This window comes from Kribbella sp. NPDC050470, assembly GCF_044458365.1.
GTDB lineage: Bacteria > Actinomycetota > Actinomycetes > Propionibacteriales > Kribbellaceae > Kribbella.
This window is the reverse complement of the sequence record NZ_JBITHV010000011.1, coordinates 1-56762: the sequence shown is the minus strand read 5'-3', so window position 1 is coordinate 56762 and position 56762 is coordinate 1. Positions and strand designations below refer to the sequence as shown.

The following is a 56762-nucleotide window of genomic DNA, read 5'->3' as shown; positions in this document are numbered from 1 at the left end:
AGGTGCGTGTTCCTCCTCGGACACGTGGGGGTTCATATCCCCAGGGACATGAACCCTTTCCCATCTCTCGGTGGTCTACCGTCGTCGCGGCTGCACCGATCTGCCTGCTGCTTGTAGACGGCTCCACTATGGCCATAGACCGGACAACCCCGAACCCGGAACAGCAAATCCCGGACTCCTGGAACAAGACTCACTCAGCTCCTCCGGCTCAGCACGTCCACGTCCAGACACTTCCGCCACCTGCTTCCGGTGGTCGTACGTGACTGCGAAGCCCAAGGCGTCGCACAGCTGGGCTAAGTCGCCACGGTTCGGCGCTTCAACGCCTTCGCCATGTCACCGAGCACCGTCACCATCCTGCGGATGTGTCAGCTGCCGAGAGCTGAGGAACCGGTTGATCGCCGCCGGTCCCGCCTCCGCTGCGCGCTTCTCAGCCACTGCCGCGTTGTACTGCTCGGTCAGTGCCTCAGGATCCCAGCCGGCCTCGAGAGCTCTCTGCAGCCGCTCGATCGTCGACTTCGCGACCAGTTGGAAGACCCAGGAGTCGATCCTGGCCGTCAGGCGGGTCCTCGTGCAGGTGGACGTTCAGCCGGTGATCATCGAGCTCTCGTGAGCCGGGAGTAAGGGACAGCGGTAAAAGGCTGCGCACAAGTGCGATGGAGCCGCGGTCGCCGGTTGCCAGGGCCGTTCGGGTGCGGTCGCGGAGACCCGCACCGACGCTGGACATCGCGCTCAACAGTGCTGACCCGAATGATCGGCCGCTCATGATAGTCGTCACCGCGACCCGCCGGGAGGCGGGTTGGCAGCCACGGCGTTCAAAAGGCTGTGTACCCTCCATCGACCGGGAGGACCGCACCGGTGATGTACGACGACTCCGACGAGGCGAGGAAGAGGACGGCGTCGGCGACCTCCTCGGGCGACGCGAGGCGCTGGAGCGGGATCTGGGACTCGCGCTGGCGCCGGTACGCCTCGGGGTCCGGCCTGCGCTCGAAGGAGGACTCGATGATCGGGGTCGCGGTCAGGCCGGGCGCGACCACGTTGACCCGGATGTTGCGCGGAGCCCACTCAATCGCCGCACCCTTGGCGAGCATGATCAGGCCGCCCTTCGCCGCGGAGTACAGCACTTCCCCAGGCATGCCGACCATGCCGAGCCGGGAGCCCACGCACACGAACGAGCCCCCGGCGGCGGGCATCAGTGGTGCGAAGTGCTTCATCACCAGAAACGCGCTGAGCAGGTTGCTGTGCAGCACGTTCCTCGCGTCGTCGTAGGCCATGTCGGTCAGCGAGCTACTGGCCTGCAGTCCGTGGTTAAGCACGACGACGTCCACGGTGCCGACCGACTCGGCAGCCTGGCGGGCCAGCGCCTCGACGACCGCCTCGTCGTTGAGGTCACCGGGGACGTACAGGTCGTCGGGCTGGGCGCTGTCGAGTCGTTCCCGGCGTCCGGTAAGGAGCAGCCGGGCGCCCTCGCGGCGGAAGCGGGCGCTCACCGCCTCGCCGATACCGCTGTTGGCGCCGGTCACCAGAGCGGTGACCTTCTCGAGTCTCATCTCAGCGTCTCCTGGGGGTTCTGGTGTGGGTGTGCGGGTATGTCTGTGCGGGCGGTCAGCTGAGGAATCCGCGAGCGTCGACCGGCCACCGCTCCAGCGACGTGCCCGCGCTGTCGGTGACGATCAGCTCCTCGAAGTTGACCACGACCGGGCAGACGTGGTTGGGCACCACCGGTACGACGGCTCCCACGCGCGGGCGGAAGTCCCTTGCGGGCAAGGGCAGGAAGCCGTGGTACTCGTTGAGCTTGGCCAGGACGGCCTTCGTGCCGGCGACGGCGCCGTAACCACGATCGGGGCTGCCTTCGCGGCCCAGGGCCTTGGTGCCGACGTCGAGGATGACCTGGTCGGGGACCCAGTCGCTGACCACGGTGGCCGCGACGAACAGCGCGACCTGGTCCTCGGCGCAGGCGCCGAGCCGGGTGTTGTTCAGGTCGCAGAAGACGTACTCGCCGGGCCGGATCTCGGTGATCAGGCTGTTCGTGGAGAACTCGGCGGTGGGTGTCGAGCCGGCGCTGACCACCTCAGCCGTCACTCCGACATCGGCGAGGCTGAGCACCGCGGTGGCCAGCGCGGCCTGCTGGTCCGCTACGGCGCGCCGGCGGACGTCCCGACCGGAGCTGCCGTGGCCCGGGTACGTGAAGACGCCCACCGGCACGAGGCCGCGCTTGCGGGCGGCCTGCGCGAGCTGGCCGGCGACCTCGGGCGGCGCCCCGGAACGACGAGCACCACAATCGACCTCGATCACCACCTGGAGCCGCTCCGGTTCGCCTCCCATCGCCTCGGCGAGTGCCTCGATGGCCGCCACGTTGTCGACGCCAACGCGCAACCGGATGGTCTCGGCGAGCCGGCGGATCCGCAGCCCCTTCGTACCCGCGGACCAGATCGGGTAGGCGAGGAAGATGTCGTCGAACCCGGCCGACGCGAAGACCTCGGCCTCACCGACGTTGCCGGCGGTGATCCCGCACGCCCCGGCTGCGAGCTGGCGGCGACCGATCTCCACGCACTTGTGCGTCTTCACGTGCGGCCGCACCTTCAGCCAGTGCTCATCGGCGAAGGCCTGCATCTGCTCGATGTTGCGCTGCATGACATCGGCCAGCACTATCGGCGCGGGTGTGTCGAGCCGGCCGGCCAGGCCGTCGAGTACTCGTTGAAGCCGGTGCACGCTGCACTCCTTGAACTCTCTGAAGAGGGTGGCGGGACGGCGCGGACCTACGCCGCCGTGATCACCATCTGGATCTCGACCGGACTGTTGAGCGGAAGACCAGCGACACCGATGGCGGTGCGCGCGTGCCGTCCGTTCTCCCCCAGCACGTCGATCAGAAAGTCGCTGGCGGCATCGGCGACGCGCGACTGCTGACCCAAGTCCGGGGTGCTGGCCACGAAGACCAGCATCTGCACGATCCGCACCCGCTCCAGGTCTCCCACCGCCTGTGCGGCCACCGCGAGCGCGTTGAGCGCCGCGTGACGGGCCAGCTCGCGGGCGGTCTCGACGTCGACGTCCCGACCCACGATGCCTTGGCCCAGCAGTTCACCGTCGTGGTAGGGCAGCTGACCCGCCACGTGGACACTGGAGTCGACCGCGCGGTGGTTCTGGTACTTCGAGCTCTCACGGACCTCGGGGAGGTTCCGGCCGAGGGCCTGGAGCCGCTCCGTGGCCGAACCGCTCTGCGTCTGAATGCCAGTCATCTGATCTCGGGTCTCCTGGTGGGTCGCCTTCGACGGCGAGGTCGGCGGTGAGGATGTACGCGCCCACCGCGTGCGGGCGCAGTGGGCTAGCGGGAGTTGCTCAGGCTGCCTTGGCCCGGGAGTCGCTCGGCTTCGAGCAGACCCTGCGATCAGGCGTTCCCCACGGGCGCGGCGTCCCGGCCGTCGGTCCGGCCGTGCAGCGCCGACTGGAAATGCCGCGCCAGTTCCTGCCGGAACGCCTCCGTGTCGCCCTCCAGGGCGACCGCGGCCAGCCTCTCGTGCTCGACGGCGATGTCGTGCAGCTCGCCGTACGAGCGGTGGTCGACCATGAGGTACAGGCGCAGCTTGGTCTCCCACCCGTTCCAGAGGTTGCGCAGGACTCCATGTCCGGACAGCTCGTAGAAGAGCCGGTGGAACTGCAGGTGGGCATCGATGCTGGCCGGGATGTCGTGGGTCTCCGTCGCCCGGCTGAAGTCGACGAGCGCCTGTTCCAGCCTGCCGCGCTCTGCACCACGGAGCGCTGGGAGGGCGAGCTCGCCGGCGTACGGCTCGACGAGCAACCGGACCGAGGCGATCTCGGCGACCTCCTGGGCGCTCACCTCCATCACGAACGCACCCCGGAACGGGATCCGCACGACCAGGCCCTCCTCCTCGAGCCTGGTCAGTGCCTCGCGGAGCGGCGACCGGCTGATCCCGAGCTCCGCCGCGATGTCCCGCTCGCGCAGCTGTCCACCGGGAGGAACCATGCCGTCGAGGATGGCCGCACGCAGGATCCGGTAGACCCCTTCCGGAGTCGTCGTCCGTTCCAGCCCGCCGAGCCTCAGGTCCATCGCGTTCCTCCTGGTCGTTTGTCGACCCTACTGGTCAGGGACGCGGCAGGCCGAAGAGCACGGGCAGGTCGGCGATGTCGGTGATCCGCTCGTAGCCGAGCCAGTGCTCGTCGTGCTCGAAGCCCCGGTCGACGTACACCTTGCGCTCGATGCCCATCACCGCCGCGGAGCGGAGATCGTACATGGGGCTCGCGGAGACGTGCACGAGCTCGTCCGGCGTCGCCCCGAGCTTGTCGAACATGTACTCGAACGCGCGGAGCCGCGGCTTGTAGACCCCCATCTGCTCGGCGCTGATCACGAACTCGAACGGAGCCTGGAGGTTCTCCGCGAGGCGCACCGCGTACGCGGTGTCACTGTTCGTGATGATGACCAGGGGGACTGCCTCAGCCAGGCGGTTCAGTGCCTCGGTGACTCCGGGGTACGGGCCCCAGGTCGGGATGATCTCGTACACCGCCCGCGCGTCGTCCTCCCGGTACTCGAGACCGACCCAGCGCGAGGCCCGTTCCATGGAGCGGGCGACGATCTGGTGGAACGGCTGGTAGTCGCTCATGCACTCGTCGATCCGGTACGCCTTGCAGGCCTGCAGGAAATCATCGGCGATCTCGGCCGGCAGCCGGTCACCCAAGACCTCACGGATCGCGTCGTTGATGGCGAACTTGATCAGCGTTCCGTTCATGTCGAACGTCACGAATTTCGGCTTCTCATCGAATGCCACGAGTCCTCCTGGTGCTTAAGCCCCGAGCGGTCAAGGTTCCGCTCCTGGTCGATGGTAGATGGTCGACCATATGTGTATGGTAGTCAACTGTCAACAACTCCGGCTGATGGAGGCATCCGCATGAAGTTCACGTCGTACTGGCTCGACACCGCGCCCCAGAGTTCGCCCGAGCGAGCGGCAACGAGTGTGGAAGGACGCACCGGGGTGGCCGTCATCGGCGGCGGACTGACCGGCGTCGTCGCGGCCCTGCACCTGGCCCGTAAGGGCGCCAAGGTGGACGTCTTCGAGCAGGACACCGTCGGGTTCGGCGCCTCCGGTCGCAACGGCGGCATGGCAACCACCGGCATGTCGATCGGCATCAGGCCCGCGGTGGAGAAGCTGGGCTTCGACCGTGCAGCCCGGCTGTACGGCGCCTACAGCGAGGCGATCGACCTGGTCGAGAAGCTGGTGACCGAGGAAGGCATCGACTGCCACTTCGCCCGCACCGGCAAGCTCAACCTCGCGACCAAGGCGGCGCACTACGAGGGGTTCGCGAAGACCGCAGAGCTGCTGAACACCCGCCTGGGAGGGGACTCTCAGCTGGTCCCGAAGGCGGAGCTGCGTCGCGAGATCGGCACCGACGTGTTCCACGGCGGCATGGTCGAGTCGAAGAGCGCCGGTCTCCACGTGGGCAAGTACGTCCGCGGTCTCGGCGAGGCCGCCGAGCGTGCCGGCGTGACCATCCACGAGAAGGCGCCCGTGCAGAAGCTGACCAAGGTCGGCTCCGGCCACCAGCTCCAGACCCCCCGGGGCCGGATCCACGCGGACCAGGTCCTCCTCGCAACCGGCGCGTACACCCGCCGGCCGTTCTACTGGTATCAGGTCCGGATCGCCCCGGTCGGCAGCTTCATCATCGCCACCGAGCCGCTCGACATGAGCGTGTGCGATGAGCTGTTGCCTACCCGACGGATGGCCTCGGACTCCAAGAACCTCCTGAACTACTTCCGCATCACGCCCGACCACCGGCTACTCTTCGGCGGCCGCGCGCGGTTCGCAGGCTCGAACCAGCAGTCGGACATGAAGAGCGGATCGATCCTCCGGGACGCCATGGTGCGTACCTTCCCCCAGCTGGCCGACGCCCGCATCGACTACTGCTGGGGAGGTCAGGTCGACATGACCCTCGACCGGATGGTCAAGGCCGGCCAGCACGACGGCGTCTACTACGCCATGGGGTACGCCGGCCACGGGGTCCAGATGGCGACGTACATGGGGCGCCAGATGGCCGCGTACATGTCCGGCGTCCCCGAGGCCAACATCTGGAGCGACTTCGAGTTCCGCCGCATCCCAGGACACTTCGGTCCGCCCTGGTTCCTGCCCTTCGCCGGCGCCTACTACAAGTTCAAGGACCGCGTGAGCTGACTTTCCGTCGCCTCCGCCAACGGCACCGTGGCCGAGGCGGTGGCAGCCGTCGGGTTCGCACAAGCGGCGCTGGACGTCTGGGCGCAGGTCAGCCCTCGGTCGCGCAGCGAGATCCTGCGCCGCGCGTTCTCGGCGGCGTGATCGAGCGCGCTCCTGCCGGGACGAACAAGATCGTGGTCCTGCGCCAGCCGATCGGCGTCTCCATCCTCATCACGCCGTGGAACTTCCCGGCTGCCATGGCCACCCGCAAGATCGGGCCGGCGCTCGCGGCTGGTTGCTCGGTCATCCTCAAACCGGCATCCGAGACGCCGCTGACAGCACTCGCGATCGTGGCGATCCTCGCCGAAGCCGGCGTACCGGACGGCGTCGTCAACATCGTCCCATCGACCCGGTCCAACGACCTCAGCTCGGCCCTGCTCGACCATCCCTTGGTGCGCAAGGTGTCGTTCACCGGGTCGACCGAGGTCGGACGCATTCTTCTCGAGCACGCCTCTCGTACCGTCGTCGGTGCGGCGATGGAGCTCGGCGGCAACGCGCCGTTCGTCGTTCTCCCCGACGCCGATCTGGACGAGGCGGTCGCTGGCGCCATGGTGGCGAAACTTCGCAACGGCGGCTCCGCTTGCACCGTGGCCAACCGGTTCATCGTGCACTCTTCGGTGGCCGACGAGTTCACACGGAGGTTCGCCGAGGCCATGCGCGGCCTCCCCGTGGGCCCCGGTCTCAACGAGGCGACCAAGGTGCGGCCGCTGGTGAACGCGAAGACCCGCGACAAGGTCGCCGAGCTGGTCCACTCGGCGCTGGATGCGGGCGCCGTCCCAGTCGTCGGCGGCTCGGCCCCCGACCGGGTCGGGGTACTACTACACCCCGACGATGCTGGGCGGTGTCCCTCAGGACGCCCACATCCTGTCCCAGGAGATCTTCGGGCCCGTCGCCCCCGTAGTCGCGTACGACGACCTCGAAGAGGCCATTGCCCTGGCCAACAATACGGAGTACGGCCTCGTGTCCTATGTCTACACGCGCGACCTGCGCACCGGGGCGCACGTCCGCGGATGCCGATGCGACAACACCACCGCCGGCGCTACCCCAGCGCAATTCACGCCAGGTGCCAGGAGAGCGCCGCCAGGTGAGACATGAGTTCCCCGCACGGCAGAACCACCGGTACTCTCAGATTGTCGACAATCTAATGCTTACAATCAACTCAAGGACGGGCCACGATGAGGAACCCCACTCCCCCAGCCGGCGCCTCGCTGTGGAGCGCGCAGGCACAGATGCCGGCCGCTCTCGCGAAGCGCGTGACGATCGTGGCCGGCCAGGGCGCGAGCGTGATCACAGCGGACGGGGCCGAGTTGCTCGACGCACCCGCGGGCCTGTGGCACGCCAATGTCGGGCACGGCCGCGAGGACATCGCACGAGTGGCCTATGACCAGATGCGGAAGCTGGAGACGTACCACGTCTTCGGCCGTTTCGTGAACGACGTCGCGCTCAGCCTCGCCGACCGGGTGACCGCGCTCGGCCCCATCCCCGATGCCAAGATCTTCTGGACCAGCGGCGGCTCGGACGCGGTCGACCTCGCCTGCAAACTGGCTCGCCGCCACTGGCAACTGGAGGGCCGGCCGGACAAGCGGATCATCCTCAGCCGGCACAACGCCTACCACGGCCTGCACGGATTCGGCACCAGCATCGCCGGCCTGGACTACAACCGCGACGGCTACGGCACCGACTCCCTGATCCCCGAAACCGCCCGGATCCCCACCAACGACCTGGCCGCGGCCGAGGCGATCATCTCTGACCTCGGCCCCGAGCGCATCGCCGCCGTCGTCGCCGAACCTGTGATCGGCACCGGTGGCGTCATCGCGCCGGCGCCAGGCTACCTCGAAGGCCTGCAACGTCTCGCCCGGCAGCACGACATCCTCTTCATCGCCGACGAGGTCGTCACCGGCTTCGGTCGCACCGGCACGATGTTCGCCTGCGAGCGCTTCGGTCTCCAGCCCGACATGGTGCTGATGGCCAAAGGCATCACTTCCGGCTATGCCCCGCTCGGCGGTGTCCTCATCGGGCGGCGCGTCTGGGAGCGGTACTTCAACTCCGACGACGCCCCGATCCTGCGGCACGGCATCACCTACTCCGGCCACGCCACCGCCTGCGCTGTCGCCCACGCCAACCTGGACATCCTCGAGCAGGAGCAGCTGCTGCAGCGGTCGGCCGAGCTCGAGAGCGTTCTGCACAAGGCGATCCAGCCGCTGGCCGACCACCCGTTCGTCGCCGAGGTACGCAGCGGCACCGGATTCCTCGCCGGCGTACAACTGAACGCCGACGTGCCGGGCGAAGCCGTCGTGGACGCCTGCCTCGACAGTGGGCTGCTGACCCGCCTCATCCACAACAACACCCTGCACATCTGCCCGCCGTTCGTCGTCACCGACGACGAGGTCTCCTTCATCGCCAAGACCATCCGCGTCGCACTCGACCACATCACCAACTGACCGAATCGGGCCGTCGACAGTTGCGTCGGTTGACGACCGTGAGACCGGTTGCGAACACCGCGAGCGCTGCGGTCGCGGTCAGCCACATGGCAGCCCCCATGGGTACGGCGCTGCCGTCGCCGAAAGCTCCCATGGTGGACGCGACGATGCCCCCGATGAGGAACTGAAGCAGCCCTTGGAACGAGGAGGCCGCACCGGCCGCGGAGCCGTGACCGGCCAACGCGAGCGAGGTGGCGTTCGCGAGCACTGGGCCGAGCATGGAGACGACAACGAAAAGGCACACGAGAAGCGCACCCAACGGCAGCCCGGCGATCGTGCTGACCAGTACACCGAGGCCGCCCACCGCACCAGTGGCCAGGCCGGCCCCCAGGAGTGTGTTCTCGTCCGCGACGCGGTGCACCAGCAGGCTGTTGACCTGACCCAGCAGCACGATGCCCAGCCCGTTCACTGCGAAGACGAGGCTGAACTGCTGTGCAGTGAGGCCGTAGATGTCTTGCAGGACGAACGAGGAGCCGGAGATGTAGGCGAACATCGACGCAAACATGAGCGCGGCCGCAACGACGTATCGCAAGTACGACGTGTCCCTGAAGAGCATCGCGCACGTACGCAGATTGGCGCGCAGATCGGACGGCTGCCTGCGTTCGGGGGGAAGGGACTCGGGAAGTGCGAGACCGACAATGGCCAGCAGTGCAGCGCCCACGCTCGCAAGGACGAGAAAGATGACCCGCCACGACGCCAGGCTGAGCAACTGGCCGCCGATGATCGGCGCCACGATCGGCGCGACGCCGTTGACCAGCATCAGCGAAGAGAAGAACCGGGTCATCGCTGCTCCGTCGAACAGATCGCGAACCATTGCCCGCGAGAGCACGGTCGCGGCCGCGGCGCCGACCGACTGCACAACGCGTGCGGCGATCAGCCAGCCGATCGTGGGCGCGAAGAAGCAGCCGATCGATCCGCAGATGTAGATCGCCAGACCAGCCAGCAGCAATCGCCGCCTCCCGAGTGCGTCCGACAGAGGCCCGACCAGAACCTGCCCGCCGGCCAGGCCGACGACGAAGACGGTGAGGGTCAGCTGGACGAGACCGGCACCCGTGTGCAGGTTGTCGGCCATCACCGGCATGGCCGGTAGATACATGTCGATGGTGAGCGCTCCGAAGGCGCTCAGCGCGCCGATCACCAGCGTCAATCGCGCACGTCGTGCCCTGCTCATCGGCTCCTCGGGCCGGGGCCGAGCGGTATCGGGGTGCGGTCGTATTATCTGCACATCATTATCTTGACATAATTCGCCTAGACTGGGCACATGCCGGACCAGAACCTGGACAACGGGCCGCAGGACGAAGACCCGCTGGCCGAACTCGCGGACCTCATCCTCAACGTCGGCCGGCTGGTCCGCGCTCGCACGCCCACCGGCCCGGACGTCGTACTCATGACCGAGACCGAGCGACAGGTCATGCGCGTCGTCGACCTCTATCCCGGCTCAGCTCCTAGTGAGATCGCCGCCCGCGCACACCTGCAGCGAACCAACGTCAGCGCAGCGCTACGCGCCCTCGAAGCTCAGGGAATGGTCACCCGCAAGCCCACGACCGGGCGCGGTATCGCGGTCCTGCCGACCAGGAAGGCCGCCGCGAACCTCCGCACGCTCCGGGCCGCCTGGTCCCGCGAGCTGACCGAGGCACTCGGCGGCAACCTGGCCGACGTCCGCAAGTGCAACAAGATCCTGAGCGGCCTCGAGCGCCACCTCATCGAGACCTGACCGGCCGGGGCAGGAACGCACGGAAGGCCTGGCCGTCGTTCCGACGCTACCGGTCCCAGAAGTGACAGGTAACGAGTCGGTTCGGACCGGGGCGGCTGACCTCGGGCACCACGGTCCGGCAGATGTCCTGCGCCATCGGACACCGTGGGTGGAACCGGCAGCCGTGGGGCGGATCGATCGGACTGGGCGGCTCACCCCTGAGTCGCTTCACCATGCCGGCCGGCTCTTCGTCCTCGGCCAGCGACGCCGCCAGCAGCACCCGGGTGTAGGGATGCCGGGGATTGGTGAACAGGTCGTCGCGGCCGGCGACTTCCACGATCTGGCCCAGGTACATGACCGCGACGCGGTCACACAGGTACCGCACCACTCGCAGATCGTGGGAGATCAGCACCAGGGTGAGGTCCAGCTGCTCCTTCAGCTCCACGAGCAGGTTGAGGATCTGCGCGCGGATGGAGGCATCCAGCGCCGAGGTCGGTTCGTCGCAGATCAGGAACTTCGGCTTCAGCAACAGCGCGCGAGCGATCACCAGCCGCTGCAGCTGGCCGCCGGAACACTCTTCTGGACGGCGGTCGAGGATCTGCTCCTCGAGACCGACCCGCTCGAGCATCCCGGCGACCTGAGCCTGGCGTTCCCGCTCATCCTTGACCCCATGGTGGCGCAGCGGCGCCTGCAGACTCGTGCGCAACGTCATTCGCGGATCGAAGGCGCTGTACGGGTCCTGGAAGACGAACTGCATCGATCGGCGCAAGGTCTTGACCTGCTTGCCCTTCACCCTGGTGATGTCCACGCCGTCGAACACGACATGTCCGGCGTCGGCTGGCACCGCCCGCAGAATGGTCCGGGCGAGCGTGGTCTTGCCGCAGCCGGATTCGCCGACCAGGCCGACAACCTCTCCCCTTCCGACTTCCAAGGAGACACCGTCGACGGAGTGCACAGTCTTGCCCCGCCCGGCCGGGAAGTGCTTCACCACACCTCGCAGCGTCAGCAACGGCTCGTGGGCCGGTGACTTCGAACCGGACATGACGCCTCCGTGGGGTCGCACACTGGGTCGCAGCGGCTGAGGTGCAGATCGTTTTCCACGCTTCCATGACAGGTGTGGGTCCGCCGAGGAACCACGGAGGCGCAACTGCCCCATCCCACACCCAACCACCAGGCCTGTCAGTTGTCAACAGCTTGCAGTTGACGCCATCCCCGTCCTGGCCTCACAGTTGATGCCATGAACGAGCACCCGACAGCCTGGGAACCACCGGCCGGCGCCTTCTGGAACGGCGCCTGGCGCAACGCGTCCACCGCGCTCGCGGTTCACGACCCGGAGAACGGGACGCTGGTCGGTCAGGTGTCCGACTGTTCGCCGGCCGACGTCGACGAGGCCGTCGAGGCCGTCACGCTCGCGACCCTCGACCCTGATGGCTGGCCGCTGTGGCAGCGACGTACGGCGCTCAACCAAGCGGCGCGACTGCTCGCGGATCGTGCCGCGCTGTTCGTTCACCTGATCTCACGCGAGGGGTGCAAGCCGGTTCGCGACGCCGAGCAAGAGGTACGGCGAGCAACGGAGACTGTCCGGCTGTCGGCCGAGCAGGGCGACCGCTTGGAGGGGCGCACACTGCCCTTCGGCAACACCCCGCGGGGCGCGAACCGGATCGGCTGGTACACCCGCGAGCCGATCGGGGTCGTCGGTGCGATCACGCCGTTCAACGATCCGCTGAACCTCGTCGCCCACAAAGTGGCGCCGGCACTCATCGGGGGCAACGGTGTCGTGCTGAAACCGGCCGAACAGACTCCCCTGACCGCCCTCGCATTCCTCGAGGTGCTCCTGGAAGCCGGCATCCCCGCCGACCGGATCGCCGTCCTTCCGGGCCGCGGCGCCACTGTCGGCGCCGCCCTGGTCGGCCACACTCTGGTGGACATGGTCTCGTTCACCGGCGGCTGGGCCAGCGGGAACGCCGTTGCCCGGACCGCGGGCGCGAAGAAGACCCTGATGGAGCTCGGCGGCAACGGCACGGTCATCGTCCTGTCCGACGCCGATGTACCACGAGCCGCCGCCGCAATCGTCGACGGCGCCTTCGCCAACGCGGGTCAGAACTGTCTGTCCGTTCAGCGGGTGTTCGTAGCCCGCAACCGGGCTCAAGAGCTGGTCGATCTGGTTGTCGATCGCACCGAGGACTTGGTGGTCGGCAGCAAGACCGATCCGAGAACCGACGTGGGGCCGCTCGTCGACGAGGCCGGCGCGGAGCGGGTGGAGAGCTGGGTCGACGAAGCGGTGGAAGCGGGCGCGACCCTGCTGATCGGAGGGAAGCGCGACGGTGCATTCTTCTGGCCGACCGTGCTGACGGACGTCCCTGCGGGCTCGCGCGTGCTCACCGACGAGATCTTCGGTCCGGTGGTGTCGATCGAGTCGTTCGAAGACGTGAACACCGCGGTGCGTGAGGCGAATCGCTCCGATTACGGACTGCAGGCCGGCGTCTTCACCCACGACCTCGACTCTGCCCTGGCAGTGGCTCGCGCTCTGCGGGTCGGTGCGGTCATGGTCAACGACACCTGCGACTACCGCATCGACGCGATGCCGTTCGGAGGCGGCAAACGGTCCGGAGTCGGGCGAGAGGGCGTTCCGTACGCCGTCGACGCGATGACCGAGCCCAAGATCATCGCCATCCACACCTCGGCCTGAGTCCACCAGCACCCGGGACGCGCGAGTTCCCCCTTCCCTCGCGCGTCCCGGATTCCATTCCGGAGGGGCGTTGCATTCACCAAGCCGACACAGATTCAGGAGAGGTCCGATGGTCGACAGCGTGCGGGAGGAAAAGGTGGTCGGCTCGGTTCCGACGGGCTTGTTCATCGGAGGTGCCTGGCACCCGGCGGAGAACGGGACCACCTTCGCCGTCGAGGACCCGTCGACCGGTCGGGTGCTCGCGCACGTCGCTGACGCGTCCCCAGCGGACGGACTGCGCGCTCTCGACGCAGCCGCGGCGGCACAGTCGTCCTGGGCGGCCGTGCCGCCGCGCGAGCGGAGCGAGATCCTGTACCGGGCCCACAGCCTGCTCGTGCAACGGCAGGACGACCTCGCCCTGCTGATGACCCTCGAGATGGGCAAGCCGCTGGCCGAGGCACGCGGCGAGATCGCCTACGCGGCAGAGTTTCTCCGCTGGTTCGCCGAGGAGGCGGTCCGGATCGACGGTGGGTACGCCGTGGCGCCCAGCGGCCAGGCCCGACTGCTGGTGATGCGGCAGCCGGTCGGACCCTGCCTGCTCATCACGCCCTGGAACTTCCCGATGGCGATGGCCGCCCGCAAGATCGGCCCCGCTGTCGCGGCCGGATGCACGATGGTGGTGAAACCGGCAGAGCAAACCCCCCTCTCCATGCTGGCCTTCGCGGCCGTCATGACCGAGGCCGGCCTCCCGGACGGCGTGCTCAACCTGGTGACGACTTCCAACCCAGGCGGCGTGATGGAGCCGCTGATCCGCGACGGCCGGGCGCGCAAACTGTCCTTCACCGGATCCACCGCGGTCGGGCGACGGCTGCTCGCGCAATGCGCGGACCAGGTCATGCGGACCTCCATGGAGCTTGGCGGGAACGCCCCGTTCCTGGTGTTCGCGGACGCCGACCTGGACGCCGCGGTCGAGGGCGCGATGCTCGCGAAGATGCGCAACATCGGCGAGGCCTGCACCGCGGCCAACCGCTTCTACGTGCACTCGTCGGTGGCGGACGAATTCGCGCGCCGGCTCGCCGACCGGATGGGAGCCTTGTCCATCGGCCGCGGGGTCGAGGACGGCGTTGCGGTCGGGCCGCTCATCGACGACGATGCCCGCGCCAAGGTGGCCGAACTGGTGGGCGACGCCGTACAGCGCGGCGCGAAGGTTCTGGTCGGCGGCGAGCCGCTGGACCGCGACGGATATTTCTACCCGCCGACCGTGCTCTCCGGCGTACCGCACGATGCCCGGATGCGGCACGAGGAAATCTTCGGCCCGGTGGCCCCGATCACCACGTTCGAGACCGAGGACGAGGCGGTCGCCGCCGCCAACGACACCGAGTACGGGCTCGTCGCCTACTTGTTCACCCGCGACCTCGATCGCGCACTTCGAATCACCGAGCGACTCGAGACCGGCATGGTCGGGCTCAACCAGGGCATCGTGTCCAACCCGGCCGCGCCCTTCGGCGGGGTGAAGGCCTCCGGCCTGGGCCGCGAGGGCGGCCGGATCGGCATCGACGAGTTCCTCGAGACGAAGTACGTCGCCGTGGCGACGACGGCCTGATGGGAGCACAGGTGACCACCACACACGGGCGACGCATCGCGCTGATTCCCGGCGACGGCATCGGCATCGAGGTGGCCGCGTCGGCCCGGCAGGTGCTGGAGGCGCTGGACTCGCGCTACCGGCTCGGGCTCGTGATCGACGAGTTCGACTGGTCGTGCGAGCGCTACCTCACCGAGGGCGCAATGATGCCGGCCGACGGTCTCGACACCCTAAGGGAGTACGACGCCATCCTCCTCGGCGCGGTCGGGCGTCCCGGCGTACCGGACCATGTCTCGTTGTGGGGACTGCTGATCCCGATCCGCCGGGCGTTCCAGCAGTACGTCAACCTGCGTCCGGTGCGGGCCTTCGAAGGGGTGAAGAGCCCGCTCGCCGACGCGTCGGACCGCGAGATCGACCTGGTCGTGGTGCGCGAGAACAACGAGGGCGAATACAGCGAGGTCGGCGGCCGGTTCAACCGCGGTCTGCCGGACGAGACCGCCGTACAGCAAGCGATCTTCACCCGCCGCGGCATCGCGCGGATCGCGGACTACGCCCTCGACCTCAGCTCGGCCAGGCGACGGCGGCTGACCTCGGCCACCAAGTCCAACGGACTGGTGCACAGCATGCCGTTCTGGGACGAGGTCACCCGGGAGCGGGCGGGCCTCCATCCCGGCGTCGAGTTGGTGGAGGAGCACGTGGACGCGCTCGCGGCCAAGCTCGTCCTGCGGCCTGAGTCGTTCGACGTCATCGTGGCCAGCAACCTGTTCGGTGACATTCTGAGCGACCTCGCAGCAGGTGTCGCCGGAAGCATCGGAATCGCTCCCTCCGGCAACCTCGACCCCACGCGGGAGCACCCGTCGATGTTCGAGCCGGTGCACGGCTCGGCGCCGGACATCGCCGGCAAGGGCATCGCGAATCCGGTCGGCATGCTGTGGTCGACGGTGATGATGCTGGAGCACCTCGGAGCGCCAGCGGCTGCGGCCGTGCTCATGACCGCGATCGAGGAGTCGCTGCGCCGTCCGGAGACCCGGACCGCCGACGTCGGCGGCACCGCCGACACCGAGCAGGTGACCACCACGGTGCTGGATCAGCTGTGCTGAGACACGGATGCCGCGTCGCGGTCGTCACCGGCGGCAACCGCGGGATCGGGTTCGAGATCTGCCGTCAGCTCTCGCGGCTCGGTCTGCACGTCGTGCTCACCGCCCGCAACGAGTCAAGCGCCAAGGAGGCCGCTGACCGGCTGCAAGGCGAGGGTCCGGGACTGGTGATGGGCACCCGGCTCGATGTGACCGAGGACGACTCCGTCAGCTCGACCTTTACCGAGATCGCGCGCCGCCACGGCTCGATCGACGTCCTCGTGAACAACGCCGGTGTCGCGATCGATGGGCCGGCGCTCCATCGCGCCACCGCACCGAACTTCCCGCTGGTGGACGAGACCCTGGCCACCAACCTGTACGGCGCCTGGCGCTGTAGTGCTGCGGCGATCCCGTTCATGCTTGGGCGCGGATACGGCCGGATCGTGAACCTGTCCAGCACCATGGCGTCACTCGAGCTGGCACTGACTCCCACCTCGCCGGCGTACCGGATCTCCAAGGCCTCGCTGAACATGCTCACTCGGGTGCTGGCGGCCGAGCTCGAGGGCACCGGCATCCTGGTGAACGCGGCCTCGCCCGGCTACACGAAGACGGACATGAGCCCGGACGCCACCCGTCCGGTGGAAGACGGCGCCGATACCCCGGTGTGGCTCGCCACCCTCCCCGGCGACGGACCGACCGGTGGCTTCTTCTACGAAAGACAACCGCTCGCCTTCTGAGACGCTCTACTGACTACGGGAGAACACAGAGTGACCTACGTCCATCAGCCCGCTAGCGCCGAGGGGCCAGCGTCCTGGTGCGGACAGCGGTGACATCACAGACGGCGAGACCGGAGGCCGCTACGAGGTGTCCGCCGGCGACGTGATCGTCCAGCCACGCGGATGGTCCGGCCGGTGGCACGTCACCGAGACGATCCGGAAGGTCTACAGCATCGGCGTACCCGCGGCCGCCAACTGAGCTCAGGCGCCGACGGCGTGGCAAAGGTCGCGCAGCACCTGGACGCCGACGGTGAGCATCGCGACGTCCACCTCCGCGCTACCCGACAGGCCCGCGTACGCCGTACGTGCGCGGGCCAGCGCATCCCCGTGCAGCTCGGTCCACGACTCGAGGCCGCCGGCCCGCAACACGTCGGTGGCCAGGGTCACGGTCAAGGCTGCCAACTCGTCGCGAAGGGCTGCCTTGGCCAGCTGCACCCAGTGGGGGTCGGCGGTGCTGCTCGGAATCGCGGCGTAGAGCCACGACAGACCCACCGTCTCGCCGATCGCGGCATAGACGCGTTCGAGCCGGACCACGTCGAGTCCGCTCTCAGCGGATGCTGATGAGAGCGCCAGAGCCGCTCCCATGCGCGCTACCGCTCGGCAGCGAGTCAGAAGGTCTTGCGCGGCTCCGAGCGACCCGAGGTGGTCGAGTGCATCGGCGTACGCGGACCCGACGTCGGGTGACGGAGACGCAGCCAGAGCGTTGTGCAGGTCAGTGACAGCGTCTGCGAACGAGGCCACTTCGTCGTCGATCGAGCCCAGCGTGCTCTTCCGTCGTACCAGCCAGGACGCGTTGTAGTCCAAGACCCGTTCGAGCGCGCGCCTGATCGGGATCGTCGGCGCGACCGGGTACGGCGCCAACCCGTCCCACAGCTGGTCCAGGCCGAGCAGCTCCCTGACGATCAGGATCGCCCGGATCGTCTGCTCCGTGCTCGTGCCGGTCCGATCCTCGATCCGGTAGATGAATCCGGGGCCGACGCGGTCGATCAACTCGTTGGTCAAGCGGGTCGCGATGATGTCGCGGCCGAGCTTGTGCGCAGAGATCTGGGCGGCGTACCGACCGCGCAGCTCCGCAGGAAAGTAGCCGGTCAGGACGCCGGCCACACCATCGTCATCGGGTACGTCGCCCTCGAGCAGCAGCCCGTGGGTGAGGTTCTTCGCGTGGGCGAGGATGACAGCGATCTCGGGGCGAGTGAGGCCTCGGCCGGACGCGCGTCGCCGCTCGATCTCCTCCGCATCCGGGAGGTGCTCGCGGCCCCGGACGAGTCCGTGTTCCTCGAGGTTGTGGATCACCTGGTCGTGCCGGTCCAGCACGGTCACGCCGTACCCCTCGGCCACGCTGATCGCCAAGGCCTGCTGCTCGCAGTCGTCCAGCACCGCCGAGACCACGGCTGACGCGCACGCGTCGAGGACACGGTCGCGCTCGGCCCGGCCGATGAGACCGGCGTCCTCCGCCGCCCGCAGCATGATCTTGAGGTTGACCTCCCGGTCGGAGGTGTTCACCCCGGCGGCATTGTCGATGAAGTCGGCGTTGACCCGGCCGCCGGCGAGGGAGAACTCGACCCTCGCGGCCTGCGTCAGCCCGAGGTTCCCACCCTCCCCCACGACCCTGCAGCGCAATTCGTCGGCCGTGACCCGGACCCGGTCGTTGCCACGATCCGCCACCTCGGCGTCGGTCTCGTACGACGCCCGTACGTAGGTGCCGATCCCACCGTTCCACAGCAGGTCCGCAGGTGCGCGGAGGACTGCCTGGACCAGTTCGTCCGGGAACAGAGTGTCGGCGTCGATGCCGAGAGCTGCCTTCGCCGGCGCGGAGATCGGGACGGAACGGCCGGACCGCGGGAACACCCCGCCGCCCGCGGAGATGGCGGAAGGGTCGTAGTCGGCCCACGAGGAGCCCGGGAGTGCCGCTAGCCGGGTCCGCTCGGCGAAGGATGCGCCCGGGTCGGGATCGGGGTCCAGGAAGACATCGCGGTGGTCGAAGGCCGCGACCAGGCGGAGCTTGTCCGAGAGCAGCATGCCGTTGCCGAAGACATCTCCGGACATGTCGCCGATCCCGACGACGGTGATCTCGTCGCGCTCCGGGTCCAGGCCGAGCTCGACGAGGTGGCGGCGTACCGCGACCCAGGCGCCACGTGCGGTGACCCCGAGCGCCTTGTGGTTGAACCCGGTGGACCCACCGGAGGCGAACGCATCATCGAGCCAGTAGCCAGCGTCCCGCGCTTCGGCGTTCGCCAGGTCGGAGAACGCGGCGGTTCCCTTGTCGGCTGCCACCACGAGATAGGGGTCCGCGTAGTCCGTCGCGAGGACTCCGGGCGGACGGGTGATGCCACGGCCGGCCGTCAGGTCGTCGGTAACGTCGAGCAGACCTCGGACGAAGATTCGATAGCAGCGCCGCACCTCGTCGGCGGCCGCGGCCGCGGTCAGCTCGGCGAGCGCGGTCTTCACGACGAACGCGCCCTTGGCGCCCGCCGGAACGATGAGGGAGTTCTTGACCTGCTGGGACTTCGCGAGTGCGAGCACCTCGTCGCGGTAGTCCTCGATCCGGTCGGACCAGCGCAGTCCACCCCGTGCCACGGCTCCGTAGCGCACGTGGATGCCCTCGACACCGGGATGATGGACGAACGTCTCGACCTTCACCGCCGGATCGGTGCGAAACGGCAGCTTGCCGGGGTCGAGCTTCAGGACGATCGTGGCAGACAGGGCACCCACGTCGTCGCGCCGGAAGTAGTTGGTTCGCGTCACCGACTCGAGCAGACCGGTGTACCAGTCGAGGACCCGGAACTCGTCGCGGGTCGTGGCGGCATCGGCGTACTTGCCCAGCAGGTGCTCGGCCCTCGTCGGTCGGTCCGGGTCGAACCGCTGCTCGAACACCTCGACCCAATGACGGACGAAGTCCCGATGCCGGGTCAGGATGCCGCGAACGTACGACCGGCTTGCCGCGAGGCCGGCCTGCCGTAGGTACTGGAACGCCGCCCGCACGAGCTGCACCTGCCTCGGGTGGAGCTGGGCGTCGACCACCAGCGAGGCGAACACGTCACGGTCGACGGAGCCCTCCCACGACGCGATGAATGCCTCGGTGAGCAGCGGCATAACCTCGTCGGCGTACGAGTCCTCGAACCGCTGGAAGAAGAAGGCATCCGCCGCTGCTTCGGGCCGGTGATCCGCAAGCCTGAGGCCCAGTTGGTCGAAGGTCGGAAGCACCTGCGACAGGGCCGGCCGCTTGCCCGGCCACCGCACCAGGCATCGCAGACCGGACCCGTTCGCGTCCCAGTCGACCTTGGGCAGTCCTCGCGTTCGAGCCTGCCGGTATGACTCGGCCATGAGCCCCTCCACGTGACGCAACCGTACGCCTGCACGCTCGGTCGTCCCCGCGCTCGGCGGGGGGTTATCGCGCGGCCGCACTCTCCTGCGTCAGCGTGACAACCGCCTCCTCGAAGCCCTTCTTGAGGACCGCCACCGTCCCGTCGAAGTCGCCGGCTCGCATCCTGTCGACGATGTCCTCGTGCTCATCGACCAGATCCGTGCGGCGCTCATCCGCGCGGACGAGCACTCCAAGACACAGCCGGGTCTCGGAGATGACTGTGTGGAACACCCGGTCCAGCCGCGGGCTGTGCGCCGCTGAGACGATCACCGTGTGGAACTCCATGTCCAGCTCTGCCACAGTCTGCCAGTCGCCGGACTCTTCGGCGTTGCGCATCTGGCGGACGACCCGCTCCAGCGATCTGAGCGTCTGCACCGCCTCGGGACCGGACATGACCTTCCGGAGTGCCGCTGTCTCCAGGGCCAGCCGGACCAAGTAGATGTCCTCGAAGTCGGCCGTACTCATGACCGGCACAGAGACACCGTGATGGGGCTCGCTGAGCAGCAGACCTTCCTGGATCAAGCGCTGCAGGGCCTCCCGGACCGGCCCCCGGCTGACGCCGTACCTGGCAGCCAGCTCGACCTCGCTGAGCTGGGTCCCAGGCGCGAGCTCACCCTCGATGATGCTGGCGCGGATCCGTTCGCCGACCATCGTCGCGAACGTCGCCCGGGGGATCCGGGTCGGTGCTTCGTTCTTCCCCGTCACAATCGAGCTCCCTGACTGTTACCGGACCGAGACGCCGAATGCGGCTGCGGTCGTCGACCCCGTACGACGACGGGAAGACTGTCAACATTATACCAATGCGCAGACCCAAACCGGTCAACTGACCAGCTATCACCTGATCCGGTCCTGGAACTTGTAGTAGGCGCCGGCGAACGGCAGGAACCAGGGCGGGCCGACATGGCCAGGGATGCGCTTGAACGTGATGTCACGCCATGGGTTCGCCTCGATGCTGCCGCTCAGGTATTCGGCCATTTGCTTACCCATGTGGGTTGCCATCTGCACACCGTGCCCGGAGTAGCCCACCGAGTAGAACAACCCGTCGTGCTCACCGGCATGGACCAGCCGGTCCATGCTCATGTCGACCAGGCCGCCCCAGCAATAGTCCACCCGCGCGGCGGCCAACTGCGGGAACACCGACACCATGGCCTTGCGCAGAATGCGTCCACTCTTCTCGTCCGAGTGCGGACTGGACATCGCGAACCGGGCGCGACCGCCGAACAACAGCCGGTGGTCAGGCGTGATCCGGAAGTAGTAGAGCAGGTTCTTGGTGTCGGACGCCATCCGCCGGGTCGGCATGATCTGGTCGCAGACCTCCTTGCCCAGCGGTTCGGTGACGATGATGAAGCTGCCGACCGGAGCTATCCGCACCTGCAGCCACCGGAACGGCCGCCCGGTATAGCCGCTGGTCGCGACCAGCACCTGGTCCGCCCGGATGCTGCCCCGCGGTGTGACCAACTCGTGCCTGCTGTTGCCGAGTCGCCGTACCTGCTCGACCGGAGCCTTCTCATGGATCTCCGCCCCCTGCTGGGCTGCGGCCTCACCCAGGCCGCGGGTGAACTTCCCGACGTGCAGCCCGGCGCCGCGTGGATCGATCAGCGCTCCGGCGTAGTACTCGGAGCCGATCTCGCCGCGCAACTCGCTCTTGGAGACCAGCAGGGTCTCCTCGCCAAGTCGCTGCGCCAGCACCTCTTGGGTCTGCCGCAGGCCCTCCATATGCCCGTGCTTCGCCGCTAGCGTCATCTTCCCAGTACGCGCGAAATCACAGTCGATGCCCTCGTCGGCCACCAGCTTCTCGATCGTGTCGATCGCATCGTTGTAGGTCAGGTACAAGGCACTCGCGGTCGGGAACCCGTACTTGGCGACCGCGTCCCGGAAGCCCACCGACAGCCCGGGCGTCGCCATCCCCCCGTTCCGGCCGGACGCGCCCCACGCCACCGTCTCCTTCTCCAGGACCGCGACCTTGGCGCCTTTGCGAGCCAGGTGCAGCGCCGCGGACAGACCGGTCAGACCGGCGCCTACGACCGCCACGTCGACCTCACCACCCACCGCAGTACGAGACCGGTCGGGCCCCTGCTCGGAGGTGTCCAGCCAATATGGAATGAACTTCATCGCGGTGCACTCCCGTGTTCGTCAGATGTCGGTCGATTGCAGAACTGTGTGGAGGTCAGAGAACGCACTCGAGAAACTCCCGGGTCCGCGGCTCCTGCGGGCGGGCCAGCACCTCGCGCGCGTCCCCGCGCTCGACGATGACCCCGTCATCCATGAAGACCAGGTTCTTCGCCACCTCACGGGCGAACCCCATCTCGTGAGTCACTACGACCATCGTCATGCCGCCGGCGGCCACGTTGCGCATGACGTCCAGCACCTCCCCCACCTTCTCGGGGTCGAGTGCGCTGGTGGGCTCGTCGAAGAGCAGGATGCTCGGCTCCATCGCGAGAGCCCGGGCGATCGCGACCCGTTGCTGCTGCCCGCCGGACAGCTGCGAGGGGTACTGGCCCTCGAACTCGGCGAGGCCGACACTCGCAAGTAGCGATCGGGCGCGGTCCCTCGCCGCGTCGCGCGACATCTTCTTGACCAGCACCGGGCCGGCCATGACGTTGTCCAGGGCGGTCATGTTCGGGAACAGGTTGAACTGCTGGAACACCATGCCGATCCGGATGCGCTGCTGGGCGAGGCGCCGGCGGCTCACTGCATGGAAGGCGCGGGGATGTTCGACGTACCCGAAATCCTCGCCGTTGACCTTCAGCACCCCGCGGTCGACGGTTTCCAGGCCGTTGAGGCAGCGCAGCAACGTCGACTTGCCGGAGCCGCTGGGACCGATGATGCAGGAGATCTCGCCCGACTCGACCGTGAAGTCGACGTCGCGCAGGACTGGCTTGTCCCCGAAGCTCTTGCACAGCTTCCGGGCGATGATGCTTCCTTCGGCGCTCACAGCACGGACTCCTTCGGGGCGATCTCGACCTGGCCGGTCCGGCCGTCACCGTCGCCCGAACGACTCGGCCGGCCGGTGCGGGTGGACCGGGAGAACCGGCGCTCGATCATCGACTGCGGCACGCTCAGCGTCACGGTCATGATCAGGTACCAGAGGCTGGCCACGATCAGCAGCGGGATCGTCTCGTAGGTCCGGGCGTAGATCGACTGCGAGCTCTGCAGCAGATCGGCCACCCCGAGCACGCTGACCAGCGAGGTCTCCTTGAGCTGTCCGATGAACTGGTTGCCGGTGGGCGGGATGATCGTCGGCATCGTCTGCGGGATGATGACCGTACGGAGCTTCGTGAACCCGTGCATACCGAGCGATTCCGCCGCTTCGAGCTGACCCCTGCCGACGGCCGCGAATCCGCCGCGGATGATCTCCGCCATGTACGCCGCCTGGTTCAGCGTGAGTCCGATCAGAGCGGCCGTCAGCGGGCTGAGCAGTTCGTTCACGTTGATCGGCATCGAGATGCCGGTCAGCGGGATGCCGAGCGACAGGTGCGGATAGAGCGCGGCCAGGTTGAACCAGAAGATCAGCTGCACCAGCACCGGTGTTCCGCGGAAGAACGTGATGTAGAGCCGGGCCAGCCCCGACACCGGCCGCTGTGAGGACGAACGCATCACCGCCAGCACCAGCCCGAGGAGAATGCCCAGGGCCATGCTGCTGATCGTGAGCATCAGCGTGATCCAGATGCCGTTGATGATCGAGTCGGCGGTGAGGTACTTGAGCACCACGCCCCACCGGTAGTTCTCGTTCGTGACGAGCGTGTAGACGAGGCCGAGGATGGCAGCGACCGCGACAGCCCACGCCAGGTAGTCGACGGAGGTCTTGAGGCGGATGCGCGGCTTCACTTCGGGCGGGATCACCTGCATGGTTCGGTTCCTTTCCACGGGCCGGTGGCGTTGACCTCGGGGTCAGCTTTCGGCGATCGTCGCCTTGTCGAGCCCCCGGCCCTGGAATCCCCATCGGCCGAGCGCCTCGTCGTACTTCGGCGAATCGATGATCGACTGGATCGCCGCCTGCACCGCGGGTGTCAGCTCGGAACCCTTGCCCAGGGCAACCGCTACTTCGGAACTGGCGGCCGGCGGCTCCAGCACCTCGAAGGTCTTCGGCTGCTGGGTGGCGGCCCAGATCAGGGAAGTGGTGTCGTAGAAGACGCCGTCGATCCGCTGGCTGGCCAACTGGGTCAGACCGTCCTGCACACTGGGCAGAGACACACCCTTGATGGCCGGCTCACCCTTGGCCTCGCAGGACTCCTTGGACAGCTTGGGCAGCCGGATCAGCTCCTGCACCGAGCCCGACTGGACGCCGATGTTCCGGCCACACAGCGTGTCGACGGCCAGCTTCTTGGGGTTGCCGAACGGAACGACGATCGATGAACCGTTCTTGAAGTACTTGATCATGTCGAGCACCTTGAGGCGCTCCTTGGTCGGGGTCATGGTCGACACGGTGAGGTCGTAACGATGTCCCTCGAGACCGGGGATGATGGTGTCGAACTTGACGTTCTTGATGTCCAGTTGGAGATCGAGCTTCTTCGCGATCAGGCGAGCCATGTCGGGGTTGAAGCCGACCGCCGTCTTGTTGTCGGGGGCCAGGAACGTCGTGGGCGGGCTGGACAGGTCCATCGCGACCACGAGCTTGCCGGAGCTCCGCACCTCCGCGGGCACGAGCTTCGCGGCGGCGGGGTCGGCCTCGACCCCCTGAGAGATGTCGTCGGTGTGAATGCCGCCCTCGGCTGCCGCGGCGCGGGTGTCCTGGCTTCCCGTTCCACCGCATGCCGTGACGAGCACTGCGGCGGCGACCGCCACCGCAGCCCAAGTGATCCGCATATACCTGCGCATTGTCGTGCCTCCTGTGGTCTCTGGCTCGCCGGCGTGAGCGTCACACCGGTCAAGGCCTGTGTTGAGGTGTTGAATGTCAACAATCGATAAGCAGCCGCAGGCCGTAGCCGCTGGTTCGAAGCGCCACGTCATCCCGGGATGTGCGCCTGATGCTTGGCTGCACTTCCCTATCTGGGCTCATTCGGAGACGTACGGCGCGGCCGTCGATCCGGTGTAGGCGGGGCACCGGGTCTCGGGCGCTGCCTCTTCTTGCTTCTTGATCGTCCTCAAACTATGGGCCGCCAACTTTAGACTGTCAACAGTTTGTCGCCGACTGCCTGCAAATAACCGGGGTCAGGTCCCGGTCCACGTCGCCGCGACGGCGGTCATTCTGCGGTGGGATACCCACGCGATGCGTAACAACGGCTGAGGTGTTCGTGCTCGCCGCAGGTGTGCAGGGCCGGCTCGGCACTCTGGCATCGCTCGGTGAGTCCCAGCTCGGCTGCCTTCGGACATCGCGACAGGAACCGGCATCCGTGGGTCATTGCCCGGGCTTGGGCGACGCTTCCCGAGATCGAGAACAGCTTGCCGGGCTTGGCTTCCAGCAGCGAGGCCTTCAGCAACGCCTCGGTGTAGGGATGCTGGGGGTCGGCGAAGATGTCTGCCGTGACCCCGTCCTCGACGATCCGGCCGGCGTACATCACAGCCACCCGATCAGCCACTGAGGAGACGAGGCCCAGGTCGTGGGTGATCAGCAGGATCGACAGGCCGCGTTCGTCGCGTTTCTGCTTCAGCAGATCGAGGATCTGTGCCTGCACGGTCACGTCCAGCGCGGTGGTGGGCTCGTCGGCGATCAGCAGCTCAGGATCCGCGGACAGCGCGGCGGCGATCATCACCCGCTGCGCCATTCCACCCGACAGCTGATACGCGTACGACGACGACCGCCGAACCGGCTCCGGAATGCCCACATCCCGGAGCAGTTCCACCACCCGTGCCTTCGCCTCCCGGCGACTCATCTTGTGGTGGCGGCGTAACGCTTCGGCGACCTGGCTGCCGATCCGGGCTGTCGGGTCCAGCATCGCCTTGGGTTGCTGGAACAACATGGCGACCTTGCTGCCACGGATCTCGTTCCATCGCCTCGCCGGCATCGCCAGCAGGTCCTCGCCCTCCAGCACGGCGCTGCCCCGGACCACCTGGGCCCCGGTCGGCAGCAAGCCCATCACGGTCAGCGCGGTGAGGCTCTTGCCGGATCCGGACTCCCCTACCAACGCGGCGATCTCGCCCTCACCGACCTTCAGGTCCAAGCCGTCGATCGCCGGTCCGCCGGACACGCCGGGGAAGTCCACCCGCAGGTCGCGGACATCCAGCAAGGGGCCAGGCCCGCGGTCCGGCGACGTGCGCTCCGCCCGCTTCCTTGCCTCAGGCATCGGATTCTCCCAGGTGCCGTCTGCGCCGCGTGCCCGAGACGTCCAGACCCTGGCCGATCATGGTCACGCTGAGCGCGGTGACGAAGATCGCCGCGCCGGGCAGAATTCCCAGCCACGGCGCACGTTCCATGTAGGGCTGCGCGTCGAGCAGCATCGCGCCCCAATCAGAGTCCGGCGGCTGCACGCCCAGGCCGAGGTAGGACAGCGCGCCGACGGTGATCAGTTTGTGCCCGAAGCGCAGGAAGCCCATCGCCAGCACAGGGCGCAGCGCGTTGGGAATGACATGCCGGAACAGGATGTACGTCTTCGGCAGGCCCAGTATCTCCGCCGCCTCGACGAAGTCCTTGGAGTTGATCTCCAGCGCGAGGCCGCGCATCAGTCTGGCGAAGGGTGTCCAGCCGGTGACTGTCAGGGCCAGGACGAGGGTGCCGTAGCCGCTCCCGAACAGCGCGATCAGGAACAGCGCGACCACGACGTCGGGGAAGCAGATCAGCATGTCGACGCTGCGCATCACCAGCTCATCGAGCCAGCCGCCTCTGCGCGCCGCCAACGCCCCGATGACCGACCCGGTGACCGCGCAGATGATCAGCGTGACGGCGGCGATGGTCACCGAGAACCGGCCGCCCCACATCAGCCGGGACAGCACGTCCCGGCCCAGATGGTCGGTGCCGAACCAATACTCCCCCGACAATCCGGCCAGGCGGTTCGTCAGGTCCTGGGTCGCGGGGTCGTGCGGTGCTATCCAGGGCGTGAGCAGCAGGGCGAGCACAACTGCTGCGAGCATTCCGGCGCCGATGCGGAAGGTCCAGGGCCGGCTGCGGGCGCCGCGCAGCATGAGGGCCAGTGCGTTCGGCCGATGCGGGGTCGCGGATCGCACCGCTGACGGGCGCTGTTCCGGACGCAGGCTGCGGCGTGGGTGCCAGCGCGTCACATCACTAGGCATGGCTGGTCACTCTGATCGCCGGATTGAGTACGCCGTACAGCAGATCGGTCACCGTGTTGATCGCCACCGCGAAGGTGAGGATCGAGACCAGGCCGCACTGAATCACGGGCACGTCGTTGTTGACGACGGACGTGTAGAGCAGCCGGCCCATGCCCGGGATGTTGAAGATCACCTCGATCACCACGGCCCCACCGAGAAGTCCGGCGAACCAGAAGGAGAACAGCGTCATCACCGGTAGCAGGCTGTTGCGCAGACCATGCCTGACCAGGGTCTGCGGATAGCTCAATCCCCGAGCGCGAGCAGCCGTCATGTACGGCGCGGCGAGCACGTCGCTCATCGCCGCGCGCGTCACCTGGGCGAAGTAGCCCAGCGGCCGGAGCGCCAGAGCGACAGCAGGCAGGACGAGGTAAGCCATCCCTCTCCAGCCACTCGACGGCAGCCAGCCCAGATAGCGGGCGAAGAGCAGAACCAGCACCGGGCCGACCCAGTACTCCGGCGCCGACACCGCGCTCTGCGAGACGAGCGTGATCGCACTGTCAACCTTGCCGCCCCGAGCGGTGGCGGCCCAGGCCCCGAGCGGCAGGGCGACGAGCAAGGCGAGCAGAAGGGCGGCCAGAGCCAGCGATATCGATACGCCCATTGCCGGGAAGACCAGCTCGTCGACGGGCGTCCGGCTGGTGAACGAGTAGCCGAAGTCGCCCGTCATCGCGTGGCCCAGCCAGTCCAGGTACTGCACGAAGACCGGCCGGTCCAGGCCCAGCTCCCGGGTCAACGCCTCCACCTGGGCCGGATCCAGCACAGGGTCGTTGACCCTGGCCTGCAGGATCTTCCGCGCCGGATCCCCCTCCCCGGCATACGGGATCAGAAACGCCAGCACCGACACCACCAGCAGCGTGATCAGCAGGACCACCGTCCTGCGAATCAGGAAGCTCAGCATCGCCATCTCCGCTGGTTCTCCCGGCCGGACACCGTGTCCGGCCTAGTTGACGAGGGCAACCAAGCCTCAGCCGACCCCCAACTTCAGATCCTTGGTGAGGACGTAGAAGTTGAGTGGGTGCGGCTCGAATCCCCGGACCCCCGAGCGGACCGCCGTCACGAGTGACTCGTGCACGAGAAACACGCCGGCGGCATCGTCCTGGAGCTTCTCCGCGATCCGGGCCTCGAGGTCATGCCGAGCGTTCGGGTCGCTGGTTGTCAACGCCTCGTTGATCATGGCATCGGTCTGCTGATCGCAGTAGTGGGCGAGGTTGAAGCTGCCGCGGCAGGAGTAGTCCGACCGAAGGAACCCGGCCGGGTCACCGACGTCCACCAGGTAGCCGCGCGACAGGAGTGCGGCGTCGAACCTACCCGCGAGCATGTCAGGTTCCACCGACGCGTAGTCGCCTGCGCGAATCTTGACCTTGATACCGAGCTTGCCGACCTGTTCCTGGATGACAGCGGCCAGGTCGGCGAACTCGGGCCGGTCGTTGTAGGCGATCAGCACGAAGTCGAGCGAGTGTGGATCGACTCCCGCCGCATCGAGCAGGCTCTTCGACTCGTCGTGGTCGAAGGACGCCGGGGCCGCCCCCTCCGGAGTCCATGGGTCGTCGGGCGAGAACGGACCGACGGCGGGCGCCGCGACTCCCTCGTAGACGGTCGCGGCGATCGCCTTGCTGTCCACGGCGTGTTGCAGAGCACGTCGTACCAGCGGATTGTCGAACGGCGGGCGAACGTTGTTCAGCAGCATCACGGCGGTGCGCGGCGTCCGGACCTTCTGCAGCTCGATGCCGGCGTCGCCTTCCAGCGTGGCCAGGGAGACGGCCGGGACCACCGAGGCGATGTCCGCCTCACCGGTCTGCACCTGCGTCACGCGCGCGGCGCCGTCCGCGATGAAGCGCACCTCGGCCGTCGCGACACCCGGTGTGCCGCCCCAATAGTCGTCGTTGCGCTTGAGCTCCAAGGATTGGAGCGGTACCTCGTTGACGACCGTGAACGGCCCGGTGCAGGTCCCCCGGATGTTGATCCGCGGGCCGGCGTAGGCCTGCGGCGCCAGGATTCCCGTGCTCGGAGCGGCCATCCGCAGCGGCAGGAGTACGTCGGGCACCGAGGTGGCGACCTCGACGGTGGAAATATCAACCGCCTTCACGCCGGACACGACATCCGGGTTGAACGAGCGCGCCGGCGTCTTGGCCTTCAGCACGTGCTGCAAGGCCTGCACCACCGCGTTCGCGTCCATCGGCGCGCCGTTCTGAAACTGCACGCCGTCGCGAAGCTTGAACCGCCACGCGGTGGGCGTCACCTGCTCCCACGAGGCGGCAAGGCTCGGCGCCGGCGAGCCGTCAGCCTGGTAGCGGAGGAGCGACTCCAGGCAGCCGGCGCGGGAAAGCACTTGGGCATCGTCGCTTTCCGGCGCCCAGGCGGCGGCCGGCGCGAAGAACTCGGCGTACACCAGGCGACCGGTCGCGTTCCCGCCGGCCTCACCGTCGGCGCTCATACCGCACGCTGTGGCGCTCAGCGCGAGAACTGCCAAGCCGCACGTCCAACGCTTCCGACCCATTGTGGTCCTCCTCCCGCACCGGGCGGGACCGACAACCAAGAACGCCTATTGGTCATCATGACGGCCGTCGGACAGTCGCGCTACGACTTCGTTCACTGGTACGGCGAGGGCCCGCTCCACGTTCGTCCAGTCGTCCTTGGCATGGGCGAGCAGGTAGTCGCGGCGTTCCGGCACCCGCTGCGCCCGCCAGTTCGTGATCAATGCACGCACGGTGAGTCGCGCCAGCGCGGCGACTGGCAGCAACGGGCGTTCCGTGTCCTTGATCGGCCGGGTTCGTTCGTAGCCGGCCACGAAGGTGCAGGCGTCACGCCACGGATCCCCGTCCGCCCGGCCGATCAGGTTCGCCAACGACACGGCGGGGTCGAAGATCAGCGCGCTGCACACCGTGTCGCCGAAGTCGATGACGCCGGTGACGAAGTCGTCGCTCACCGGATCAACCACGACGTTGTACGGACTGTAGTCGCCGTGGATCACCTGCCGTTCCAGGGCGCCGAGCCGCGGCGCGATCGCGGCGCCGTACAGGCCGAAGACCTCGCGAGCCAGTTGACGGTGGCCGATGTTCGGCGTGTGGTCCACCAATTCGGTCAGGTGGTCGAACTGGCCAATGTCCCACACCAGGCCTCTCGTGTCCGCAGGGTGCGCGAAAGACTCGAGCGCCACGTCGATTCGCCCCAGCATCTCCCCCACCTTGGCGAGCTGCGCCGCGTCCGGATCCGTGCGTATCCAGACGGCGCCCTCGACGAAACCGAACACGCGCAGGACGCGAGTCCTGCCGTCGTTCAACGGGATGAGCACGTGGTCGTCGCCGTCGACGGTCAGCCTCACCCGCTGGACCGGCAACTCCGGAGCGGCGGTTTCGAGAAAACGCATCGCGGCAGTCTGCAACGAGACCACCAACTCGGCCTCGTCGGGTGGTGAGACCTTCACCAGGCAGTCGGACGCGCCGGTTCTGAGTCTGAACGTGTCGTCCTTCTCCGTCGCCAGCCGCTCCAGGCGCCCGCCGACCTGGTAGTGCTTCTCGAGCAGGATGTTCATCAGCGTCGCGTCGACGGGCTCATGCGACGGTCCCAGGCCGCTCTCGGCGAAGAGTCCCTGGGCAGGGCTCGTAGGCGGCGAAGCGCTCACTGTCGGTCCCTTCGGCCGGCTACAGCCGGACTTTCGCGACCTCGGCGAAGGTCTCCAGGAATCGGGTCACGTCGGCGGAGGTGAAGGCGAGCGGCGGGCGGATCTTCAGCACGTTCGCCGCCCTGCCGGTGCCGTTGATGAGGATTCGCCGATCACGAAGGTCGTTGATGACGTCCTCGGCACGCCCGCGGTCCGGGCGGTAGAGCGTCTCCCGGTCCCGGACGATTTCCACCCCGACGTACAGACCACCACCGCGCACTTCAGCGACGTGGGCGGAATTCCGCGTGATCTCCACCAGGCCGGCTCGCAGCGCCTTGCCGTTCTCCAGAACGCGCTGCTGCACGTTCTCCATCTCGAAGACATCCAGTACTGCGGCGCCGGCAGCCACCGGGATCGAACTGCCACCGAAGGTGTTGAAGTAGCGGACGTTCCGGCCGAACTCGTCGGACACCTCAGGGCGGAAGACCACACCGGACAGCGGCAACCCGTTGCCCATCGGCTTGCCCATGGTGACGATGTCCGGCAGCACACCGTGGCGGCTGAAGCCCCACATCGAATCGCCGAGCCGGGCGAACCCCGACTGGACCTCGTCCGCGATGTAGACACCGCCGGCTGCGTGCACCTCGTCCACAACAGGCCTCATGTAGCCGACCGGGTCGGTGAAGATCCCGTCGCTGGTGTACGCGCTGTCGGTGATCAGGGCCGCCAGCCGGAAGCCATGACGCCGGAGATCCTCGATCGCGTCACGCACCTGATGATGCATGTGCTCGGTCAGCACGGATCCGGACGCGGCCAGCCGCGGGTCGGGAGGATCGATGAGCCGCACGTTCGGGCCGAGCGGTGAACCGGAGCCCAGATGCGGCGAGAAGCTCGCCACCTCACGGGTAATGCCGTGATAGGCCCACCGAGTCACGATGATTCCCTCACCGCCGGTGTGGTACCTCGCAACCCGGATCGCCAGGTCGTTCGCCTCCGACCCGCTACACGCGAGGCTCAGCCTCGACAACTCCGCGGGGAACGTCGCGAGAAGCCGCTCGGCATAGTCCACCAACGACTCCTGGACGTAGCGAGTATTTGTGTTGACTGCCGCCAACTGGCGGGAGACGGCCTCGACGACGTGCGGGTGCGCGTGTCCAACGCAGGGAACGTTGTTGTACGCGTCGAGGTAGTCGTTGCCGTCCCGGTCGACCAGGTGGGCCCCGTAGCCGGAGACGAACTCGACCGGCTCCTTGTAAATGAGCGTGTAGCCGGGGCCGAGCACCTCGTCGCGGCGCCTGATGGTCTGCTGAAGGCGTTCCGGGAGATCGCTCAGAACCCCTGGGTCGAACCGATTCGGGTAGTTGACTACTGCTCGGCTCAACATCGAAGTCATCATCCTGCTCACGGGTCGGCGTGCGGCGGGCTGTGCGGCTCGAGTCAGATGCCGAGCATGCGGTTGAGCTCGTCGAGGGACTTCACCGTCACGTACCCGTAGCCCGGGGTGATCGGGTCGTAGCCGCGGTCCAGGAGGACCAGGTTCGGGAAGTGCAGGTCGTGCATCGGCATCAGGTCGTACCGGGTGTGCGAGGACACGTGGACGAAGTCCTCCGGGGACGCGTCGAGCTTGTCCAGCATGTACTCGAAAGCGGCGTACCGAGGCTTGTAGTACCCGGCCTGCTCCGCGGTCAGGACAGCGTCGAACTTGGCTCCGAGCCGCGGCACACTCTCCGCCAGGAACGAGTCGTCGGCGTTGGACAGGATCACCAGCTCGTAGTTCTCACTCATCGTCTTCAGCGGCGCCGGCACGTCAGCGTGCGGTCCCCAGCTCCGGACGCCGTCGGCGAACCGCTTCCCCGCGTTCGGGTCCACCTCGAGGCCCCACCTGCGGCAGACCCGCTCGTACGAGTCCTGCAGCACCTGCTCGTAGGCGTAGTACTCACCGCACACCTGGTCGTAGCGGTAGCCGCGGAACTCCGCCACGAACTGGTCCCAGCTCTCCGCGGGGACCTGGTCCCCGACGAGCTCACGGGTGATCGGGGTGATCTGGAAGTCGATCAACGTGCCGTAGCAGTCGAACGAGACGTAAGTCGGCCGGAACGTCGGGGTGCCCATAGTCACTAGCTGCCTCTCCGCGGGTTGGTCTGATGGCATCAACCGTAGGATCGCAGACTTTCTATTGTCAACAGTCTAATGCTGTCAGGTTGACCGAAGGCCTCCCCTTGCCGAACCGCGCCCCACCCCGCACCTCAAACGCTCGCGTTGGGTGGGCAGGCAGTTGGGCGGCGGGTTTCAGACGGCGAGTGGTCGTTGAGCGGTTCGGTGCGGGAGACCTCGGAGGCGGGCGGTCCTACCGTCGTGGCTGGTAAGTCGTTGAGAGGGGTCCTATGGGGGCGCCTGGGTGTGCGGGTTCCGGCTTGCCGGGTGGTGCCGGAGCTTGGTGAATTCGCCTCCAGGGCGGAGCAGGCCGGGTTCGACGCGGTCGATGTGCCGACTCGCAGACGTTCTGCCGTGATGCGTACCTGACCATGTACGCCGTCGCGCTGCGGACCACGCGGATCAAGCTCGACACCGCCGTCTCCAACGTCGTCACCCGCCACCCGACGGTGGTCGCGAGCCTCGCCCGGACGATCGACGAGATCGCCCCCGGGCGGTTCGTGCTCGGGCTGGGAGTGGGGCACAGTTCCGTCGAACCGATCGGCGCGACGCCCAGCAGGGGTGCCGAGCTTCGCGCGGCGGTGGATCAGGTACGGAGGCTGATCCATGGTGAGGAAGTCCGGTACGGCGAGGGTCGGGCGCGACTGCGCGATCCTGCTGTCCGGCGTCGCCGCGGAGCCGCTGCGGCGTGCCGTGACCGCGATCCGCGCAGGAGCCGAGGGGGCCCGCCGCGACAGCACCTCGATCGAAGTGACGGTGTCGGCGCATACGACGGTGACCGACGATGTCGATCGCGATGCTCGCGTCCCGAAACCGGTGCTCGCGGCGATCGCCCAGCGCGGCGGGCAGGCGGCACTGGAGGCGGCCGGCATCAACCTCGCTGTCCCAGAGCACATCCCCGACGTAAAGCCCGATCTGATACACGCCGAGAACTGGGACCAGGCCGTCGAGGTGTGTTCGAACTGGATCAGCGACGCCGACGCAGCCCGATTCGCCCGGCGGTTCCTGCCTGTTCGGTACCCCCGACGAGATTGCCTCCGGAATTCGGGAGATCTCGGCGCATGGGTCAGCGCGGCATGCCTGCAGCACGTCGGTTCGTGGGATCTCCCGACGACCTTGGTCGCCGAGGTGGGCCGCACAGTCCTGCCGTTGCTGAACCGGACCTGAGCACAGAAGGAGCCAATCCATGCGGAAGTGCTATGCGGACACCCGGCACGGCCAGATCCGCTATATCGACCAGGGCAGCGGCCAGGCCGTGCTACTCCTGCACCAGACGCCGAGATCGTGGGACGAGTAGCGGGTCGTGATCCCCCGGCTGGCAGGCCATCGCCGGGTCATCGCACCGGACACGCTCGGCTTCGGCGCCTCGGACACGCGGGCGCAGCCGTGGTCGGTGGAACTGTTCGCCGACGGCGTCGAGGACCTGGTGTACGCAGAAGGACTGGAGGGGTTCGATTTGGTAGGTCGTCGGCACCGATCAGATCACGAACCGGTCGCACGGCGTCATGCTGCGCGCCGCTTCCAGAAGCCGACGTGCTGCAGCGTCGATCTTCATGCAGCACCTCCTGGCAAGTCCGGCACCGTCGCCACACTGTAGGACCGCACGAACCACCCACCCGCGATTCGCGGTCCGCTCACCGAACGGCCCCCGATACCTTGAACGGCACCGCGGCGAGCCTGGCCCTGCTCCCGGGCAGAGACAGCGCGCCTGCCCGCACCGCTCCCCCACAGCCCTTCAAACAACCAACTGCGTGGCCAGTCAGTCGCTAAGAACCGGAATGCTCGTAACTCGGCACAACACCCTACGCCGATCTCAAGCATTCAACTCCGGCCGTGTGGTTAAGGTGCGTGTCCCTCCTCGGACACCAACGCTAAAGCCACGCAGAGCGGGGCTTATGGCGACTTCAGCCGATCTGGTCTCGTGGTTGTAGCTCACCTGGAGCCCAAGCGCTCGGGAACCTCGGCGGCCCTTTTGTCGGCCACCGCCGCGTTGTATTGCTCTGTCAGCGCCGCGGGATCCCAACCGGCTTCGAGCGCTCGCCGCAACCGGGCCATCGCAGCCTCCGCCGCCTCGATCCTCTGCGCCAACCTGACCGGAACGAATGCTGACTCGTGATCCTCTTCGACTGCTGCCAACGCCTCCGCGGTCTCGGCGAGATGCTCGGGGCTGAACAGCGTCGCGATCCAGGCGTTCACCTTCCGCGTCAGATGGTCCTCCCGCAGGTACACATTCGCCGGATGGACAGCCGCCACCTCTGACCCTGGCACCAGAGTTCGCGCGCAGCACCGGTAGAAGATGGCATGCTTCCGCGCAGCGCCTTGCATCTTCCGTCCGCACAACCCACACCGCACCCGCGCGCCCGGAACCGATAGACCCCGCGTGGTTGTCACACGCGTCCGCTCACGCCTGGCCTGATCCGCCGGTCCGCTCCCTCGGCGCACACGCAACTCCAGCTGTGCTCGCGTGAAGGCGTCTACGGACACGATGGCGGGGTGGGCGGGCTCCCGAGAACGTACGATCTTCGACTGCCGCGACCGCCGGAACCGTACGACGTGCATGCCGGTTCTGCTGTGGCGTGTGCGCCGATGGACACGGGACGCCATCGACGTTCAGCGTCTCAGCTATCGACTTCAGGCCCAGCCCACCGAGCTACAGCTCGAAGATCCGCTCAACAACCGGCGCCGCCTCGTTGTCGACGGCAAGCACCCGAAGCCTGTAACCCTCCTGCGCTTTCCGCGGGTTCGGATGCGGGCCGGCGTCGACGACCACATACCCGTAGGGCCCCTGCCGCCCTGGTACCGCCCATCGGTCACCACCTGAGCCGCCATCGCCGCCCGTACGCGGCGTTGCACATGCTGGCGTTCCGACTTCGACAACCCACCGGTGATCGGCATCGCCATGTCGTGCACAGAGTTCTCCGGATCGAACTGCGCACCGAGACTCGGTATCCAGAGCGAGACGCCGTACCGATGGAATTTCGGCACCCGGCTCGCCTCGTTCCGCCGCTCCCAAGGCAACGACCGCGACTGCCCGATGTCGAAGAACTCCGCTACGATCTCGCCGCCGAGCGGCTCGACAAACCGGGCGGCTTCACCCAACTGCCACGCCAGCGACGACTTCGGATCCTGGTTGTCCTCCGTCGAGCAACGCCCGTAGAACGCCAGCCGCCCGATCCCATCGCCTCCGACCGGACGAGCAGCAAGCGCCTCCATCCCGAGCAGCTCATCCAGCGTCGCCCACTCGTCCTGCCTGTCGCCGATCATGATGCCTTCTCCTCCGACCGCGAAGCGTTCTCAGCTGCACGCCTCTTCTGCGCCAGTCGTACAACAATCCGGCGCAGCACACGAGCCACCTGTGGATAAAGCACCGGCGGCCGATCGGGCGCTTCTACTCTCACCCGCGACTCTGGCTTCGCCCGCTGGACCTCTCGTCTGTTCGCCATGAATGCTCAACGCCCCGCACCACCAGCGAATCGGCAAATGAGGGCTCCTGCGAAACGCTGCGAAGTGCTGCGCTGCGCCCCCCCGGCCTGACACGGCGTCAGGAATCGGATGGACGCAGCTTCCGGGGCGAAGGCGGGACCAGGATCAGTGAGGGGCTGGTCATGAACTTCCGGTCGAACGAGGAACGGAAGCGGGGCATAGGGGACTTTGAGGAGAACGTGGGCTGCTCCTCAGCGCGTCCGCTCCCCCGGCTCGAGGGGCGATCAGCACGTCATGGCCGGATCGCGTGAGCTGGTCGCGGGCCCTCGAGGAGCTCGATTACCGCAGTTGCCCGGATCCGCGAACCGCCGGCATGAACCTTCCGCCACTCCACCATGCGATATCTGCGGGTAGACATCCGCTGAGTGATCGGACCGCGGGCCAGATATGCCTCCACGCACCAAGGGAGAATCTGACTGACGCCGTGTGGGTCGTAGCCCTCCGGCGAGACGCCGTTGCGCCGATCGACCGCCGCAGTCCTCAGGACCCACCGGCGCAACCGCCGGTCGCGGACATTTCGCCGCTTACTCATCGAGCCAGTCGGGGTGTGCGAGGTCGCCGTCATCAAGCCACTCGGTGCCGGCGTCATCCCGATGCGGACCCTGGTGATATCCGAGAACGCACGGTTGGTCGCCGCGAGGGTTCCGGCCATCGCAATCCATTTCCTGCGCCGAACGCAGGACCGGCCACTCCCGCGTTCGCGGCCTGGTCACGTCCACTTCCCCGTCCTCCGATCAAAGTCACAGCTTGGACAGGCCAGGGCGACAGGGCAGAGGAACCGCGCACTTTCCGGCGCACGCTCGGGCTCACCCACCGCCCTGACCATGCTCCAAATCTGCCGTCAGCAACGCGAACGAACCGCCGAGACAGCCAGTGACCATTAACCCCAAGCCTCCCCGTGCAACGGGGAGGTTGTGACACCATGGGAGGCATGAGCATCACCCCTGGCACTCGTCCGGCAAGAGCGAGCAGTCTGCGCCAGGAGCGACGAGACTGGGCCACCGAACTACGCGCTCAGGGATCGACCTGGGTTGAGATCGCCGACGCCTTCGCCGACCGGTACGGCGTAAACCCACGAGTGGCGTTCCGCCTCGCCCACGACTGGAGCCAGCGCGACGCAGCCGACCAATGGAACCATCGCTGGCCGGACGAGCCCAAGACCTTCAAGAACTTCTCCTACTGGGAGCAGTGGCCTGCATCAACCGGCTACGCCCCATCCCTCGATGTCCTCGCCCGACTGGCAGAGCTCTACCAGTGCGCCGTCGCGGATCTCGTGGCCGACCTCGCCGACTATTCGTGCCTCGACACAGCGCGAGCGACAAGCGGCAATCTCAGCGGACTCTGGCTTTCCCAGTACAGCTACTTCTCCGCCGGCCGCGACGCGACATTGGAGGGCCAACACACTATCCGCCTCTACCACACCGGAAACCGGCTCCACGGTTCGACCGATCCCGCCGATGGCGAATCACGACTCACGCTCGACCTGTCCGTCAACGGAGCCATCGCCACCGGAACCTGGAAGGAGCGAACGGCACCCACCGGCTACTACCGCGGCGCGGTGTACCACGGCACAATCCAACTCGTCATCAGCCCACACGCCCGCCGCATGAACGGCCGCTGGCTGGGCTTCGGCAAAAACTTCATCGTCAACTCAGGAGACTGGCACCTGGAGTGGCACGAGGCCTAGCAAATCAGAGTCCCGGCACGTCTCCGGAGCCGCTGATCAAGGCGACGATCGTCGTACCCCTTGGGAACGCGTCGCGAGCCACCTGGTCGAACAACGCGTACATCATCTTCGCCTCGTACACCCAGTCCAGCCGCAAACCATGCCGCGCCTCGAAGTCATCGATGAACTCGTCCAACTCCCGGCTCCGCTTCGCGTATCCGCCGAAATGGTAATCGCACTCGAGCCGCCAGGATCCCCTGCGCGCGCCGTACACCTGCCGCTGCAGTTCAACGATCTCCGCTTCGAGGAAGTCGCCACCCTTCAGAACCGGGACCCCGATCACCAACTGATCCGGCCGCGCGCCAGCCGCTACGCCTGCGAGTGTGCCCCCAGTACCAACCGCGCAGAACAGAACATCGAAGGACGAGTCCAGCTCCGCCGGCAGCTCGGCACAGCCGCGTACGGCGTCAGCGTTGCTACCGCCTTCGGGGATCAGATAGAAGTCGCCGAACTCCCGATGAAGCGCATCGGCCACCGCATCTGAGTTCTTGATCCGGTACGTCGTGCGATCGAGGTACGTGAGCCGCATCCCGCGAGAGACGGCGTACTGCAGCGAAGGATTGAGCGGCAGGTGCTCCTCACCCCGAATCACCCCAATCGTGCTGAAGCCGCAGTACTGCCCGACCGCCGCCGTCGCCCGAACGTGATTCGAGTACGCCCCACCGAACGTCAGCAAAACCTCGAAGCCCAACTCCCGAGCAGTCGCGATGTTGTACTTCAACTTCCGCCACTTGTTGCCCGGCACATCCGGATGAATTAGATCGTCCCGCTTCAGCAGAACCCGCACCCCCGCAGCCCTCAGCCGCTCATCGTCAACCTCAACCACCGGCGACGGCAACCGAAGCTCCGACATCAGCCCATCCTCCACCACGCCAGCATGGCACGTCGCCAAGAACCTGCTCCCGCAGGTCCTGGCACCAACGCTGGCACACATCTTGCACCCGAGGCGTTTCGGCGATCTGCAACGGGCATTTCGGCACCTTCGGGGGCCGGACGCTGAGTCATTTATGGACGATCTTCCACCCCCGTTTGGGCCCGATTTGAGTGCGCGCCAGCACGTGTGTGAGCACTGCGGAGACACCTACACCGCGGCCAGATTCGACCAACGGTTCTGCTTGGATCGCTGCAGTCTGCGCCACTGGCGGAGCCGTAAACGGGTCCGCTCGGCAGAGGCAATCGAGGCAGAGCACGTAGCCGTGCTCATCGCGGAAGTCGATCGTCTGCAGCGCCAGGTCACCGAACTTCAGCACGCGAACGCAACCCTCCGAGAGGCCTTGTGTCGTGCTCGGACGCGCCTGTTGTCCGCTCAAACCCGTATCGCGGGTGGGCCTGAATCGTCACTGTTGGCGCACCAACGCGATGCCGCCAGACGACGACTCGGGATGGCACCGCCGCCATGGCCCGCACGCTGAGCTGGTCCAGTAGTTGGTGATGCACGCGCCGTTGGGGCTCAGTCCGTCGTCACCGCCCCTGAGGAAGTCGTCGGTCAGCGGCCAGAACACGTTGAGCATCATCGTGATGAAGCGGTTGAGATCGAAGCCGGGGTAGCCGCGCATCAACTACGCGCGGCTACCGACCGGGCCGAGGATCTCGGCTCCGGTCGGCAGCCGCGGGGTGTTGCTCCTTACAAGTGCCAGAGCATCGTTTCAAGCGGCCTTGATCCCCTCTCGGTCCAGGAAGTCCAGCGCGGTGCGAGCGTCTGTCCAGCCCGAGTCGAAGACCGGAGAGCGGCCGCGGCCGGGAATCTCGACGAACTCGGTCGGAGCGGGGTTCTTCCGTTGGCGCCGGTAGGCCACCTGGCTGATCGCACGAGGCACGGTGCGGTCGTTCTCGCCGGACACGATCAGCAGCGGCCCTCGCTCGGGGTTTCGTGTCCGCCTTGGTGTGCGAGGCCGGGTTCACGTTCGCGACGGCGCTCTGGAAGATCGGCAGGCCCGGGGTGGCGACGTGATGGCTGGCATAGAGGAATAGTGCCTCCGCCTCGGGGATCGCGTTCGCGAACGCGTACCGGAACTGGTCGAAGGTCAGAGTGACCTCGCGGCCACGATTCAGCGGGTTGGCCAGCACCGGAAGGGACGATCGGATGGCCGGCAGCGGCAGCAGCCCTCGGCTGGGCGCCGGGTCGATCGCGACCGTGGCTACCTCGAGGCCGCCGCGGCCGAGGAGGGCGCCCCGACCCAGGTGCTCAACCGGGTGATCGAGGGCATTGCCGAGGACGCCCGCCGCTACCACCGTCGCGGTTGCCCGTTCATCTACGCCGCCGCCGAATAGCCCGACGCCGACGGCGAGATCCGCACCATCATCGCGCGGCACCGCACCTGGTTTCGGCAGACGCTGACCGCGGTCTGCAAGGCGGCCGGCGTCCCCAAGCCCACCCAGGCGGCGGCCGCGCTGGTGCTGCTGCGCGACGCCGCCCTCGTCGGTGTGTACCTCGACGGCGACGCAGTCACGAGCACGTTCAGCCGAACGGCGCGCCGCGGTCGGCCTCGCCTAAGCCTGCGGTCGCGACGTCGTCGTCCAACTGACCCGTCAGGGACCGACGATCGATCCACCGATGCGGGATGTAGCTGCGGCCGATCATTGCCCAGGGCAATGTTGGCTGTTCGTACTCGAGGCTGCGGAGGATGCGCCACAGGACGGGCTCGCGTAGCTGTTGTATCGGCCGGATCCGACCGGCATCACTTTCTTGACCTCTAGGTACAGAACCGGCTAGGGTCGTGATTATGGGACGGCCGAAGCAGTTCGATCCGGACATTGCGATTGATCAGGCCATGGAGCTGTTCTGGCGGAAGGGGTACGCCGCCACCACGCCGCAGGAACTCACCGAGGCCCTTGGTGTCGGCAAAGGCAGTCTCTACAACGCCTTCGGCAGCAAGCGAGCACTCTTCGAGCTGGCGCTCCGTCGCTACCGCGACAGCCAGTCGCCGGCCTTGGCCGAGATACTCCACGGGCCGGGGACAGTGAAGGACCGCCTGCGCCAGGCATTGCACTTCCTCGTCGACCTGGATCTGGCCGATCCGGACCGTCGCGGCTGCATGGTGGTGAACACCGCAACGGAACTGGCGGGCTCGGACGAGACCGCGACCGAACTTGTCCGGCAGGTCTTCAACCAGACCGAGGACGCCTTCCGCGGGCTGATCGAGGAGGGCATGCGGTCGGGAGAGATCAGTTCAGATCGTGACCCCCTCGCCGTCGGAAGCCTGTTGCTGAACACAACGATCGGACTGAGGGTCATTGGGCGAGTCACCGAGGGACCGGATCGCATGGTGCGGGTGGTCGACGCGATCATCGACGCCCTCTGACCCACGTCGGCGCCTGCGCCGAACCCTGCCCAGATTTTGTACCTGTAAGTCAAAATTCAAACGCTGATGAAGGAGACGACATATGTACGCACGTCGCACGTTCCTGACGGGCCTGATGGCGACGGCCGCGGCGCTGACCACGTCCGCGACCGGCGCCTTGCCGGCACCCGCTGCGCCCGACGATCGGGAAGGAGGGGACGCCTCGGACGACGCTCTCTTCCCCGCCACCATCGCCCTCCCCACGGGATTCTTTCCCGAGGGCATCGCGATCGGTGGCCGCTTCGCCTACCTGTCTTCCATGGCCAACGGCAACGTTCTCAAGCTCGACCTGCGGACCGGCAAGGGCCGGGTCCTCACCCGAGGTTCTGGCACGGCCGCGATCGGCGTGGCCCTCGACAGGTTTGGCAGGCTCTTTGTCGCCGGCGGTGAGGCGGGCAGCGCAAGGGTGATCGACACGGCCAGCGGAACGGTCATCGCGTCGTACCGGCTCGGCACCGGTACGACGTTCGTCAACGACTTCGCGCTGACACCGAATGCGGTCTGGGTCACCGACTCGATGAGCCAGGTTCTCTACCGGCTGCCGATCGGACCGAGCGGCGAGTTGCCGGCGCAGTCCGACGTCGCGCGAGTACCGCTCGGCGGAGCCATCGTCTTCGAGGAAGGCTTCAACGCCAACGGCATTGTCCGGACACCCGACGGGAGCGCGTTACTCGTCGCGCAGACCAACACGGGGCAGCTCTTCAGGGTCGATCCCGCAACCGGCAGAGGGACTGAGGTCGACCTTGGTGGTGACGACCTTCTCTTCGCCGACGGAATACTGCTCGAAGGACGGACCCTGTACGTGGTGCAGAACTTCCTCAACGCCGTGGCGGTGGTGCGACTCGACAAGTCAGGCAGCAAGGGACAGATCCTCGAGCGGCGCACCGACCCGCGATTCGACATTCCGACCACGGTCGCACGCTTCGCCAATCGCCTGTACCTGCCCAACGCGCGCTTCGGCATCGCATCACCGGAGACCGCCGAATTCACCGTAGTGGCGATCCCTGGCTGATCGCCGGCCACGCAGTCGCACGACCAGCCCGAGCAGTACTCAGGCAGGTCCGGACCCGCTCCGGACCTGCCAGCGCACGGACGACGTGAACGCTCCCGATGCGACTTGCAGCTCAACGAAGCAGACCGACGGAGGCGAGATCGGCCTCGAGTTCCGCATGCTGCGCGGGAGTGAGTCCGGCAAGCGGAGCGCGAGGGTCACCGCCCGACATACCGAGGAGCCCCGCCCACGCCTTCACGAACGGGATCGGGAGGATGCGCTCCCGGAGCCACTGTCCGTGCAGCCACTTCGAACCCAACGCACGAAGCGGTTCGAGGGTGGCCGCGATCTCGGCGGCCTTGTCGTATTCCCCGGCCAGAGCCAACTCGGTGTACTCGCGCATGGGCTGCCACTCCGCCGTTTGAAAGAGGAACGGCACGGCCGACGACATGTAGACCGTCTGGCCGTGGTCACGCATGTTCTCCAGCCACACGGCCTCGTTCGCCTCGCACGCCAGCATCCGGTCACCCACCCGAGCCAGGGTCTCCAGGTAGCGGGCGTGGTCGTGCCCGACCTTGATCCCGCAGACATGTTCGATGTCCGCCAACTCGTCGATGAGGTCCATCGGCATGGTGACGCCCGAGAAGCTCGTGTCGAACAACCACACGCCGATGTCGACCGACGACAGAACCTCGTGGTACCACGCGCGCATCCCCTCAGGAGAGCTGACCGGGTAGTACGGGGTCATCACGACGGCGAAGTCGGCACCCGCCTGCTCAGCGTGCCGGGTCAACTCGATGGTGTCCCGCGCGGAGTGGTGGCCCGTGTGAGCCAGGATCGGGCATTTGCCGGCAGCCGCCGCGACCACCGTCTCCACACTCCGCTTGCGCTCCTCCATCCCCAGCGACCAGAACTCCCCCATGACTCCCGTACAGAAGAGGCCGCCGGCATTCAGCCGGTCGGTGACGTGGCCGACGTCGCCGACCAGGCCCGCTTCGTCGATCTCGCCATCGGCCGTGAACGGCGTGGTGATGGCCGCCCACAGACCGGTGAACCTCTCGCGAGCGGCCTGCTTGGCGCCAGCGCGTGCGTAATCCATCCCGTACTCCATTCAATTGGCAATCTGGCTAGTCCAATTGAGTGTGGCGCTTGCCGAGAGTCGCTGTCAATCCGACCGCGCCAGCATGACACCTCGCGGCTGACTCTTGACAGCCACGCACGGCACCAGCACACTGGCAAAGCCACTTTGCCACTCGTGTTCGGCCACGGCGGCCCGGCTCCGGTCGGTCCCATGGTGAGCACCGGACCAGACGAGGACCAGACGATGTCGTTGCAAGAGTTCATCCCGACCCCGAGGTTCGACGACTATCGGGAGAAGTTCCGGGACTTCTTCCACCTGGAACGCGAGAACGGCGTGGTCGTCGCCGCTGCACACACCGCTGGAGGCTCCATCCAGCTGAGCGTCCAGAACCACCGGGCACTGGGCCAGATGCTCAAAACGCTCGGTGCCGACCCGGAGAACGAGGTCCTCATCCTCACCGGCACCGGTGAGGACTTCATGATGGACTCGGACCCCGCCGGGTTCGAACTCGAGGACGAGGACATGCCGTACTGGGCGTACGAGTACGCCTACAAGGACGGACGCATCAACGTCAGCTCACTGATCAACGATCTCGAGATCCCCACGATCGGCATTCTCAATGGATCCGGATTCCACAGCGAGATCGTGCTGATGTGTGACATCACCCTGTGCGCAGAGGACGCCACCCTCTTCGACCTGCACTACGACATCGGCTCGGTCCCCGGCGATGGTATCCACAGCTGCTTCCAAGAGCTGCTCGGTGTGAAGCGAGCGGCCTACGCGCTTCTCACCGGTCAGGCGATCACCGCTCAGCTGGCCCTGGACTGGGGCATGGTCAACGAGGTGCTGCCGAGGGACAAACTCCTCGAGCGGGCTCTCGCCATCGCCGACCACATCATGAGCCAGCCTCGGGTCACCCGGCGACTCACGACCCAGGTGGTACGGCGCCCGTGGAAGAAGCGCATCGTCGACGACCTCGACGGCGGCTTCGGCATCCAGATGTTCGGCCACGTCGCCAAGCAGAAGTCGATCCACCGTCGCGAAGCGATCTCCGAGACCGTGCGCTACGTCCGTGAGGGCCGGCGGAACAACTTCGACAAGGCTGATGCGGGAGGACAGACCGATGCCTGAGGTGCACGTGTTCATGGCCGTGGGTCGTACTGACGAGCAGAAGAAGGGCATGATGCGCGACATCACCCGCGCCTTGGTGGACAACCTGGGCTGTCCGATCGACGTCGTCACCGTGCAGATCATCGAGTCGGAGTGGACCGACAAGATGAAGGGCGGCAAGACGTTTGCGGAACGGTACGCCGACAGCACGCCCGCCGGGTATCAGGCCCGCGTACACGATGCTGGGCAGTGATGACCCTCCTCCTTCCCCCAATCTCCGAATCTAGGCTGCAGGGAGCCGTTCGACATGGATAAGCTCGGTTGGCTGGGTACCGGCCGGATGGGTGCGGCCATGGCCGCGCGGCTCGTTGACGCGGGCAACGACCTGCTGGTATGGAATCGCACCGCGGCCAAGACCGCGCCTCTGGTTGCCAAAGGCGCTCGTGCCGTCGGCGAGGTGGCCGGCCTTGGTCAGGCAGACATCGTCTTCGTGATGGTGTCGACCCCGAAGGATCTCGAAGAGGTGGTCGCCGCCCTGCTCAGCGGCGATCGCCTGCCGGAAATCATCGTGGACTGTTCGACGGTCTCCATCGAGATGTCGGCCAAGATCCGGCAGCTCACGGCCGACACAGGCGTCGGCTTCCTGGCAGCTCCGATCAGCGGCAACCCCCACGTGGTCGAGCAAGGCGGCGCCTGCATCGTTGCGTCAGGCCCCGAATCCACCTTCAAGTCCGTTGCGCCCTACCTCGCGCAGATCGCCAAGGTCGTCGTCCACGCGGGCAGCGAGGAGCAGAGTCGGCTTGTCAAGCTCTGCCACAACCTCTACCTCGGGATGATGGTCCAGGCGCTCGTGGAAGTCACCGCTCTCGCCGAGAAGGGTGGCACCGACCGAGCCGCGTTCCTGGAGTTCCTCAACGGAACCGTCCTCGGGTCGGACTGGGTGCGCCAACGCACCAAGGATCTCGTCGCGCTGGACTGGACGCCGACCTTCACCACCGAGCTCCTGCGCAAGGACTTCGACCTGGGACTGGCCGAGGCCCGGTCGCTCGAGGTGCCGATGCCCATCGGCGCATCTGTCCACCAACTGATCCAGTCCGCCATCGGAATGGGGCTGCGCGACCTCGACTTCCTGTCCCTGTTCGTCCAGGAGGCCCGCGCGGCGGGCCTGGACGTGAGTGACGGCTGATGTCCGCGCACTCCAACGTCAAACGGCCGTAGCCCTCTAGCTGAAGGAAGCTCGATATGTCCCAGACCACGACTACCAGCGTGGACCTGCGGCGCTTTGCGGACGCCGTCCGGCTGCGAGCGGTCCGCATGGTGGCTCCGCACGGCTTCGGCTACCTCGGCCAGGCCCTGTCCTCCGCCGAGCTGTACGCGGCCCTGTATTGCACGGCATATCGCCCGGAACGGGACCTGATCGTCTGCTCCCCGGGTCACTACATCATCGCCAACTTCGCCGCCGCGGCCGAGATCGGGCAGCTGGACGAATCGGCTCTGCTGACGTACGGCGAGGATGACTCCCCGCTCGAGGCCATCGGCACGGAGCGGTCCCCCGCCGTCGACCTCACCTGCGGATCCCTCGGCACCGGCTTGTCCGGCGGAGTCGGCTTCGCATTGTCGAACCGGCTGAGGGCTGACGACGAGGCGTACGTCTTCGTCCTCGTCAGCGACGGCGAACTCGAGGAGGGACAGACCTGGGAGGCTGCGATGTTCGCCGGCCACCACGGTTTCGACCGGCTGATCGTGCTGCTCGACGCGAACGACTCCCAGGTGGACGGCCCGGTCAGCTCCATCACGACGCTCGAACCCATGGCCGAGAAGTGGGCGAGCTTCGGTTGGGACGTCCAGGACGTCGACGGGCACGACGTGGACGCACTGTCCACGGCGCTGAGCGCGGCCATGGACAGCGACAAGCCGAGCGTCGTCATCGCGCGTACGTCGACCAGGCAAGGGCTGAGCGTCCTTCCGCCCGACGCCGACGGTCATTTCATCAAGCTCCCGCCGAGCCTTGCCGGCGAGGCGATCTCGGAATTGGAGGCCCGCCTTGCATGAGCCGCCCTACCCCACCGTGCTCAAACCCTATGGACGAGCCCTTGTCGAGGTCGCCCTCCAGCGCGAGGAGATTCTGTGTCTCTCCGGCGACTTGACCCGCCAGTGCGAGATCGACCTCTTCCAGGAGAAGCTCCCCGAGCGCTTCATCCACGCCGGCATGGCCGAGGCCAACATGATGAGCATGGCCGGTGCCTTGGCGCGTCGCGGCCACATCCCGTTCGTGCACACGTTCGGTGTCTTCGCCACCCGAAGGCCCTATGACCAGATCGTCAACTCGATCGCCTATCCGGGTCTTCCGGTGCGCATCGTCGGCTTCATGCCGGGCGTGTCAACGCCGGGAGGACCGAGCCACCAGGCGATCGAGGACGTGGCCATCATGCGCGCGATTCCAGGCATGACCGTGATCGACGTCGCCGATGCCGTGGAGATCAGTCAGGTCGTGCCGCAGGTCGTGGACGTCGCGGGCCCTGTCTACCTGCGATTGAAGCGTGGCGAGATCCCCGTCATCTTCGACGAGTCGCACTCCTTCTCGCTCGAGCGCGCGCAGGTGCTCCGTCGCGGAGACACCCTGGCGCTGATCTCGAACGGCATGATGCTGTCGACCACGCTCGCGGCGGCCCGCATCCTCGAGGGCGCCGGCGTCTCGGTCGCCGTGCTGAACGCACCGATCGTGAAGCCCTTCGACGCCCGGACCGTCCTCGATGTCGCTCGCGGTGTGCAGGCGGTGGTGACCGCGGAGAACCATTCGGTCATCGGCGGGCTCGGTTCGGCTGTCGCCGAGACGCTGGCCGAAGCCGGATTGGGCCGGCCGCTGCGACGGGTCGGCCTGCAGGACACGTTCGCCGAAGGCTCGAAGACCGGTCCGCACCTGTTCCGCAAGTACGGCCTCGGGATCCGCGACGTGGTCGCGGCCGCGTGGTCCGCACTGGGCCGGAGCGACGAACTCCCGACGGTGACCGAGGTCGCGGTCGCTCCCGGCGAGTACGCACCGGTCTGACCCACAGCAGCTTCGCACCCTGAAGAGAAAGAGAACGCATCGTGCCGCACCCGATCGATTCGCTCGTCTCGTCCGTCCCGCGTCAACTCTTCATCGGCGGCGCGTGGCGGGACAGCAGCGACGGCGCCACCGTCGACGTTGTGGACCCGGCGACGGCCAAGCCCATGGTCTCGGTCGCCTCGGCCAGTGTTGACGACGCCCTGGACGCGGTGTCCGCGGCGGAGTCAGCGCTCGCGACCTGGCGACGTACGGCGCCACGCACCCGCTCCACCATCCTGCGCAGAGCGTTCGACCTGATGGTCGAGCGAAAGGAGGAGCTGGCCCTGCTGATCAGCGCCGAGAACGGCAAGGCACTTCCCGATGCCCGCGCCGAGGTTGCGTACGCCGCGGAGTTCTTCCGGTGGTTCTCTGAGGAGGCGGTCCGGCTGAGCGGGACGCTGGCCACCGCGCCGAGCGGCGACTACCGCATCATCGTCCAGCGGGAGCCGATCGGGGTCGCCGTGCTCGTCACGCCGTGGAACTACCCGGCGGCGATGGCGACGCGCAAGATCGGACCCGCGTTGGCGGCCGGGTGCACGGTGGTGCTCAAGCCGGCCAGCGACACGCCGCTGACAGCCCTGGCACTCGCCGACCTGTTGCGTGAGGCCGGCGTACCGGATGGCGTGGTCAATGTGCTCCCCGCCCACCGTTCCGCGTCGGTGGTCGGCGCTCTGCTGTCCGCGCCGGTCGTGCGGAAGGTGTCGTTCACCGGCTCGACGGAGGTCGGCGTCAAGCTGCTGCATGCGGCCGCCGACCGAGTGCTCAGCTCGTCGATGGAGCTGGGTGGGAACGCACCCTTCCTCGTCCTCGAGGACGCGGACGTCGACCAGGCCGTCGCGGGCGCGATGGTGGCCAAGATGCGGAACGGCGGTGAGGCCTGCACGGCCGCCAACCGTTTCTACGTCCACGAGGCGGTCGCCGAGGAGTTCGGGAGCAAGTTCGCTGCTGCCATGCGGTCGCTCACCATCGGTCCCGGCTATCACGACGGGGTCGACCTCGGCCCTCTCGTCAACCTGGCCGCACAGGACAAAGTGCAGGAGTTGGTCGACGACGCAGTTCGCCGAGGCGCCGACGTACTCACCGGAGGCCAGATCCCGGACCGGGAGGGCTACTACTATCCGCCGACGGTGCTCCACAACGTTCCGGAGGAAGCCGACGTGCTGCACAACGAGATCTTCGGGCCGGTGGCGCCGATCGTGCGGTTCACCGGCATAGCAGAGGGGATCGCGGCCGCGAACCGGACCGAGTTCGGTCTCGTCTCGTACGTCTACACCACCGACCTGAGTCGGGGAATGCAGGTCGCCGAGGCTCTGGAAACCGGCATGGTCGGGCTCAACCGAGGCGTCGTGTCCGACCCCAGCGCACCGTTCGGCGGCGTGAAGCTCAGCGGACTCGGCCGTGAGGGTGGTCACGAGGGAATGCTCGAGTACACGGAGGCGAAGTACATCGCCACCGCCTGGTGATCACGACCGGAACTGGGAATGACATGGAGAACCACAAGGATCCCGCTACTCACCGGTTGTTGCTGCGCGGCGGAACCGTCTTGTCGATGGACCCGGCGGTCGGCGATTTCGCGCCGGGCGATGTCCTCATCGAGGGAACGCGCATCAAGGCGGTGGGGCCACGGATCGACCTCGACGCCCCGGCCATGGACTGCACTGGCCGGATCGTCATGCCTGGGTTCGTCAACTCCCACCACCACATGTTCCAGACCGCCCTGCGCGGCTACTGGAGTGATGCCCTCGCGGTTGACTACTTCACCCAGTCTCGCCAGGGCGAGAACGCGATCTTTCACCACTACTCCCCGGGCGACGTCTATTGGGGCCAGTACGCCGGGGCCCTCGAGCAGCTCAACGCGGGCACGACCACCGTCGTCGACACATCCCAGTGCACGTACACCCCGGAGCATACGGACGCTGCAGTCGAAGCCCTCCGCGAGTCCGGCCTGCGCTGCGTCTATGCCTACTCAGCCACTTCCGGGAGCGCGGTTCCACACCCGCAGAGCCGCCATCCCCTCGATGTGTCACGCCTACGCCAGGCGGTGTTCGGCTCCGATGACCAGCTCGTAACCCTCGCTCTCGGTACTCCGGTCAATCGGGCCAACTGGCAGCTGGCCCGGGAGCTGGACCTGCCGATCTTTTCGCACGTCAACGACGAGGCTGCCGGGCTGCAGGTGGAAGAGCTGGCCCGGCAAGGGCTGGCCGGGCCATGGAACACCTACATCCATTGCACGGGCCTCGCGTCGAGCACCTGGCAGGTCATCGCCGCGACGGACGGCAAGGCCAGTCTGTCCAACCTCGTCGAGCAGACCCTCTGCACCGGAATGCCGGGCATGCAGGCCGCGCTGGATCACGGGGTCCAACCGAGCTTCAGCACCGATGCGGTCAGCCTGGGGCCCACCGACTTCTTCACTCAGATGCGCGCTGCATACGCATTGCAAAGGAGCCGGCTTCAGGAAAAGGCAGTCCGCGGGACAGTGGATTCTCGGAGGATCAGCACTCGAGACGTCCTGAGGATGGCGACCATCGAGGGTGCGCGAGCGGCCCACCTGGACCACAGGGTCGGATCGTTGACACCCGGCAAGGAGGCTGACGTCATCGTGTTGAACGGCGGCCTCATCAACGCGGCGCCGGTCAACCAGGCGACCGGAGCTGTGGTCATGATGATGGACACCAGCAACGTCGAGTCCGTTCTCATCGGCGGTCGCCCGGTCAAGCAGGACGGCCGGTTGCTCGATGTCGACGTACCGGCGGTGGTACGGGCCGTCGAAGCCTCCGCAGAGGGGTTGATCGCGCGGTCGGGTTATCCGGACCTCCTGCTTGGCAGCTGTCGGAACTGAGGTGAAAAGTTCCCTAGCCATTTGACCAATTCGGCAGCGCTCGGCATTATCGAAAGGGACGGAGCTCACGACTGACAAGGGGCCGCGATGAGCCTGGACGGATCGAGACGGTCTGCGAAGGCCGACGACGTCGACTTCAGCGACCTGGAACCGGTGTCCGCGCCGCCGCGGCTGTCCGACACCATCGCCGGGCGGATCCGCGACTTCATCATCAATCAGGACCTGCAGGAAGGGACGCGCCTGCCCTCCGAGCGCACCTTGGCCGAGCGGTTCGGGACCAGCCGACCCACGGTGAGCCAGGCGATCCGGACGCTCTCGCTGATGGGACTCGTCGAGAGCCGGCGCGGGTCGGGCGCCTACGTACTGCGGCGACCCGACAAAGCACGCGGCTCCCACGGTCAGTCACTGCCGGCTCCGACCGCTGACAACCTCGAGCACCTGGTCGAGTTGCGCCTGTGGCTCGAGAGCCTCGGCGTCCAGGAGGCCGTCAGCCGAGGCCCGGAAGCCGACCTGAACGCAGCGCGCGGCGCGCTCGCACGTCTTCGCGACAGCGTCGGAGAGACATCTACCTGGATCGCCGCCGACACCGTCTTCCACGCGACGCTGGTCGACCTGGCCGGCAACCCGGTCCTCACCGCCCTGTACGAGCAGGTCCACACCTCGCTTCTCGAGTACGAGTACCAGCACTGGGTCGAGAGCGATCGGGTCCCGCGCTGGCTCGCACCCAACCAGGCCGAGGCCCAACTGGCCCTGCACGCGCCCATCGTGGACGCGCTGGAGCGCGCGGATTCCGAGGCCGCTCTCGCCGCCGTCCGCCGGCACAACGACGTGATGCGCGAGCACCTGCTGAGTCGCGAGGGCTGACGGCCCGCCGACCGGCGCGCCAATCGTCTGCAGAATTGGCCTTTCCACTTCTCCAAAGTCTTGACTTGCGGACACCCTCCTACCATTCTGAATTGGCATAGCCGCAAAGCCAATTCGGGATGAAGGAGCGTTCCCATGAGGACGAGAAGCTGGACCGGGGCGGGCTGCATCGCCGTCGCGACGAGTGTGCTGGCGCTGGCCGGATGCGCCGGCGCCGAGGGATCCGATCAAGCGGACGGGGACTGCAGCAACTTCAAGGTGGCGGTGGCCGACGACGACGTCCGGAGGGCAGCGCTGTACGCGATCGAGCACGACAAGATCGACGTCGCCAAGTTCCCCGGCCTCAAACTCAGCTATCTCACCTTCCCGGCGCTCATCCAGGCGACCGGCACAGACCAGTTCGACGTGATCGAGTCGTCCCTGGTCGGTGTGCCGCAGGCGCGCAGCAAGGGAGTCGATCTGAAAAATCGTCGCGCTCTCGTCGGGACGCACGGCCGACGAGAACACCCCCGGGGCATCTGGCGTCTACGTGCGCGACGGCAGCGACATCAGAACCCCCGAGGATCTCGCCGGCAAAACGATCGGCGTGACCAGCTTCGGGTCGTCGTCGACCATGGTGACGCGAATCCTGTTGCGCGACGGGCACAAGCTGAACTCCGCCTTGCAGGGCGGCGACCTGAAATGGGTCGAGATGGATCCCGCCCAGCTCACCGCGGCCCTGGAGCGTGGGCAGATCGACGCCGTCAGCGACTTCAGCTTCACCGCCTACAAACTCGGTCACGACTCCCAGTTCAGGCGGATCATGACGTCAGATCCGGCGTGGCGGAAGCTCACCGGCCACAACCCGGTCTTCGCCTCCTACCAGGCGCTCGCCACCCAGACCGAGCGGAACCAGACCTGCTACAAGCAGTTCCAGGAATTGCTCGCCGCGTCGGTGGCCTACGCCCGCGACCACATCGACGAACTGGCGAACGCCATCTCTGCCAAGACCCGCCTGCCCGCCGAGTACATCACATTCCAGTGGAGCGGCGCCTACGACTACATCGGCGGCCTCGACCCGGAGTGGCTGGAGTCGGCCCAAGTCATGTGGGACAAGGCCGCTGCCGGCGGAGACATCCCCAAGGCCCTACAGATCCAGGACGAGATCATCAAATGAGCCACTCATCCCGAGCCTCGCTGCTGAACCCGTTGTCTGCACAGACCAGATCCTCGCTACGGCGAGGGCAACAGGGGCAGCCTCGCCGCAGCAGGCTGAGCTTCGCTCTAGCCAACGGAGCACCGCTACTCCTCCTGCTCGCTTGGCAACTCGCGGCTCCGCACCAGCCGGAGTACCTGCTCCCGCCACCGATGGACGTTGTCCGTGACGTCAAGGAGTTCCTGATCGGTGACCTCGCCGCCCACACGCTCACCTCGCTCGTGCGCATCACGGCCGCGATGGCTCTCGCCATGGTGATGGGCGGCGCACTCATCCTCCTCACCCAGGTGGCGCCATGGCTGGACACATTGATCGGCGGCCGGTTCCTGCCCCTGCTGAACGCCGTTCCGGGCGTGGGCTGGGCCATCCTCGGAGTCATCTGGCTGGGCGTCAGCGACTCGGCCGTGGTCTTCGTGGTCACGCTGATCCTGCTGCCCTTCACCATGGTGAGTCTGCGAGAGGGGCTCAAGGCAATCGATCCGGAGCTTCGCGAGATGGGTCGCAGCTTCACCCGCAATCGACTCGCCGTCCTGCGCCGCATCGAACTGCCGCTGCTGCTGCCCCATGTCCTGGCGGCCACGCGGCTGTCCTTCTCCGTCGGATGGAAGGTCGCGATCATCGCCGAGTTCTTCGGTGCCGAGATGGGGCTCGGACTCGTGATGAACCAGGCACGGCAGAACTTCCAGACCGCGCAGGTCTTCGCCTCGATCATCACGGTGGTGATCATCGTGTATGTCGTCGAATCCTGGATTCTCGACCCACTGAGCAATTATGTGGCCAGGCGGACCGGCGCATCCACCTCCCAGAGGACGCGACCATGACCCTCAACAGTCCCGACGTCGAGCCCGCCATCGCGATCAGCGGCCTGAAGATCGCCTACGGACCAGACACGATCCTGCAGGACTTCGACCTCACAGTGATGCCTGGTGAGTTCCTGTGTGTGCTCGGAGCCTCAGGATGCGGCAAGTCCACCACGCTGCGCATCCTCGGCGACCTCATCCCGCCCACCTCCGGCGAAGTCTCCGTGCTCGGGCACCAACCCGCCACGGCATGGCCGGACCTCGCTTACGTGTTCCAGAGTCCCCGACTGCTGCCATGGCTGTCTGCCCGCGACAACGTCGTACTCGGCATGAAGCTGCGAGGGACGCCATCGAGGAGGAGCGAGCTCCGGGCGGTAGCCCGGGAGAAACTCGCGCTCATGGGCCTCGACCACGTGGCACTCAAGCCGGCCCACCAGCTCTCTGGCGGCGAGCGGCAACGTGTGGCGATCGCCCGGGCGCTGGCGGTACAGCCGCAGCTCTTGCTCATGGACGAGCCCCTGAGCGCACTCGACGTGAAGACCCGCGTCAAGCTGCGTTCGGACCTCATCGAGCTCTGGCGCCAAACGGGCATGACCATCGTCTTCGTCACTCACGATGTCGAGGAAGCCGTCGTGCTCGGAACCCGTGTCGTTGTCCTGTCGTCGAGACCGGCAGCCGTCATCCACGACGTACCGCTCGACGCACAGCACCCGCGCGACCCCGGCACGCCGGAGCTCACGGATCTGCGACAGCAGCTCGCGCGTGGGCTGGATCCGACCGAGATCCGCGGAATCTGACACACATCCACTTCGCCACTGACTTGAAAGGTCGACGACAGTGCAGAGCGACCCAGCCGTGAAGACAACACCGGCCGAGTACCCAACCGAGATCCCCATGCCGGACGGATCCGGACCCGAGAGCATCGTCATCGGCGACGGCCCGTTCGCCTACGTGTCCTCATTGCAGACCGGCGCCGTGTACCGAGTGGATCTTGCGACCGGCACGTACGAGGTCTTCGCCCCGCCGGTTGGCCCCACCGCTGTCGGAATGGCGCTCGACTGGCACGGGCGCCTCTTCGTGTGCGGCGGAATCGACGGTTCCCTTTCGGTGATCGACACCTCGAGCAAGACCGTCGTTGCCCGGTACCAACTGGGCAGTGACCGATCGTTCATCAATGAGATCGTGCTCACCCCGCACGAGGCCTGGGTCACCGACTCATTCGCCCCCGTGCTGTACCGGCTCCCGTTCGACGAACGAGGCGAGCTGCCAGCCGAACAGCAGGTCCTCCGCCTGCCGATCACCGGCGTGCTCGTCTATCAGGAGGGCCCCACGTTCGCCGAATGCTTCAATTCGAACGGCATCGTCCGTACGCCGGACAAGCAGGCCCTCCTGATCGTTCAGACCAATACGGGAAAGATCTTCCGGGTCGAGCCGAGCACCGGCGAGGCGAGTGAGGTGGATCTCGGCGGCGAACGAGTCCTGTGGGGCGACGGAATGGTCCTCGAAGGCACCGTCCTCCACGTCGTACAGAACCTGGAGAACACGGTCTCTGTCATCGAACTCGATGCCACCGGAAGCACCGGCAAAGTCATCGAGCGCTGGACCGATCCGCGTTTCGACACACCAACCTGCATGGCCCGATTCGGTGACCGTTTCTACCTGTCCAATGCGCGATTCACCACGCCGTCCCCGGAAACGGCGGAGTTCCGACTGATCGCCGTAAAGCGCTGACACCCACCCCGGCAAGACTGAGAGATAGGACAACATGACGAACGCCCTGCGATGGAACAGTCTGCCGGCAGACGATGCCGTAGAGAGCCTCGACGACCGCGATCGGCTCCTCCTTGACGCTGTGCGGAGCTACGTGGACGAGACGGTCGTACCGGCACGCGACGAACTGGACGCGGTGATCGACCGCGACAGCTTCCCGATCTCAGTGGTCAAGCCGGGGATCGATCTGGGGCTGAAGTCCTTGGCGTTCGCCTCGGAGGACGGCGGTCGTGGGGCAAGCGCCGTCCTGCTCGGCCTGGTCGTCGAGGAGCTGGCCCGCGGTGACCTCGGAATCGCCTACTACTTCAAGCACAATTGGCGATTCTCACAGCTGGTACGGCGTCTTCCACCGGCTCTCCGCCGGGACGTAACCAAGCAGCTCAGGCAGGATCCGTGGTACCTCGGCGCGAGCGCGATCACTGAAGCGAACGTCGGCAGCGACAACCATCTACTCAGCTCGAATCCCGAGCTTGGAGTCCAGTTGGAGGCCAGACGCGACGGGGACCATTGGGTCCTCAACGGCGAGAAGGTGATGATCACCAACGCCACGATGGCCGGCATCTACTTCGTCGGAGCCCGGACGGACCCCGGCGTTCCAGCCGAGTCGGGGGTCACACTCATCGCCGTCCCCGGCGACACCGACGGCATCAGCTTCGGACCGCCGTACCGAAAGCTCGGCCAGCGCTCATCGATCCAGACCGACGTACATTTCGACAACTGCCGGGTCCCGCTCGACTATGCAGTGAGCGAGGTCGGTCGGGGGCTGAGCTCGACCCGCACCGGCGCGAACACGGGCTCCAACCTGGTCAATGCGTTCATGTCGATCGGTGTCGCCCGCGCGGCGTACGAAGTGGCGCTCGATTGGTGCACCAGCCGGGTTCAGGGCGGGAGCCTGATTTACCAGCATCAGCTTGTAGCTCACCAGCTCGGCTCGATGCGCGTCGAGCTGGACGCCGCCTTCGGCCATGCGTACTGCGTTGCCCGTGCCCTCGACAAGGTCGGGCCCCAGGAACTCGATCCCGCTGCGGCCTGGGCTGCCAACGTCTCGGCGAGCGAGATGGTCGTCCGAGTCGCCCGGGCTGCGATGGAACTGCTGGGTGGCCGCGGGATGATGGCCGGCTGGGAAACGGAGAAGCTCATCCGGGACGCACTGACTTTGCAGCACGGGTTCGGCACCAACCCACTCATGCTTTCCAACATCGGGACCCTCGACTCGGAGAGAGTCCTGGCTCGACGGCGAAGCGACGTGAGGTGACGCACAGTCGCGATCGGCGGAGGTGGGCACAAGCAACCCCGCACGTCGCGCCGCCCGCTCGGCGACGGATTGCCGACATAGTCCGCCGTACCACTAGGCGTTGAGCTTGAGGCGTGTGGTTAAGGTGCGTGTCCCTCCTCGGACACCATCTTCTGTAGAGCGCACTCTCGCAGTCACTTCCTTCGTCGCTCCGCTTCTCAACGCACCCGCTACGTCTGCTCCCACCCACGCCCCAGGCTGTCGCCCGGTACGCATGCTTGCCGACTACCGCCGCACCAGCCGACCCGCGGCACGCGTGAACGGGACGATTTGTCGACGGCAGCTGAAAACTGACCAGTGGGCGGCAACTGAAAATTGACCAGCTTCCCGGAGAGATCCTGGCTTGAACCGAGCCGGGGAGGGAG

The 56762-nt window shown here is 67.0% G+C and carries 54 protein-coding genes and 2 pseudogenes; 29 read left to right on the top strand and 27 right to left on the bottom strand.

Annotated features, from left to right (window positions below; translation table 11 throughout):
* Positions 1–812 precede the first annotated feature (812 nt).
* The 5 genes from ACIBGM_RS31660 to ACIBGM_RS31640 form a co-directional block, all read right to left on the bottom strand.
* Positions 813–1547, bottom strand: coding sequence for an SDR family NAD(P)-dependent oxidoreductase (locus ACIBGM_RS31660; RefSeq protein ID WP_396387614.1), 735 nt, complete (start codon positions 1545–1547; stop codon positions 813–815).
* Positions 1548–1602: 55 nt separating this feature from the next.
* The gene (locus ACIBGM_RS31655) at positions 1603–2709 is read right to left on the bottom strand and encodes an alanine racemase (RefSeq protein WP_360520514.1); all 1107 of its coding nucleotides are present in this window, start codon (positions 2707–2709) and stop codon (positions 1603–1605) included.
* A 47-nt stretch (positions 2710–2756) separates the two neighbouring features.
* Positions 2757–3233 (bottom strand): RidA family protein, encoded by a 477-nt coding sequence (locus ACIBGM_RS31650; protein WP_360520517.1) that lies wholly within the window; start codon positions 3231–3233, stop codon positions 2757–2759.
* Positions 3234–3382: 149 nt separating this feature from the next.
* Positions 3383–4063: a GntR family transcriptional regulator gene (locus ACIBGM_RS31645; protein WP_360520520.1), complete on the bottom strand. Its 681-nt coding sequence runs from the start codon at positions 4061–4063 to the stop codon at positions 3383–3385.
* A 34-nt stretch (positions 4064–4097) separates the two neighbouring features.
* A complete protein-coding gene (locus ACIBGM_RS31640) occupies positions 4098–4778 on the bottom strand; it encodes a haloacid dehalogenase type II (protein WP_360520523.1) in 681 nt (226 codons plus the stop codon).
* A gap of 120 nt (positions 4779–4898) precedes the next feature.
* On the opposite strand from ACIBGM_RS31640, the gene ACIBGM_RS31635 reads away from it, so the two are divergent.
* The 4 genes and pseudogenes from ACIBGM_RS31635 (at position 4899) to ACIBGM_RS31620 (ending at position 8656) form a co-directional block, all read left to right on the top strand.
* Entirely contained in the window at positions 4899–6176 is a 1278-nt protein-coding gene (locus ACIBGM_RS31635) for an NAD(P)/FAD-dependent oxidoreductase (protein WP_396387613.1), read from the top strand.
* A 137-nt stretch (positions 6177–6313) separates the two neighbouring features.
* A pseudogene (locus tag ACIBGM_RS31630) lies at positions 6314–6982 on the top strand (aldehyde dehydrogenase family protein); the annotation flags it as partial.
* Complete coding sequence (locus ACIBGM_RS31625; RefSeq protein ID WP_396387812.1) at positions 6978–7310, top strand: aldehyde dehydrogenase family protein; 333 nt, start codon at positions 6978–6980, stop codon at positions 7308–7310. The pseudogene ACIBGM_RS31630 and the gene ACIBGM_RS31625, both read left to right, overlap by 5 nt.
* A gap of 80 nt (positions 7311–7390) precedes the next feature.
* Positions 7391–8656: an aspartate aminotransferase family protein gene (locus ACIBGM_RS31620; protein ID WP_396387612.1), complete on the top strand. Its 1266-nt coding sequence runs from the start codon at positions 7391–7393 to the stop codon at positions 8654–8656.
* Here ACIBGM_RS31620 and ACIBGM_RS31615 read toward each other — a convergent pair.
* On the bottom strand, positions 8646–9842 hold the full coding sequence (locus ACIBGM_RS31615; RefSeq protein WP_396387611.1) for a multidrug effflux MFS transporter: 1197 nt from the start codon (positions 9840–9842) through the stop codon (positions 8646–8648). The two genes, ACIBGM_RS31620 and ACIBGM_RS31615, sit on opposite strands and share 11 nt — an antisense overlap.
* A gap of 114 nt (positions 9843–9956) precedes the next feature.
* Here ACIBGM_RS31615 and ACIBGM_RS31610 point away from each other — a divergent pair, with 114 nt between their 5' ends.
* Positions 9957–10409 (top strand): MarR family winged helix-turn-helix transcriptional regulator, encoded by a 453-nt coding sequence (locus ACIBGM_RS31610; protein ID WP_396387610.1) that lies wholly within the window; start codon positions 9957–9959, stop codon positions 10407–10409.
* 46 nt (positions 10410–10455) lie between these two features.
* On the opposite strand, the gene ACIBGM_RS31605 is transcribed toward ACIBGM_RS31610, so the two are convergent.
* Positions 10456–11430, bottom strand: a complete 975-nt coding sequence (locus tag ACIBGM_RS31605) for an oligopeptide/dipeptide ABC transporter ATP-binding protein (protein ID WP_360520538.1) — start codon at positions 11428–11430, stop codon at positions 10456–10458.
* 195 nt (positions 11431–11625) lie between these two features.
* On the opposite strand from ACIBGM_RS31605, the gene ACIBGM_RS31600 reads away from it, so the two are divergent.
* The 5 genes from ACIBGM_RS31600 (at position 11626) to ACIBGM_RS31580 (ending at position 16689) form a co-directional block, all read left to right on the top strand.
* Positions 11626–13077, top strand: coding sequence for an aldehyde dehydrogenase family protein (locus ACIBGM_RS31600; protein ID WP_396387609.1), 1452 nt, complete (start codon positions 11626–11628; stop codon positions 13075–13077).
* A 109-nt stretch (positions 13078–13186) separates the two neighbouring features.
* A complete protein-coding gene (locus ACIBGM_RS31595) occupies positions 13187–14659 on the top strand; it encodes an NAD-dependent succinate-semialdehyde dehydrogenase (RefSeq protein ID WP_360520543.1) in 1473 nt (490 codons plus the stop codon).
* A gap of 11 nt (positions 14660–14670) precedes the next feature.
* The gene (locus tag ACIBGM_RS31590; protein WP_360520546.1) at positions 14671–15738 is read left to right on the top strand and encodes a tartrate dehydrogenase; all 1068 of its coding nucleotides are present in this window, start codon (positions 14671–14673) and stop codon (positions 15736–15738) included.
* Positions 15732–16451: an SDR family oxidoreductase gene (locus tag ACIBGM_RS31585; protein ID WP_396387608.1), complete on the top strand. Its 720-nt coding sequence runs from the start codon at positions 15732–15734 to the stop codon at positions 16449–16451. Before ACIBGM_RS31590 ends, ACIBGM_RS31585 begins: the two co-directional genes overlap by 7 nt.
* 43 nt (positions 16452–16494) lie before the next feature.
* A complete protein-coding gene (locus tag ACIBGM_RS31580; protein ID WP_396387811.1) occupies positions 16495–16689 on the top strand; it encodes a cupin domain-containing protein in 195 nt (64 codons plus the stop codon).
* A gap of 2 nt (positions 16690–16691) precedes the next feature.
* Here the strand turns inward: ACIBGM_RS31580 and ACIBGM_RS31575 are convergent, their stop codons facing one another.
* The 13 genes from ACIBGM_RS31575 to ACIBGM_RS31515 form a co-directional block, all read right to left on the bottom strand.
* Positions 16692–19814: an NAD-glutamate dehydrogenase domain-containing protein gene (locus ACIBGM_RS31575; protein WP_360520552.1), complete on the bottom strand. Its 3123-nt coding sequence runs from the start codon at positions 19812–19814 to the stop codon at positions 16692–16694.
* Positions 19815–19878: 64 nt separating this feature from the next.
* Complete coding sequence (locus ACIBGM_RS31570; protein ID WP_360520555.1) at positions 19879–20559, bottom strand: GntR family transcriptional regulator; 681 nt, start codon at positions 20557–20559, stop codon at positions 19879–19881.
* Between the two features lie 129 nt (positions 20560–20688).
* Entirely contained in the window at positions 20689–21966 is a 1278-nt protein-coding gene (locus ACIBGM_RS31565; RefSeq protein WP_360520557.1) for an FAD-binding oxidoreductase, read from the bottom strand.
* A 55-nt stretch (positions 21967–22021) separates the two neighbouring features.
* Positions 22022–22789: an amino acid ABC transporter ATP-binding protein gene (locus ACIBGM_RS31560; protein ID WP_360520560.1), complete on the bottom strand. Its 768-nt coding sequence runs from the start codon at positions 22787–22789 to the stop codon at positions 22022–22024.
* Complete coding sequence (locus tag ACIBGM_RS31555) at positions 22786–23703, bottom strand: amino acid ABC transporter permease (RefSeq protein ID WP_360520563.1); 918 nt, start codon at positions 23701–23703, stop codon at positions 22786–22788. The genes ACIBGM_RS31560 and ACIBGM_RS31555 overlap by 4 nt, the downstream gene beginning before the upstream one ends.
* A gap of 42 nt (positions 23704–23745) precedes the next feature.
* Positions 23746–24660 carry an ABC transporter substrate-binding protein gene (locus ACIBGM_RS31550; protein WP_396387607.1) on the bottom strand — a complete coding sequence of 305 codons (915 nt, stop codon included), beginning with the start codon at positions 24658–24660 and terminating at the stop codon, positions 23746–23748.
* 377 nt (positions 24661–25037) lie between these two features.
* Positions 25038–26078 carry an ABC transporter ATP-binding protein gene (locus ACIBGM_RS31545; RefSeq protein WP_396387606.1) on the bottom strand — a complete coding sequence of 347 codons (1041 nt, stop codon included), beginning with the start codon at positions 26076–26078 and terminating at the stop codon, positions 25038–25040.
* Positions 26071–26913: an ABC transporter permease gene (locus ACIBGM_RS31540; protein ID WP_360520575.1), complete on the bottom strand. Its 843-nt coding sequence runs from the start codon at positions 26911–26913 to the stop codon at positions 26071–26073. The genes ACIBGM_RS31545 and ACIBGM_RS31540 overlap by 8 nt, the downstream gene beginning before the upstream one ends.
* A gap of 100 nt (positions 26914–27013) precedes the next feature.
* The gene (locus ACIBGM_RS31535) at positions 27014–27958 is read right to left on the bottom strand and encodes an ABC transporter permease (protein WP_360520578.1); all 945 of its coding nucleotides are present in this window, start codon (positions 27956–27958) and stop codon (positions 27014–27016) included.
* A gap of 66 nt (positions 27959–28024) precedes the next feature.
* On the bottom strand, positions 28025–29494 hold the full coding sequence (locus ACIBGM_RS31530; protein WP_396387605.1) for an ABC transporter substrate-binding protein: 1470 nt from the start codon (positions 29492–29494) through the stop codon (positions 28025–28027).
* A 108-nt stretch (positions 29495–29602) separates the two neighbouring features.
* Complete coding sequence (locus ACIBGM_RS31525) at positions 29603–30682, bottom strand: phosphotransferase (protein ID WP_360520583.1); 1080 nt, start codon at positions 30680–30682, stop codon at positions 29603–29605.
* A 19-nt stretch (positions 30683–30701) separates the two neighbouring features.
* The gene (locus ACIBGM_RS31520; RefSeq protein ID WP_360520586.1) at positions 30702–32045 is read right to left on the bottom strand and encodes an aspartate aminotransferase family protein; all 1344 of its coding nucleotides are present in this window, start codon (positions 32043–32045) and stop codon (positions 30702–30704) included.
* Positions 32046–32098: 53 nt separating this feature from the next.
* Positions 32099–32773: a haloacid dehalogenase type II gene (locus tag ACIBGM_RS31515; protein ID WP_360520589.1), complete on the bottom strand. Its 675-nt coding sequence runs from the start codon at positions 32771–32773 to the stop codon at positions 32099–32101.
* 413 nt (positions 32774–33186) lie between these two features.
* On the opposite strand from ACIBGM_RS31515, the pseudogene ACIBGM_RS31510 reads away from it, so the two are divergent.
* From ACIBGM_RS31510 to ACIBGM_RS31500, 3 genes and pseudogenes are all read left to right on the top strand, one after another.
* Positions 33187–33426, top strand: a pseudogene (locus ACIBGM_RS31510) (LLM class flavin-dependent oxidoreductase); the annotation flags it as partial.
* A complete protein-coding gene (locus ACIBGM_RS31505; protein WP_396387817.1) occupies positions 33422–33982 on the top strand; it encodes a hypothetical protein in 561 nt (186 codons plus the stop codon). The pseudogene ACIBGM_RS31510 and the gene ACIBGM_RS31505, both read left to right, overlap by 5 nt.
* A 136-nt stretch (positions 33983–34118) precedes the next feature.
* On the top strand, positions 34119–34412 hold the full coding sequence (locus ACIBGM_RS31500; protein WP_396387604.1) for an alpha/beta fold hydrolase: 294 nt from the start codon (positions 34119–34121) through the stop codon (positions 34410–34412).
* 335 nt (positions 34413–34747) lie between these two features.
* Here the strand turns inward: ACIBGM_RS31500 and ACIBGM_RS31495 are convergent, their stop codons facing one another.
* Positions 34748–35068 carry a hypothetical protein gene (locus ACIBGM_RS31495; protein WP_396387603.1) on the bottom strand — a complete coding sequence of 107 codons (321 nt, stop codon included), beginning with the start codon at positions 35066–35068 and terminating at the stop codon, positions 34748–34750.
* Between the two features lie 378 nt (positions 35069–35446).
* On the bottom strand, positions 35447–36079 hold the full coding sequence (locus ACIBGM_RS31490) for a hypothetical protein (protein WP_396387602.1): 633 nt from the start codon (positions 36077–36079) through the stop codon (positions 35447–35449).
* Between the two features lie 1150 nt (positions 36080–37229).
* Between ACIBGM_RS31490 and ACIBGM_RS31485 the strand changes: the two genes are divergently transcribed.
* Positions 37230–37985, top strand: a complete 756-nt coding sequence (locus ACIBGM_RS31485; protein ID WP_396387601.1) for a hypothetical protein — start codon at positions 37230–37232, stop codon at positions 37983–37985.
* 4 nt (positions 37986–37989) lie between these two features.
* Here ACIBGM_RS31485 and ACIBGM_RS31480 read toward each other — a convergent pair whose 3' ends face one another.
* The 4 genes from ACIBGM_RS31480 to ACIBGM_RS31465 all read right to left on the bottom strand — a co-directional run bounded on the left by ACIBGM_RS31480 (position 37990) and on the right by ACIBGM_RS31465 (position 39865).
* A complete protein-coding gene (locus ACIBGM_RS31480) occupies positions 37990–38877 on the bottom strand; it encodes a 1-aminocyclopropane-1-carboxylate deaminase/D-cysteine desulfhydrase (RefSeq protein ID WP_396387600.1) in 888 nt (295 codons plus the stop codon).
* Positions 38878–39025: 148 nt separating this feature from the next.
* Entirely contained in the window at positions 39026–39274 is a 249-nt protein-coding gene (locus ACIBGM_RS31475) for a hypothetical protein (protein ID WP_360520607.1), read from the bottom strand.
* A gap of 87 nt (positions 39275–39361) precedes the next feature.
* The gene (locus ACIBGM_RS31470) at positions 39362–39580 is read right to left on the bottom strand and encodes a hypothetical protein (protein WP_396387599.1); all 219 of its coding nucleotides are present in this window, start codon (positions 39578–39580) and stop codon (positions 39362–39364) included.
* 90 nt (positions 39581–39670) lie between these two features.
* Positions 39671–39865: a hypothetical protein gene (locus tag ACIBGM_RS31465; RefSeq protein WP_360536213.1), complete on the bottom strand. Its 195-nt coding sequence runs from the start codon at positions 39863–39865 to the stop codon at positions 39671–39673.
* Between the two features lie 882 nt (positions 39866–40747).
* On the opposite strand from ACIBGM_RS31465, the gene ACIBGM_RS31460 reads away from it, so the two are divergent.
* Positions 40748–41326: a TetR/AcrR family transcriptional regulator gene (locus tag ACIBGM_RS31460; RefSeq protein ID WP_360536209.1), complete on the top strand. Its 579-nt coding sequence runs from the start codon at positions 40748–40750 to the stop codon at positions 41324–41326.
* A gap of 115 nt (positions 41327–41441) precedes the next feature.
* Complete coding sequence (locus ACIBGM_RS31455; protein ID WP_360536207.1) at positions 41442–42377, top strand: superoxide dismutase; 936 nt, start codon at positions 41442–41444, stop codon at positions 42375–42377.
* A gap of 112 nt (positions 42378–42489) precedes the next feature.
* Here the strand turns inward: ACIBGM_RS31455 and ACIBGM_RS31450 are convergent, their stop codons facing one another.
* On the bottom strand, positions 42490–43455 hold the full coding sequence (locus tag ACIBGM_RS31450) for a dihydrodipicolinate synthase family protein (RefSeq protein ID WP_396387598.1): 966 nt from the start codon (positions 43453–43455) through the stop codon (positions 42490–42492).
* A 225-nt stretch (positions 43456–43680) separates the two neighbouring features.
* On the opposite strand from ACIBGM_RS31450, the gene ACIBGM_RS31445 reads away from it, so the two are divergent.
* From ACIBGM_RS31445 to ACIBGM_RS31385, 13 genes are all read left to right on the top strand, one after another.
* Positions 43681–44568 (top strand): enoyl-CoA hydratase/isomerase family protein, encoded by an 888-nt coding sequence (locus ACIBGM_RS31445; RefSeq protein WP_396387597.1) that lies wholly within the window; start codon positions 43681–43683, stop codon positions 44566–44568.
* Complete coding sequence (locus ACIBGM_RS31440; RefSeq protein ID WP_360536201.1) at positions 44561–44800, top strand: tautomerase family protein; 240 nt, start codon at positions 44561–44563, stop codon at positions 44798–44800. Before ACIBGM_RS31445 ends, ACIBGM_RS31440 begins: the two co-directional genes overlap by 8 nt.
* Positions 44801–44854: 54 nt before the next feature.
* Positions 44855–45733: an NAD(P)-dependent oxidoreductase gene (locus ACIBGM_RS31435; RefSeq protein WP_396387595.1), complete on the top strand. Its 879-nt coding sequence runs from the start codon at positions 44855–44857 to the stop codon at positions 45731–45733.
* A gap of 56 nt (positions 45734–45789) precedes the next feature.
* Positions 45790–46599 (top strand): 1-deoxy-D-xylulose-5-phosphate synthase N-terminal domain-containing protein, encoded by an 810-nt coding sequence (locus ACIBGM_RS31430; RefSeq protein ID WP_360536198.1) that lies wholly within the window; start codon positions 45790–45792, stop codon positions 46597–46599.
* Complete coding sequence (locus ACIBGM_RS31425; RefSeq protein ID WP_360536197.1) at positions 46592–47596, top strand: transketolase C-terminal domain-containing protein; 1005 nt, start codon at positions 46592–46594, stop codon at positions 47594–47596. Before ACIBGM_RS31430 ends, ACIBGM_RS31425 begins: the two co-directional genes overlap by 8 nt.
* A gap of 41 nt (positions 47597–47637) precedes the next feature.
* Positions 47638–49098, top strand: a complete 1461-nt coding sequence (locus tag ACIBGM_RS31420) for an NAD-dependent succinate-semialdehyde dehydrogenase (protein WP_360536195.1) — start codon at positions 47638–47640, stop codon at positions 49096–49098.
* A gap of 23 nt (positions 49099–49121) precedes the next feature.
* Entirely contained in the window at positions 49122–50474 is a 1353-nt protein-coding gene (locus tag ACIBGM_RS31415) for an amidohydrolase family protein (RefSeq protein WP_396387594.1), read from the top strand.
* An 87-nt stretch (positions 50475–50561) separates the two neighbouring features.
* A complete protein-coding gene (locus ACIBGM_RS31410) occupies positions 50562–51338 on the top strand; it encodes a FadR/GntR family transcriptional regulator (RefSeq protein WP_360536191.1) in 777 nt (258 codons plus the stop codon).
* A gap of 529 nt (positions 51339–51867) precedes the next feature.
* Positions 51868–52494 (top strand): ABC transporter substrate-binding protein, encoded by a 627-nt coding sequence (locus tag ACIBGM_RS31405; protein ID WP_396387593.1) that lies wholly within the window; start codon positions 51868–51870, stop codon positions 52492–52494.
* A 260-nt stretch (positions 52495–52754) separates the two neighbouring features.
* Entirely contained in the window at positions 52755–53354 is a 600-nt protein-coding gene (locus ACIBGM_RS31400; protein ID WP_360536187.1) for an ABC transporter permease subunit, read from the top strand.
* Positions 53351–54130 carry an ABC transporter ATP-binding protein gene (locus ACIBGM_RS31395; RefSeq protein ID WP_396387592.1) on the top strand — a complete coding sequence of 260 codons (780 nt, stop codon included), beginning with the start codon at positions 53351–53353 and terminating at the stop codon, positions 54128–54130. The genes ACIBGM_RS31400 and ACIBGM_RS31395 overlap by 4 nt, the downstream gene beginning before the upstream one ends.
* Before the next feature lie 58 nt (positions 54131–54188).
* On the top strand, positions 54189–55064 hold the full coding sequence (locus ACIBGM_RS31390) for an SMP-30/gluconolactonase/LRE family protein (protein ID WP_396387591.1): 876 nt from the start codon (positions 54189–54191) through the stop codon (positions 55062–55064).
* Between the two features lie 34 nt (positions 55065–55098).
* Complete coding sequence (locus ACIBGM_RS31385) at positions 55099–56358, top strand: acyl-CoA dehydrogenase family protein (protein WP_396387590.1); 1260 nt, start codon at positions 55099–55101, stop codon at positions 56356–56358.
* Positions 56359–56762 lie beyond the last annotated feature (404 nt).

What these genes read in the sequence shown, in the direction of transcription:
- ACIBGM_RS31455 (WP_360536207.1), top strand. Translation starts at nt 41,442, where the DNA reads ATGGCGACGGCCGCGGCGCTGACCACGTCCGCGACCGGCGCCTTGCCG.
- ACIBGM_RS31520 (WP_360520586.1), bottom strand. Translation starts at nt 32,045, where the DNA reads ATGTTGAGCCGAGCAGTAGTCAACTACCCGAATCGGTTCGACCCAGGG.
- ACIBGM_RS31635 (WP_396387613.1), top strand. Translation starts at nt 4,899, where the DNA reads ATGAAGTTCACGTCGTACTGGCTCGACACCGCGCCCCAGAGTTCGCCC.
- ACIBGM_RS31625 (WP_396387812.1), top strand. Translation starts at nt 6,978, where the DNA reads ATGCGGGCGCCGTCCCAGTCGTCGGCGGCTCGGCCCCCGACCGGGTCG.
- ACIBGM_RS31610 (WP_396387610.1), top strand. Translation starts at nt 9,957, where the DNA reads ATGCCGGACCAGAACCTGGACAACGGGCCGCAGGACGAAGACCCGCTG.
- ACIBGM_RS31410 (WP_360536191.1), top strand. Translation starts at nt 50,562, where the DNA reads ATGAGCCTGGACGGATCGAGACGGTCTGCGAAGGCCGACGACGTCGAC.
- ACIBGM_RS31490 (WP_396387602.1), bottom strand. Translation starts at nt 36,079, where the DNA reads ATGATCGGCGACAGGCAGGACGAGTGGGCGACGCTGGATGAGCTGCTC.
- ACIBGM_RS31645 (WP_360520520.1), bottom strand. Translation starts at nt 4,063, where the DNA reads ATGGACCTGAGGCTCGGCGGGCTGGAACGGACGACGACTCCGGAAGGG.
- ACIBGM_RS31440 (WP_360536201.1), top strand. Translation starts at nt 44,561, where the DNA reads ATGCCTGAGGTGCACGTGTTCATGGCCGTGGGTCGTACTGACGAGCAG.
- ACIBGM_RS31430 (WP_360536198.1), top strand. Translation starts at nt 45,790, where the DNA reads ATGTCCCAGACCACGACTACCAGCGTGGACCTGCGGCGCTTTGCGGAC.
- ACIBGM_RS31415 (WP_396387594.1), top strand. Translation starts at nt 49,122, where the DNA reads ATGGAGAACCACAAGGATCCCGCTACTCACCGGTTGTTGCTGCGCGGC.
- ACIBGM_RS31435 (WP_396387595.1), top strand. Translation starts at nt 44,855, where the DNA reads ATGGATAAGCTCGGTTGGCTGGGTACCGGCCGGATGGGTGCGGCCATG.
- ACIBGM_RS31470 (WP_396387599.1), bottom strand. Translation starts at nt 39,580, where the DNA reads ATGCGCGGCTACCCCGGCTTCGATCTCAACCGCTTCATCACGATGATG.
- ACIBGM_RS31550 (WP_396387607.1), bottom strand. Translation starts at nt 24,660, where the DNA reads ATGCGGATCACTTGGGCTGCGGTGGCGGTCGCCGCCGCAGTGCTCGTC.
- ACIBGM_RS31555 (WP_360520563.1), bottom strand. Translation starts at nt 23,703, where the DNA reads ATGCAGGTGATCCCGCCCGAAGTGAAGCCGCGCATCCGCCTCAAGACC.
- ACIBGM_RS31395 (WP_396387592.1), top strand. Translation starts at nt 53,351, where the DNA reads ATGACCCTCAACAGTCCCGACGTCGAGCCCGCCATCGCGATCAGCGGC.
- ACIBGM_RS31480 (WP_396387600.1), bottom strand. Translation starts at nt 38,877, where the DNA reads ATGTCGGAGCTTCGGTTGCCGTCGCCGGTGGTTGAGGTTGACGATGAG.
- ACIBGM_RS31660 (WP_396387614.1), bottom strand. Translation starts at nt 1,547, where the DNA reads ATGAGACTCGAGAAGGTCACCGCTCTGGTGACCGGCGCCAACAGCGGT.
- ACIBGM_RS31450 (WP_396387598.1), bottom strand. Translation starts at nt 43,455, where the DNA reads ATGGATTACGCACGCGCTGGCGCCAAGCAGGCCGCTCGCGAGAGGTTC.
- ACIBGM_RS31605 (WP_360520538.1), bottom strand. Translation starts at nt 11,430, where the DNA reads ATGTCCGGTTCGAAGTCACCGGCCCACGAGCCGTTGCTGACGCTGCGA.
- ACIBGM_RS31650 (WP_360520517.1), bottom strand. Translation starts at nt 3,233, where the DNA reads ATGACTGGCATTCAGACGCAGAGCGGTTCGGCCACGGAGCGGCTCCAG.
- ACIBGM_RS31620 (WP_396387612.1), top strand. Translation starts at nt 7,391, where the DNA reads ATGAGGAACCCCACTCCCCCAGCCGGCGCCTCGCTGTGGAGCGCGCAG.
- ACIBGM_RS31445 (WP_396387597.1), top strand. Translation starts at nt 43,681, where the DNA reads ATGTCGTTGCAAGAGTTCATCCCGACCCCGAGGTTCGACGACTATCGG.
- ACIBGM_RS31600 (WP_396387609.1), top strand. Translation starts at nt 11,626, where the DNA reads ATGAACGAGCACCCGACAGCCTGGGAACCACCGGCCGGCGCCTTCTGG.
- ACIBGM_RS31515 (WP_360520589.1), bottom strand. Translation starts at nt 32,773, where the DNA reads ATGGGCACCCCGACGTTCCGGCCGACTTACGTCTCGTTCGACTGCTAC.
- ACIBGM_RS31530 (WP_396387605.1), bottom strand. Translation starts at nt 29,494, where the DNA reads ATGAGCGCCGACGGTGAGGCCGGCGGGAACGCGACCGGTCGCCTGGTG.
- ACIBGM_RS31565 (WP_360520557.1), bottom strand. Translation starts at nt 21,966, where the DNA reads ATGAAGTTCATTCCATATTGGCTGGACACCTCCGAGCAGGGGCCCGAC.
- ACIBGM_RS31460 (WP_360536209.1), top strand. Translation starts at nt 40,748, where the DNA reads ATGGGACGGCCGAAGCAGTTCGATCCGGACATTGCGATTGATCAGGCC.
- ACIBGM_RS31595 (WP_360520543.1), top strand. Translation starts at nt 13,187, where the DNA reads ATGGTCGACAGCGTGCGGGAGGAAAAGGTGGTCGGCTCGGTTCCGACG.
- ACIBGM_RS31485 (WP_396387601.1), top strand. Translation starts at nt 37,230, where the DNA reads ATGAGCATCACCCCTGGCACTCGTCCGGCAAGAGCGAGCAGTCTGCGC.
- ACIBGM_RS31540 (WP_360520575.1), bottom strand. Translation starts at nt 26,913, where the DNA reads ATGCTGCGCGGCGCCCGCAGCCGGCCCTGGACCTTCCGCATCGGCGCC.
- ACIBGM_RS31505 (WP_396387817.1), top strand. Translation starts at nt 33,422, where the DNA reads ATGGTGAGGAAGTCCGGTACGGCGAGGGTCGGGCGCGACTGCGCGATC.
- ACIBGM_RS31385 (WP_396387590.1), top strand. Translation starts at nt 55,099, where the DNA reads ATGACGAACGCCCTGCGATGGAACAGTCTGCCGGCAGACGATGCCGTA.
- ACIBGM_RS31545 (WP_396387606.1), bottom strand. Translation starts at nt 26,078, where the DNA reads ATGCCTGAGGCAAGGAAGCGGGCGGAGCGCACGTCGCCGGACCGCGGG.
- ACIBGM_RS31535 (WP_360520578.1), bottom strand. Translation starts at nt 27,958, where the DNA reads ATGCTGAGCTTCCTGATTCGCAGGACGGTGGTCCTGCTGATCACGCTG.
- ACIBGM_RS31575 (WP_360520552.1), bottom strand. Translation starts at nt 19,814, where the DNA reads ATGGCCGAGTCATACCGGCAGGCTCGAACGCGAGGACTGCCCAAGGTC.